The organism is Novosphingobium taihuense, from assembly GCF_007830315.1.
In the GTDB taxonomy this organism is placed as follows: Bacteria; Pseudomonadota; Alphaproteobacteria; order Sphingomonadales; family Sphingomonadaceae; genus Novosphingobium; species Novosphingobium taihuense.
Genome location: NZ_VLKJ01000008.1, coordinates 111,286 through 168,956 on the forward strand (window position 1 = coordinate 111,286; position 57,671 = coordinate 168,956).

The window sequence follows — 57,671 nt, forward strand, 5'->3', positions numbered from 1 at the left end:
TTTCGGAACAATACGTCGCCTACGCCGGGGACATCGCCGAAGCGGGGCGCCATCTCGCCTCGCTGGTTGAAGACCTTGCGGATCTTGAGACGGTAGAGGCCGATGGCTTCGCGCCCGAACCGGACCACATCGACCTTGCCGATTGCGCAAGGCGCGCGGCCGGCATCCTCGGCGTGCGCGCGCACGAGCGTGGCATCACCTTGGCGCTACCCTCGGCTGATGAGCAAGTGCCTGCTATCGGCGAGTTCCGCCGCGTGCTGCAAGTCCTGCTAAACCTGATAGGCAATGCGATCCGCTACACCCGCAGCGACACCACGGTCAGCGTCGATTGCGGCGTCGACGGCGCTCTCGCATGGATCTCGGTCAGCGACGAAGGTGACGGGATTGCGCCCGAACAGGCGGAGAAGGTGTTCGAAAAGTTCGAGCGCCTTGGCCGCAGCGGCGATGGCGGAAGCGGCCTCGGCCTCTACATCTCGCGCAGGCTGGCGCGGGCGATGGGTGGTGAACTTGTCGTCGGCAACGGAGCTGCAGGCGGAGCCCGCTTCGTGTTGTCATTGCCTGCGGACAATGCCGCACAGGCCAGCGCTACGGGTTAGCGCCCGCGTTTTCCGGCGCGCCACAGGGCAAGTACGCCGATCAGCATCAACCCTGCACCGATATAGGCCCACTGCGTCTGCGCGAGCATGAAGCTCGACGAAGGCCACATTATCAGCCCGAGGCCCTGGCCGACCCAGAGGCCGCCCATGAGCAGGGCGGCGATGCCGAAAATCCTGAGAATTGTCGTCATCGCCGCCGCTCCTTGTCTGGCTGATCTATCAGCGATCGCTCAGCGGCACGTAATCGCGCGCCGTCGGGCCGGTGTAGAGCTGGCGCGGCCATACGGTTTCTCTTGAGAAACCGGCATAACTGCAGGCGGCCGCGCCAATCATCTATCAGCGATCGCTCAGCGGCACGTAATCGCGTGCCGTCGGGCCGGTGTAGAGCTGGCGCGGACGCCCGATCTTCTGGCCTGGATCGCTGATCATTTCGTTCCACTGCGCGACCCAGCCCACGGTGCGGGCAAGAGCGAACAGAACGGTGAACATGGTGGTCGGGAAGCCGATCGCCGAGAGGATGATGCCCGAGTAGAAGTCCACGTTCGGGAACAGCTTCTTCTCCGCGAAGTAGGGATCGCTCAGCGCGATCTCTTCAAGGCGCAGCGCGGTTTCGAACAGCGGGTCCTGCACGTTGAGCGCGGCGAACACTTCGCGCACGGTTGACTGCATCACGGTCGCGCGCGGGTCGTAGTTCTTGTAGACGCGATGACCGAAGCCCATCAGGCGGAACGGATCGTTCTTGTCCTTGGCGCGATCGATGTAGTGCTGGATGCGATCGGGTGTGCCGATTTCCTTCAGCATGTTGAGCGCGGCTTCGTTCGCACCGCCATGCGCAGGACCCCACAGGCAGGCAATGCCGGCGGCGATGCAAGCAAACGGGTTCGCGCCCGAAGAGCCTGCCAGACGCACCGTCGAGGTCGAGGCGTTCTGCTCGTGGTCGGCATGAAGGATGAAGATGCGGTCCATCGCCTTTTCGACGGCGGGGATCACTTCATATTCCTCGGCCGGGACGCCGAAGGTCATCTTCAGGAAGTTGCCGGTGTAGGACAGCTTGTTGTCGGGATAGACGAAGGGCTGGCCGACCGAATACTTGTAGGCCATCGCAGCGATCGTCGGCATCTTGGCGATCAGGCGGTGCGAGCTGATCTTGCGGTGCGTCGGATCGGCAATGTCGGTGCTGTCATGGTAGAACGCCGAGAGCGCGCCGACGACGCCGCACATGATCGCCATCGGGTGCGCATCGCGACGGAACCCGCGATAGAACGTGGCGAGCTGCTCGTGCAGCATCGTGTGGCGGGTGATCGTGCGGCTGAAGTCCGCCAGTTCCTGGCTGCTCGGCAGTTCGCCGTTAAGCAGCAGGTAGCTCACTTCCATGAACGAGGAATGTTCGGCCAGCTGGCCGATCGGATAACCGCGGTGCAGCAGCACGCCTTCGTCACCGTCGATGTAGGTGATCGCGCTGTCGCAGCTCGCCGTCGAGGTGAAGCCCGGGTCATAGGTAAACATGCCCGTCTGGCCATAGAGCTTGCGGATGTCGATCACGTCCGGACCGATGGTGCCGCTCTTGATCGGCATGTCCACGCTGTTGCCGCCAGCGGTCAAAGAAGCCTGGTTTTCGCTCACGCCTAAGCCCTCCTGTTCTTGTCTGTTTACAGATGCCTGCCCCGGATCAGGCCGCCTGGTCGCGAATACGCGCCAGCGACTCGTCCTTGCCGAGCAGTGCCAATACGTCGAAAATTCCCGGCGAGGTAGTCTGTCCCGTCAGGCTCGCGCGCAACGGTTGGGCAATTTTGCCCAAGCCTATCCCAAGCTCCTCGGCCATTTGTTTCACCGTGGCCTCCAGATTCTCGGTTGTCCAGCCGTTTTCGGCCTCGAGCAGGGTCGCCACCCGGGCCAGAATTCCACGCGCATCGTCGGTCAGCAGCGCGGCGGCTTTCTCGGCCATCGGCAGGGGACGTTGCGCAAACAGGAACACCGCGCCGGCCGCCAGTTCGTTCAGGTCCGCAGCGCGCACCTTGAGCACCGGCATGGCGCGGGTCAGCAGATCAAGCCCTGCATCAGCCGAGAATCCAGACTCCAGCGTGGCGAGCTTTGGTGCGACAAGCCCCGCAAGCCGCGCATCGTCAGCCTCGCGGATATAATGCCCGTTGAGGTTCAACAGCTTCTTGATGTCGAAGCGCGAGGCGCCCTTGTTGACATCGCCGATGTCAAACCACTCGACCGCCTGATCTCGGCTGATGATCTCTTCATCCCCATGACCCCAGCCGAGCCGGAGCAGGTAGTTGAACACCGCTTCCGGCAGCAGGCCCATCTCGTCGCGGTAGGCATCGACGCCGAGCGCGCCGTGACGCTTTGACAGCTTCGCTCCGTCTGCTCCGTGGATCAGGGGAATGTGCGCATAGATCGGGTCGGGCCAGCCGCCCTCGACCGAATCCATCGCACGCACGATGACCAGTTGGCGGAAGGCATTGTTGATGTGGTCGTCACCACGGATGACGTGTGTCACGCCCATGTCGTGATCGTCGACCACCACCGCGAGCATATAGGTCGGCGTTCCGTCAGAGCGCAGGACGATGAAATCGTCGAGTTCGCTGTTCTGGACGGTGATCGAACCCTGCACACGGTCCGGAATCGTCGTCTCGCCCTCGCGCGGAGACTTCATCCGCACGACATAGGACTGATCCGCAGGCCATTGGTCGGGCGTTGCATCGCGCCATTCGCTGTCGATACGGAACGGGCGACGTTCGGCCTGGGCCTTCTCGCGGCGCGCAGCCAGTTCTTCCTGCGTCAGGTAGCAGCGATATGCGTGGCCGGAATCGAGCAGCTTGTGTGCAACTTCGGCATGGCGTGCCGAGCGGGCGAACTGGAACACCGGCTCCTCGTCACCGCCAAGGCCCAGCCAGTTGAGCCCGTCGAAGATCGCCTCGATCGCCGCATCGGTTGACCGCGCGCGGTCGGTATCCTCGATGCGCAGCAGGTACTTGCCGCCATTATGGCGCGCATAAAGCCAGTTGAACAACGCGGTGCGGGCGCCGCCGATGTGCAGGAAACCGGTGGGCGAGGGGGCAAAGCGGGTAACGACGCCCTTGGCGGCGGTCGATCCTGCAGAAACGGTGTCAGTGGCGCTTGCCATTGGCCGCGCTATCCTTCCTTTGAAATCCATGGCGTCTCCGGCGACAGTTGGGCCAGCGGCGGGCGATCCCGCCGCCGATCCGGTCGATTTACCGGGCCGACGCGCGCGGCATTGGGACATCCGCGCGCGATTGTCCAGCATGCTTGAGAGGGGAGCGGACGGGGCCGATGCATTCCTCGATGCCCGTCCATTTGAGCGCGGGCTCTGGTTGGTGGTCGCCTTCGCAGCAGGCATCGTCCTGTGGGTCAATCTGCCCGTCGCTGAGCTATGGATTACAGCCCTGCTGGTCTGCTCTGCGATGGCAATCCTGGCATTCCTCGCCATCGACGCAGTGCGCCATCCGCACTTGCGGCTCGCCGTCATCGGGCTGGCGATCATGATCGCGGCCGGATTGGCGACGATATGGACGCGCTCTACGCTGGTCGGACAACCGGGTATCGCTGCTCCTCGGGTCGTCATGCTTCAGGGCGAGGTGGTCGAGCGGCGCGAAGAACCCGCCAAGGCCCGCGCGCGGATCGTCCTCCAGACGCAAATGGCGGATTTCCCCGGCCCGGTCCGGGTCCGCGTCAACCTGCCATATGACAAGGACGCGCAAGGTCTGGTCGAGGGCGCGCAGGTCCGCATGCGGGCACGCCTCATGCCTCCCGCCGCGCCGATGCTTCCCGGAGCCTATGATTTTGCCCGCGCTGCTTGGTTCGATGGACTGGCCGCCACCGGCAGCGTGATCGGCGAGGTTCGCGTCCTCGTCCCCTCGCATCGTGGCGCAACGCTGCGAGGGCTGCAGAAGAGTCTTGCCGATCACGTTCGGGCCCGCCTCGGCGGATCGGCCGGGACAATTGCCGCAGCCTTCGCAAGCGGCGATCGCGGCGCCATTGCCGAGGCCGACGAAGACGCAATGCGCGATGCAGGCCTGACGCACCTGCTGTCGATCAGCGGCCTTCACGTCAGCGCTCTCGTCGGCGCCGTCTACTGGATCGTCGCTCGCCTGCTGGCGCTATTCCCATGGATCGCCCTGCGCATCCGCGTGCCGCTTGCAGCCGCCCTGACCGGTGCGCTTGCGGGCCTCGCCTACACCCTGCTGACCGGAGCAGAGGTACCGACGATCCGTTCCTGCATCGGGGCGATGCTGGTCCTTGCCGCACTGGCGCTCGGCCGCGATCCGCTGTCATTGCGGATGGTCGCAGTCGGTGGCCTCGTCGTGATGTTGTTCTGGCCCGAGGCTGTCCTTGGCCCCAGCTTCCAGATGAGCTTTGCCGCCGTGATCGCGATCATTGCCTTCCACTCGAGCGCACCAGTGAAGGCCTTCCTGACCGGTGAACATCACGGCCCGCTTGTGCGCATGGCGCGCAGCCTGACCCTCTTGCTGGTCACAGGCTTGGTGATCGAACTTGCCCTGATGCCGATTGGCCTGTTCCACTTCCACCGTGCGGGCGTCTACGGTTCACTCGCCAACGTCATCGCCATCCCACTGACCACCTTCGTCACCATGCCTCTGATCGGCATTGCCTTGCTGCTCGATCTTGCGGGCGCTGGCGCGCCGGTTTGGTGGCTTGTCGGCCAATCGCTGGACCTGCTTTTGGCGCTCGCGCACTTCGTTGCAGGGCAACCTGGCGCCGTCACCATGCTTCCACCGGTTGCGCCCTGGAGCTTTGTGCTCTTCGTTTCCGGCATGCTCTGGCTTGCGTTGTGGACGGGACGCGTCAGATTGTGGGGCCTGGTTCCGGTGAGTTGCGCCCTCACAGCCATGGTCCTGACGCCGACGCCGGACATTCTCGTGACCGGCGATGGCCACCACGTCGGCATTACTGGCGAAGGCGACAACCTTATCGTCCTGCGCATGGGGCGCGGCGACTACATGCGCGACAACCTGCTCGAGCTTGCGGGTATGGAAGGCGAGTTGCGCCCGCTTGACGCATGGCGCAGAGCAACATGCAACGACGACTTTTGCGTGGCCCGATTGCAGCGAAGCGGACGGCGCTTCACCGTCCTGATCGCGCGCAGCCGCAACTACATCGACGACATGGCCCTTTCCGCAGCCTGTGAACGCGCTGACATCGTCATCGCCGACCGCCGCCTGCCGTTCTCCTGCCGACCAAGGATGCTCAAGGCCGACCGGACTTACCTTGCATCGACTGGCGGCCTGTCGATCAACCTTTCCAGTGGCCACATTCGCACCGTGGCCGAAACGCAAGGACATCAAGGCTGGTACCGTTGGCCCACGCCACGTCTCCGCCAGAACGAGCAGCCAGCAACGTCTGCTTCCCAAGCACCGAGGCCTGTCGTCGATCGATCGACAGGCCTCGGCTCATCACCTTACGGCAGGACCCAGCGTACCGAACCGCTATAGCTGCCGGTTGTCGGCATGCCATCGCCGCCAAGGGCGGGGATGAAGCGGGCGCGCGCGCTGACCTTGGCGCAGGTTGCCGCATCAAGATCTGCCGAACCGCTCGATCCGGTGATCTCGCAGTTCGTGACCCTGCCGTCAGCCCCAATGGACAGGCGGAACCGCGTCAGTCCTTCGCGCTCCTCGCGGATTGCGGCGCTGGGATAGTCGCGGTCCGATACCCACGATCCCGGCGAGCCCTTTGGCGCCGCCGAACGCGTCGCAAAGCTGGCCGAGGGCGAGGGTTTCACTTCGGGCGGCGTGAGTGGTCCGAAGTCGGCAGGTGCAATCGGTGTAATGTCGGTCGGAAGAATGCCGACTCCGGGATCTACCGGGCCTAGCGAGATGTCGGGTTTGGGCGCCACCAGCGGGCGGGTCTCGGGCTTGATAGCAGGCTTGATATCCGGGGGTGGCGCGATTGGCGTCACCTTGACCTCCTCATCCTTCCACTGCTGTGCAACGAACCGGTCCTTCAGGACATGGACCACGCCGCTCGCAAAGCCCGATGCGATGGCCCAGATCGCCACCCCGTGGAGCAGGCCCACCGCGATGAAGGTCTGCGTCTGCCGGCGTCTCGTATTTTCAACTGCATATGCCATTGGCAACACCTCTTCCGTTGCCGACGCCCCATCTGATGGCAGGCCGTCCCGGAAGGGGCGCCCCGTGTGGGGCATTCGGTAACAATGGAAACTACACCCGGAACGAGGTGCGTGCCAGAAGAATCTCAACCAAAACGATTGATATTTGGCATAGCGGATTTTCAGGACGAGAAAAAGCCGCTCACAGGGTGACCTGTGAACGGCTTTTCGATTTCGAAATCAGCAGCCTGCCGCGCTATTGCGGCAAACCCACCTCACTCAGTGATAACGCCGCAGCAGCCCTGCCAGCTTGCCCTGTACGGCCACTTCGTCAGGCCGATAGAACTGCGGGTCATAGGCCGAATTGGCCGGATCGAGCCGGATCATGCCCTTTTCCCGGTGCAGATACTTCAGCGTCGCTTCCTCACCCCGCACCAACGCCACGACAATCTCGCCGTCGCGCGCGATGTCGGTCTTGCGGACCAGCGCATAGTCACCATCGAAGATTCCGGCCTCGACCATCGAGTCCCCCGAAACCTCGAGCGCATAGTGCTCACCTGCGCCAAGCAGTGCGGCGGGGACGGGCAGTGTGGCGGTGGTTTCCAAGGCTTCGATCGGCACACCCGCAGCGATCTTCCCGTGAAGGGGCAGTTCGATCACGTCGTTCGCCGGTGCAGGGGCGACCTTTGCCGCATGGCGCAGCGGCGTGACGACCGCGCTTGCTGCTGCCGGTTCGCGCGCCGGGGCAGGCTTGCTCACCGCACTGTCAGGCTGGCGGATAACTTCGAGCGCGCGAGCGCGATTGGGCAGTCGGCGGATGAAGCCGCGTTCCTCAAGCGCCGAGATCAGGCGATGGACGCCGGACTTGGACTTGAGATCGAGCGCCTCCTTCATTTCCTCGAACGAGGGGGAAATGCCGGATTCCTCCAGACGGACCTGGATGAATGAGAGCAGTTCATGCTGCTTGCGCGTCAACATTGGCGGTTCTCCGCAGGTGAACGAATGCGGAACGGATAAGCAACCAAATACGACTCGTCAAGCAATTCCGCCATTTTCGAGCAGGTAAACCGGAACATCCGTTCCTGCGGCTTTCGGTGGCGCTCCCGCCTCGCGCACGACCAGCGCATTGGCGCGCGAGAGCGGCGAAAGTGCGCCCGAATCCTGCAGCGCGTCGAGGCTGACGCTTGCTCCGTCCCACCGCGCCCGCAAGAACTCCATGCGGCTTCCCCCAGCAGACATTGGTGTTGCCAGCCGCGAGTGGATTGCGCGCGGCAGAGGATCGCGCGCGCCTAGCCCAGCGCGCAGCAGCGGCAACATGAACAGGAACGCGGTGACAAAGGCCGAGGCGGGATTGCCGGGCAGGCCGAGAATCATCTGCGACCCCCGTGTCGCCACCAGCAGGGGCTTTCCGGGCTTGATACCCACGCGCCAGAAATCGATCGATGCGCCCACCGCCTCAAGCGCCGGACGCACAAGATCGTGATCCCCGACCGACGCCCCGCCACTGGTGACGATCACATCAGCCTCGGCAGCGGTGTCGAATGCCCCGGCCAAGGCATCGAGATTGTCGGCTACCGGACCTGCGTGGCAGATGTCGACAGGCAGCCCCGCCGCCATCGCACAGAGCATCGGGCCGTTGCTCGCAGGCAATTGGTGCAGAGCGGGCAGGCACCCCGGCGCGACCAGTTCGTCGCCGCTGTCGATCACGGTCAGGCGCAGGCTGCGGCGAACCGGCAGGTGGGCATGACCCCCGGCGATGGCGAGCGCGATCTGCGCCGGGCCGATGCGCAGCCCCTTCTCGATCAGTACGGCCTGCTCGGCAAAGTCCATGCCTGCCGGGCGGACATGGCGAATGGGCGGGGCGGGCGGCTCACCTGTGAGCCTGAGTATTTCGCCTTCGCGCTCGGTATCTTCCTGCAGCAGCACCATGTCTGCACCTTCCGGCACGACTGCGCCGGTGCTGATCCGCACGGCTTCGCCCGAGCCCACCACACCGCCAAACGGATGCCCCGCAGCACTCTCCCCGATCACGCGCCATGGCCCCGGAAGCTCGGCACTGCGCAAGGCATAGCCATCCATCGCCGAGACTGGCGCGGCAGGCTGTGTACGCCGCGCGATGATCGGGCTGGCGAGATAGTGGCCAAGGCATTCGATGACGGCCCTGTGCTCCACCGCCAGCGATGGCGCGAGTGCAAGCAAGCGCGTCTGCGCTTCGGCGAGGGGGAGGGGCGGAGTCTTCATGTGCTTGTGCTCATTCGTCCGCACGCCAGGTGCCAGACTTGCCCCCGCGTTTCTCGATCAGCCTTACCGCTTCGATGACCATGCCCTTGTCGAGCGCCTTGGCCATGTCGTAGATCGTCAGCAGGGCGAGGCTGACGGCGGTCAGCGCTTCCATTTCCACCCCGGTTCGCCCGGTAAGCGAGGCCGATGCAGTGCATTCGATGCCGCCCTCGATCAGCGCGAAGTCTACGTTCACCGCATCGAGCGCGAGGGGATGGCACAGCGGTATGAGATCGCCGGTCTTCTTGGCCGCCATGATCCCGGCGATGCGGGCAGGGCCGAGCACGTCTCCTTTGGGCGCATTGCCGGTGCGGATCGCTTCGAGCGTGGCACCGCACATCCGGATGAAACCGCGGGCGATGGCGACGCGATGTGTATCGGCCTTGCCACCGACATCGACCATTCGCGCGGTACCGGCCGAATCGATATGCGTCAGGTCGTTCATCTTCATCCTCTGAAATCTGAACAGGGGTTTACGGGGTTTACACTGTCCTGAGAGAAAACCGTAAGGCCCCTTTTCGGGTGCGGCAATGGCTTGGAAAAGCGCTGATTTCAAGGAGCAGGAGGCTAAGACTGCTCATGCGCAGACCGTGGCACAAACAGGCGGTGTAGGACAGCGAAACGGTCCATTTTGGCTGTATGTTGGGAAATCGTTAGTCTTGGAGCGCGATAGTCCGGGTCATGACTGCAAGCGACGCTCCACGCCGTATCGCACTACTTGTCGATGCGGAGAACATGTCTCCTGAATGCATGCGACAGGTCTTGCCCCAGGTGTTCAAGCTGGGTCGACCGGTGATCCAATACGCATTTGGTGATTTCAGCAATCCGGTTGCCAAGCCTTGGGTCGAGTTTCTCCGGCGCAATGTGATTGAGGCCAAGCAGGTCACCGCCGCGAAATCGGGCAAGAATGCCGCGGACGTCGCACTTGTCGTCGAGGCGATGCAGCTTGCCCTTCGAGGCAGGTGCGATGCCTTGTGCATCGTATCGAGCGACCGTGACTTTGTCGCGCTGACGACATTCCTGAAAGCCGAGGGGATTGATGCCTACGGCTTTGGAAAAGCCTCGACTGGCAGCAAGTATCGTCAATCATGCGCCAAGTTTTTCGAAGTGTCGTATCCGCCCAAAGCACAACCGACGAATCCCGAACTTTCGTCGAAGACGGAACTGCCTACGGCCGCATCCACAACCGCAAGGCAAACACTGAACCTGCCGGTCATCATGCAGGAGGTTGCACGGCTTGCCGACAAGAGCGGTTGGACGAGCTTGCAGGCCCTTGGCTGCGCGCTCGGAAAGCGCGGGATTCGCGCCATAGACAATGGCGCCAAAATCTGGGCTCAAGTGTTCAGCGGGCTCGAAGGCTTCGAGACGAGCAAGGACGAAAAGGGGCGACGTAGCGTCCGTATCGTGGCGCGCGACAGGGGCGCGGCCTGACGTCCGTCAGCCGATGAGCAACGCCCGCGTCGCAGCCTCCACGTCCGCCTGGCGCATCAGCGCCTCACCCACAAGGAACGTGCGTGCACCGCAGTGCTCCAAACGGAGCAGGTCCGTGTGCGTATTGATCCCGCTTTCGGCGACCAGCAGCGTGCCTTCGGGAGCCAGCGGGGCGAGGCGTTCCGTGGTGCCGAGATCGGTGACGAAGCGCTTCAGGTCGCGGTTGTTCACCCCGATAAGGCGTGACTTCAGGCGGCTTGCGCGCTCCATTTCCTCTTCGTTGTGGACTTCGACCAGCGCGTCCATGCCCTGTTCGCGGGCGGCGGCTTCGATCTCGGCCATCTGGCTGTCCGAAAGGCAGGCGGCGATGATCAGGATGGCATCGGCCCCGATGGCGCGCGCCTCGAGGCACTGCCACGGATCGACCATGAAGTCCTTGCGGATCACCGGCAGGGTGCAGGCCGCGCGGGCTTCGATCAGAAAGTCCTCATGACCCTGAAAATAGGGCGCGTCGGTCAGCACCGAAAGGCATGCCGCGCCCCCGGCCTGATAGGCGCGAGCGTGGTCTGCGGGTGCGAAATCGGCACGGATCAGGCCCTTTGAGGGGCTAGCCTTCTTGATCTCGGCGATCAGGGCATAGCCGGTCTTCGCCTTGGCTCGCAGCGCCGCCTCGAACCCGCGCGGGGCGCTCTGCCCGGCGGCGCGCGCGGCGAGTTCGCTGATGGTCACAGCGGCCTTGCGGGCAGCGACTTCTATGCGCTTGGTGTCGCAGATCTCGGTGAGCTTGTCGGTCATGGCGGGGCGTGCCTTAGCGAGGTTGGACCTGTTGGGGCAAGTATGTCCTTTGACATGCCCGCATTGGCGCAGGAAGCCTACTTCAGCGCCGCGATCCAGCAGTTCAGCAAAGCATTGGCGAGGCCCTTGTCGAGCGCTTCGGCGGCTTCCTCAATGCCCTCGTGCCAGTCGCCCGCCTCGCCCGCGACGATCAGCGCAGCGGCGGCGTTGAACAGGACGGCATCGCGGTAGGGTCCTTCTGCGCCTTGCAGCAAGGCCCGCAGCGCTGCGGCATTGAAGGCCGCGTCACCGCCACGAATGGCGTCGACCGGGGCTTGTGGCAGACCGACATCGGCAGGAGAGATCCGGCGCATCAGGACTTCCCCCCCGCGCACTTCGGCCAGCTCGTTGCCGCCGGCAAGGCTCAGTTCGTCAAGTCCCTCGTCGCCCGAGATGACCATGCTGTGATCGGTGCCAAGGCGGCGGATCGCTTCAGCGTAGATCGGAACATAGGCGGGGCGCGCGATGCCGACGAGCTGGCGGCGCACGCCAGCCGGATTGGCCAGCGGACCCATCAGATTGAAAATCGTGCGGCGGCCCAAGGCCTTCCGGATCGGCATGATGCGCCCCATCGACGGGTGATGGCGCGCGGCAAAGAGGAAGCAGATGCCGAGATCGTTCAGCGTCTCTTCGGCAGTTTCCACCGCGCGGTCGAGGTTCAGCCCGAGCGCTTCCAGCGTATCGGCCGCGCCTGCCTTCGAACTCGCCGCGCGATTGCCGTGCTTTGCAACAGGGACGCCACAGGCGGCCACGACGAGGCTGACCGCGGTCGAGACGTTGAGTGTGTGGTGCCCGTCTCCGCCGGTGCCGCAGACGTCGATGGCGTTGTTAGGCGCGCTGACCGGGATCATGCGGGCACGCATCGCCCGCGCTGCGCCTGCGATCTCGCTCGCGGTCTCACCTCGCTCGGACAGCGCGACGAGGAACTGCCCGACGGCCTCGTCCGAGACGGTGCCGTCGAGGATTGCCGCGAATGCCGCTTCTGCTTCGGCTTCCTCCAGCGGATGGGTGACGTCAGGCAGGCTCATGCCGGAAGCGGATTGGTCTTGATGCCGCAGAGCTTGAGGAAGTTTGCGACCATCGCGTGCCCGTGCTCGGTGGCGATGCTTTCCGGGTGGAACTGCACGCCGTGGATCGGCAGCGAGGTGTGGCGGAAGCCCATGACGTGGGTGTCGTCCGACTGCGCGTTGACTGCGAGGCAATCGGGAATGTCGGTGACGATCAGAGAGTGATAGCGCGTGGCGATGAACGGCGAGGGCAGACCCTCGAATACGCCGGTGCCATCATGCGTGACCGGCGAGGTCTTCCCATGCATCAACCCACCGCGCACGACCTTGCCGCCGAAATACTGCCCGATCGACTGGTGGCCAAGGCACACGCCGAGCAACGGCACCTTCGCATCCGCCGCCGCGCCGACCAGATCGAGGCTCACCCCCGCTTCGTTAGGCGTGCAGGGACCGGGCGAAAGCAGAAACCCCTGCGCCCCGGTCCTGATCGCCTGTTCGGCGGTGAGCGCATCATTGCGCACGACTTCAACCTCGGCACCCATTTCCATCAGGTAGTGGACGAGGTTCCAGGTGAAGCTGTCGTAGTTGTCGATGACGAGGATCATTGGGCGCGCTTTTCGTAAGCCATGAAGCGGCATTCTGCGAAGGGAGGCTGGATGACATGCGAGCGCCAATCCTGCGGAAAGCCTTCCAACAATTCGATTTGCGCGACGACGTCGTTCCAGTTCGGCATTTCTTCATGGAACCAGAGCGTTTGCCCAGAAGCCATTAGGATTTCACAGCAAATGAGGTCAGTGGTGAGTTCGTCACGCTTGTAGAAAACGACATGCTGTATGACTGCCATTTCGAGCGGCAAACCAGTACTCACTGCCCATATCCCGGCTCACTCGCCACCCGCACCGCCTCGCGCGCCGCCGCAAAGAGCGCGCCTGACTTCAGTTCGCACTCGCGTTGTTCGTATTCGGGGTTGCTGTCTGCCACGATCCCCGCGCCTGCCTGTGCATGGAGGACGCCGTCCTTGACCACGCCGGTGCGCAGGACGATGCAGCTGTCGACCGAGCCGTCGGGGGCGAAGTAGCCGACGCCACCGGCATAGGCTCCGCGCGTTTCGGGTTCGAGTTCGGCGATGATCTCGCAGGCGCGGACCTTAGGCGCGCCGCTGACAGTGCCTGCGGGGAAGCCTGCGAACAGGGCGTCGACGCTGTCGGCACGGTTAGTATCCAGTTGGCCGACCACGTTCGAGACGATGTGCATCACGTGGCTGTAGCGCTCGACGGTGTAGCTCTCGGTGACCTTGACCGTACCCGCCTTGGCCACGCGGCCCACATCGTTGCGGCCGAGGTCGAGCAGCATCAGGTGTTCGGCGCGTTCCTTGGGATCGTCGAGCAGGCTGAGTTCGTTGGCGCGGTCTTCTTCCGGAGTCTTGCCGCGTGGTCGGGTGCCTGCAATCGGGCGGATCGTCACTTCGCCATCGCGGATGCGGACGAGGATCTCCGGGCTCGATCCGGTCAGCGCGAAGCCTGGCATGTCGAGGAAATAGAGAAACGGCGAGGGGTTGATGCGGCGCAGAGCGCGGTAGAGCGCGATGGGCGGCAGCGGGAAGGGCGCGGTGAAGCGCTGGGCGAGCACGACCTGGAAGATGTCGCCCGCCTCGATGTAGTCCTTCGCGCGGCCAACCATGCGCGCATAGTTCAAGGCGGTCATCACCGGCTGCGGCGTGACGTCCACGGTTTCGGCAAGGCGCTCCTCGGCAGGCACCGGATCGGCCAGCTTGCGCAAGGCGCTGTCGATGCGTTCGGCGGCAACCTCGATCAGGCGCTCAGGCTCCCCACCCTCGGCCCAGACCGGGGCGATGGCGAACAGTTCGTCGGAAAGGCGGTCGAACACCAGCACCACTGTCGGCCGAGTGAACAGCATGTCTGGCAGGACGAGGTCGCTCTGCGCTGCGCGCGGCAGCTTTTCGACAAGACCGATGGTCTCGTATCCGAAGTAGCCAACAAGGCATGCGAGTGCGGATGGCAGCTCGGCAGGCACTTCAATGCGACAGGCCTCGACCAGCGCGCGCAGTTCGGCGAGGGCATTGCCGGGAAGCGGGGCGAAGGCAGCGGCATCGTGCCGCCAGATGCGGTTGATCTCGGCCTTGTCCCCGGTTGCGCGGAACACGAGATCGGGATCGAGGCCGAGCAGGCTGTAGCGCCCGCGCACTTCGCCGCCCTGCACGGATTCGAGCAGGAAATCGCCGCGCCCTGATTCCATCAGCTTGAGCGCTGCGCCGACCGGGGTTTCGGTATCGACGATCAGCTTGCGCCAGATCAGCGCAGGGCGTCCGGCGGCAAGCTGCGCGAGCGCTGCCTGATGGTTTTCGGGCAGGTTGGTAGAAGGTACGGCTAGCACGGTGGTCATCGCTTTACTGCGCGTTGGCGCCGGTCAGCTGGTCGCGCACCGCCTTGATGCCGGCCTCGTTACGCTCGACGCCGACATCGTTGCGGATGGCAATGCGCAGCTGGTCGGCAAGTTCTCCGCCTGCATCCTGCGCGAACGAGGCTGTGGCCTGCTTGAAGATCGCGTCGTTGCGTTCGACCTTGCCGAGCACGATTTCCTTCAGCGAAACAACGTACCAGCCGCCATTGTTCGGGCCTTCGAGCGGCTTGTTGCTGCCCTTGGCCATCGCGAACATCAGTGCCAGCGGCGCAGGCACCTTGCCCTGCATCTGGGTCAGCGCCTGACGCGGCAGATCGACAGGCTGCGGCGCAGGCAGGGCAACGCCAGCCAGCTTCATCGCCTCGGCCAGCGGTGTGCCCTTGTTCAACGCAGCGAGGATCTTGTCAGTGGCAGCCTTGGCCTTGGCCGAACCCTGCTGCACCGCCCAGTCGCGGGCGACAGCACCCTTGATCAGGTCGAGCGGGGCAGGCGTTGCGGCCGTCAGCTGGCCGACGTCATAGATGGCGAACTTCTCGCCCGGCTTGATCTCGGCCAGTTGAGCCTCGCCCTCGCGCTCCATCGCGAACGCGGCCTGCACCAGCGGCGCGATATCGGCCGAGGCCTTCTCGCCCTGCTTGCCGAACACGCTGCCATCGGCGGTGAGGGCAGGTGTCGACGCGATGGTGAGGTTCAGCGTCTTGGCAATGTCGGCAAGACCGGTGCCGTTGTCGATTTCCTGCTCGACCTGAGCGGCAAGGTCAGAAAGCGCGGCGCGGCGCTTTTCCAGCGTGATTGCGGCGACGATCTCGGGGCGGGCCTGATCGAGCGTCTTGCCCGGATTGCGCTTGATCGCGTCCACTTTGACCACGTGCCAGCCAAGGCCGGACTTGGCTGGTGCTGCCAGCGTGCCCGAGGCAGCAGCAAAGGCCGCGTCGGCAACCGCGCGCGAAGTCTGGTTGGTCAGTGTGTCGCGGGTCTGGTCGGCCAGCTTGCTGGCGACGAGGCCCTTCGTACGGGCGGCATTGTCGAGCGAGCCCGTGGCGCCGACTTCGCTGGCAAGCGCCTTGGCAGCGGCTTCGGTCGGTACGATGACCTGGGTCACCGAGCGCTGCTCCGAAGGCGCATAGATTGCGGTGTTGAGCTTGTAGCGCTGCGCGATCTCCGCCTCGGTCGGGGCCGGAACCGTCTTCAGGCTGGCCTCGTCGACAATTGCATAGCGGATCGTGCGGCGCTCGGGCTGCATGTAGCGGCGCTTGTTGGCGTTGTAGTACGCAGTCAGCGTCGCGGCGTCGGGCGGCGATGCGGGCGCGAAGGCAAGCGAGGGCACCGAAACGATCGTGCCGATCCGCTTTTCGGTGAGAAGCGCGGCGTAGCGCTGCACCGCTTCGTCAGCCATCTGTGCGCCAAACGCTGCAGGCAGCAGCAACTGGCGCGCGATCAGGCCCTGGCCGATGTCCTTGCGGACCTGCTTGTCGGTAAGTCCGCGCTGGGCGAGCAACTGTTCGTAGGCCGACTGGCTGAACTTGCCGTCAGGCCCCTGGAATGCAGGGATCTTGACGATCTCGCTGTCGATCAGCCGATCGCCTGCCACCACGCCGTGCTTGCGCGCCCACTCGGCCATGGCGAGGCGATCGGTCAGGCCGGTAAGGACGGTTTCCATGCCGCCTGCGGCCAGAAAGTCCTTCATCGTCATGCCGGGTTGCTTCTGCCGCTCCTGCTCGAAGGCATTGGTCAGCGCCTTGCCCAGTTCGGACGTATCGACACGAGCCGAGCCGACCTTGGCTGCGCGGTCGCCACCGGCTACGCCGCCAAAGCCGCTACCGGTCACGTCGGCACTGGCAAAAGCAAGCGCGATCAGGCCAAGAAACACAAGTGCAACGGCAACGCCGATGCGGGACTTCAGGAACGAGCGGAAAAATCCGAGCATTTGCGGGTGTTCGTCTCTTGTCTGGGCGCTGGGCGCCCGCTGGGTCGATTTTGCTGTGCCTTAGGAGCCAAACGCGTTTCCCGCAATGGTCGCGTCGCGCCGCACCGACGGAATGTGTGCGAACGCACCTCGGTGTTTCCCGGGTTATGCGATCAGGTGTTTTGCAGAATCGGCCCGGGTTTGATAGCGGCGGCTCGACTCATGTCTGGCACGGCTGACCGGTCGTGTCGTAAATATCGATTGCATCAGGCAATTCCGGTGCATCAGGGAATACTCAGGGGAACTGGCCGAACATGCCGCATCGTCCTTACATCGTGGGCAACTGGAAGATGAACGGGAGCCGCGCCATGCTGGCCGAGGCGCGCGCGATCGACCGCGCTGCCGGACGCTATCCGGACGTGCAGGTTGCGCTCGCGCCGCCGTTCACCCTGATTGGTGCCCTGCGCGAAGCAGTGAGCGCGATGGGTGTTGGCGGACAGGATTGCCACGTTGCGGCAAAGGGCGCCCACACCGGTGATGTCTCCGCACCGATGCTGGTCGATACCGGCGCGGATTTCGTGATCGTCGGCCATAGCGAACGCCGCAAGGACCATGGCGAAGGCGATGCCGTAGTCAAGGCCAAGGCCGAAGCGGCACTGGCCGCAGGCCTTGGCATCATCGTCTGCGTCGGCGAAACGCTCGACGAACGCGATGCCGGGAAGGCAGAAGCGGTCGTGTCCGGGCAGGTCGATGGCTCGATGCCTGAAGGCGAAGCGGCAAACGAAGCCGTGGCTGCAGGCAAGGTCGCCGTGGCCTATGAACCGGTCTGGGCGATCGGCACCGGTCGCGTGGCCGAAGTGCCCGATGTCATCGCGATGCACGCTGCCATCCGGGCCCGCTTGCTGGCGCTCTATGGCGATGCCGGTGCCAAGGTCCGCATTCTCTATGGTGGCTCGGTCAACGCTGGAAACGCTGCGGAACTGCTTGCGGCACCAGGCGTGAGCGGTGCTCTCGTCGGCGGCGCGAGCCTGACCGCTGAGGCCTTCCTGCCGATCGTGGCGGCAGCCGGTTCGGGCGAAGCCTGACCGCTTCAGGTCGTCACTGCCATCCTGCGGGTTGCGCCAAGGCGCATGCGCGCCTACATGGCCGGAGTTCCTGCGCGGCTTCGCGCTGAAGGTAGAGATTCATGTCGCTGTTCATTTTCCTCACCGTGGTCCAGGCGATCGTTGCGGCGCTTCTTGTCGTGCTGATCCTCATCCAGAAGTCCGAAGGCGGTGGCCTCGGCGTCGGCGGCAGCCCGGCCGGCTTCATGTCCGCGCGCGGCGCCGCAGACTTCATGACTCGGCTGACGACGGCGCTGGCGACTGCGTTCGTCGTGCTCAGCGTCGCTCTCGCAGCGCTCGCCGTGGGTACGACATCGAGCCGCACTATCGACACCTCGCTTGAACGGACCGCTCCGGTACAGAACGCCCCGGCGGTAGATCCGCTGGCTCCGGCGCAAGGTGGCCAGCCCGCTCAGGCACCTGCGGCAGCGCCTGCCGGACAGCAGGCTCCTGCTCCGGCAACCGATCCGCTCAAGGGCGCTGCCGGGCAGTAAATCCTTTCTCGCAATGCGAACGGCCGACCCGCTCCCTTGAGGTCGCGGGGCGGTCTTCGTTTTGCGTTTGATCCATGGCTGTGGATTGCGGCAAAGATTGCAGCCGTAACTGCTTGCCACCGTGCAACTTCTGACGCTAAGGCCCGACTCCCATGGCGCGGTACATTTTCATCACCGGCGGCGTGGTCTCCTCGCTCGGCAAAGGACTCATGGCAGCGAGCCTCGCGGCTCTCCTGCAGGCTCGTGGATTTCGCGTGCGAATCCGCAAGTTCGACCCCTATCTGAACGTCGATCCGGGGACGATGAGCCCCTATCAGCACGGCGAAGTCTATGTGACCGACGACGGAGCCGAGACTGACCTCGATCTTGGCCACTACGAGCGCTTCACCGGCGTCTCTGCGCGCCAGGCCGACAACATCACCTCGGGCCGCATCTATCGCGACATCATCGCCAAGGAACGTCGTGGCGATTACCTCGGCGCGACGGTGCAGGTGATCCCGCACGTCACCGATGCGATCAAGGATTTCGCGCAGGCAGAGACTGACGATCTGGACTTCGTGCTCTGCGAAATTGGCGGCACGGTTGGTGACATCGAGGGCCTACCGTTCATCGAGGCCCTGCGCCAGATGCACAACGAACTGGACCGCGAGCAGACCTGCTTCGTCCATGTCACGCTGGTGCCCTACATTGCCGCAGCGGGCGAGCTGAAGACCAAGCCGACGCAGCACTCCGTGCGCGAACTTACCGGCCTTGGCATCCAGCCCGACATCCTGCTTTGCCGCTGCGAAAAACCGCTGCCTGAAGGCGAGCGCGCCAAGATCGCCCAGTTCTGCAACGTGCGGAAGTCTGCCGTCATCCCCGCGCTCGATGCCCAGAGCATATATGCCGTACCGCTGCAGTATCACGCCGAAGGCCTCGACAGCGAAGTCCTGCGCCACTTTGGCCTGACAGCACCAGAGCCGGACCTCGCGCGCTGGGACGATATCGTCGACCGACATCAGAATCCCGAAGGCGAAGTGACCATCGGCGTTGTCGGCAAATACGTCGGCTTGCAGGATGCCTACAAGTCGCTGAACGAAGCGCTGGTCCACGGCGGCATGGCCAACCGTGTCAAGGTGCGGATAAAGTGGCTCGACGCCGAGTTGTTCGAGAAGGACGACGCCGAGATCGCTGCCCACCTCGAGCCGATGCATGGCATTCTCGTGCCCGGCGGCTTTGGCGAGCGTGGCACCGAAGGCAAGATCGCTTCGGTTCGCTTTGCCCGCGAACGCAAGGTGCCGTTCTTCGGCATCTGCCTCGGCATGCAGATGGCCTGCATCGAAGGCGCCCGCAACACTGCCGGCATCCCCGAAGCCTCGTCGACCGAATTCGGCCCGACCAACGAGCCAGTTGTCGGCATCATCACCGAGTGGATGACCGCAGAGGGCCTCGAAAAGCGTTCCGAAGGCGGCGACCTGGGCGGCACGATGCGGCTTGGCGCTTATGACGCGAAGCTTGCCGGCAACAGCCACGTTGCCAACGTCTATGGTGCGACCGAAATCAGCGAGCGCCATCGGCATCGTTACGAAGTGAACGTCGCCTACAAGGAGCGCCTGGAAAAGGGCGGCCTGGTGTTCTCCGGCATGTCGCCCGATGGCCTCCTTCCTGAAATCGTGGAGCGTCCCGACCATCCGTGGTTCATCGGCGTGCAGTTCCATCCCGAACTCAAGAGCCGACCGTTCGAACCGCATCCGCTGTTCGCCGGCTTTATCGCCGCAGCGGTGAAACAGGCGCGACTCGTTTAAAGGGGCTGGTCAGGCAGGGGTTTCCCTGATTACTTGCGCGGCAGGTATCGAGGGGAGTTCCGATGGACGCGGCCACACTGGCTGAAGCACTGACGGCGCAGAGCCTGTTTGCCGATTGCGAACGGGCCGAGCTTTCGGACATCATCGCGCGCGGGCAGGTCCGTTCGTGGAAGTCCGGGCAAGTGCTGATGAGCCAGGGCGAGGAAGGCAAGTCGCTGTTCATCGTGCTCAAGGGTCTCGCCCGGGTCAGCATGGTTGCCGCCAACGGGCGCGAGATCATCCTCGACTATGCCGAACCCGGCCACGTGCTGGGTGAGATCGCCTTTCTTGATGGTGGCGACCGCACCGCCACGGTCGAGGCGATCGATCCCGTGGAAGCGCTGGTCCTCACGCGCGGCGCGTTTGCCGAAATCATCGACAAGCACAAGGGTCTCTCGCTGCGCCTGCTCAAGGCCATGGCGCGCAGGCTCCGCCAGAACAATGCCGTGATCGAGGCCGACCGCGCCTACACCTCCGGCCCAAGGCTCGCGCGCTTCCTCCTGCGCCTGATGATGGGCGACAATTCCGATACCGGAAACCAGCTCAAGATCGCGCTCAGCCAGGGCGAGCTCGGCAACTTCGCCGGCATGTCGCGCGAACAGATCAACCGCCAGCTCTCGGCCTGGGTTGATAATGGCATCGTCGCCCTGAAAGGCGGGCGCGTGACGATCCTCGACCGTGAAGCTCTGGTCGACGTCGCCGAAGCCTGGTGACGCAAAAAGGGCGGGCCTTGCGACCCGCCCTTCCGTTCTGAGAAACCCGATCAGGCAGCGGCGGTATTGTCGCCCTCAATGACCTTGAGCGGGTTTTGCGCGCCGATCAGCACCTTCTTCGGCTTCATCGCCTCAGGCACTTCGCGGACGAGGTCGATGGTCAGCAGGCCATCGGCAAGGTCGGCAGCCTCGACGCGGACGAAGTCGGCCAGCTCGAAGCGACGCTCGAACCCACGGTTGGCGATGCCGACGTGGAGATACTCGCGCTCCTGCGGTTCGGGCCGCTGGCCCTTTACAACGAGCAGGTTCTGCTGGGCGGTAATGTCGATATCCTCGGCCTTGAATCCGGCGACTGCCAGCGTGATGCGATAGGCATCTTCACCGCTGCGCTCGATGTTGAAGGGGGGATAATTGTCACCAGCATTGGCGCGGGCCTGGCGTTCGAGCAGGTCGAACAGGCGGTCAAAGCCCACGGTGGTGCGGCGATAGGGGGTAAAGTCGAAACGGTTCATGGCAATATCCTCTTGATGAGCAATCTGCACTTGCCTTCTGCTAAGCCCGGAACCCGGCGCCCGCATCGGCGGTTTTACGGTCATGTTTGTGACCATGCCCGACTTGCGGCGCATGACACGAAAACCCATGTGTGTTAGCGAAAACCGCTTTTCAAGACCCCAGCAGAGGTACCCGATGTCGAACACCCCCAAGGTCGAAGTCTACACCAAGTGGGGCTGCCCCTACTGCGCGCGCGCCAAGCAATTGCTCGATGGCAAGGGCGTGGCCTATGAGGAATTCGATGTGACCATGGGCGGCCCGAAGAAGGCAGAAATGCTTGAACGCGCGCCCCGCCACACCACCGTTCCCTCGATCTTCATCGATGGCATCCACGTCGGTGGGTCGGACGATCTTGCCGCGCTCAATGCGCAGGGCAAGCTGGACATGATGCTCGGCAAGTGAGTGATCCGGTGAAGGTCGCGCTGTTTCAGATGACCAGCGGGATCGACCCGCAGGCCAATGCAGACGCGATCGTCAAGGCAGCGCAGAAAGCCACAGCTGAAGGCGCGGCCATGCTGTTCACGCCCGAGATGTGCGGGTTGCTCGACCGTGACCGGGCGAGGGCGACGCCCAAGATCGTGCCCGAACAGGACAACCCCGTGCTCGCCGCCGCACGAAAGGCCGCGCGGGAGCTTGGCCTGTGGATCGATCTAGGCTCGCTCGCAATCCTGCGTGAGGACGGCAAATGGGCCAACCGCGGCTTCGTCATTGATGCCGACGGTGCCATTGCCGCCCGCTACGACAAGATCCACATGTTCGACGTAGACCTCGCCACTGGCGAGACATGGCGGGAATCGGCGGCCTACACACCGGGTGAGCAGGTCGTCACGGTTCAAACGCCGGTCGGACGCCTCGGCCTTGCGATATGTTATGACGTGCGCTTCCCCGCGCTGTTCGAGGAACTCGGCCGCAACCGCTGCGACGCAATCCGCGTTCCCGCCGCCTTCACCGTGCCGACAGGCAAGGCCCACTGGCACTTGCTGCAGCGTGCCCGCGCAGTCGAGGCCAGCGCCTGGGTCATTGCCGCTGCCCAAGGCGGACGGCACGATGACGGTCGCGAGACCTACGGCCATTCGCTGGTTGTCGATCCGTGGGGCGAAGTTGTCTTTGACGGTGGGGAAGGGGGCTCGCTCGGCTTCGCTCTGATCGATCCTGCCCGAACGGGCGAGGTCCGCGCGCAACTGCCATCCCTTGCCAACAAGCGCGAAATCCCTAGATCGACAGCATGATTGTCTTTGATCTGCAGTGCGGGCCGAACGGGCACCGTTTCGAGGGCTGGTTCGGTTCCTCGCAGGACTATGAGAGTCAGCAGGCACGTGGCCTTGTATCGTGCCCGTCGTGCGGCTCGCCCGATGTCGTCAAGGCGGTCATGGCGCCCAATGTCGGACGCAAGGGCAACCAGTTGCCAGTGCCGACGCGCGGCACCAGCGAACCATCACCCGCACCCGCAGCACAGCCCATGGCAAACGCGCCCCTCCCGCCAGAGGCCGTCGCCATGCTCAAGGCTGTTGCCGCCATGCAGGCCGAGTCGATCAAGTCTTCCACCTGGGTCGGGGAAAAGTTCGCCGACAATGCCCGCGCCATGCACTATGGCGAAAAGGACCCCGCCGCGATCCACGGTCGCGCCACGCTCGACGAGGCCCGCGAACTGATTGAGGAGGGCATCCCGGTCGCCCCCTTGCTCGTCCCCGTGGTGCCCCCTGAGGAAACCAACTGAATCTCCGTTGCCAGCCCGCGTGCCCCTGCCTAAAGGAAACGCGGGCGCCCGTAGCTCAGCAGGATAGAGCACCAGATTCCTAATCTGGGGGCCATGGGTTCGAATCCCGTCGGGCGCACCACTTCCATGCCAAGGCCTTTGCGGTATCAGGCTGGCTCATGCTCGCAGGCCAAGTTTCAGTCGTTGCGGGTTGATGAACTGGCCCTTCGCGCCGTGGAGAGCCTGTAGCATGAACTGGTCGAATCCTGCGAAGAACAGCACTTCAGGCGGAAATTACAATTTTGTGATTGTTTTCACATATTTAGGGCTACCGCAGTGCAGAAAGGCGTATTATGAATCTCTTGTTAATCAAGAGGTTGTATGCCGTCACTCGAAGCAATAATCGGATGGTTCAAGGGTCTTCGCGCGGAACGTAAGCGCAAGTTGGACGCGGGCGAACTGTGCCCAAATGGCAATCCGGGTTGTGACGGTGCGCAATGCGACGATTGCCTTACAGACTGGCAGATCTAGCCGGGTGAGAATTCGAGTTGCTGTGGTTCCGCCGCCAATTCGTCGAAAATCACCGCTGCCTTAAGGCTCAGGCATTTCTCCGCGTCTCGCTTCTGTCTTTGTATCTGAGTGTACAATCTTGCTCAACCTTGACAAAACGAACCATATAGGTTATGCGCTCCACCCACAGGTCAGGAGAGGGCAAATGGCCATCCCGCTTCTTTCCTTCGGAAGCAGACGCTGTGGCCGATGCTTCCGGCGCGATCGGTGCGGCAGGTGCGCGTGGGTTCAATGCGGGGCGTAAAGCCCAGACCCACCGGGCAAATCCTGTCGTTACCCAAGGACAGACAGGACACCCCAGGGCTGATAGCACGGCGCCGAACCCTGAGCGACGCTGCGGATGCGGAACCCGCCATGACTTGCGTGACGTAGTCTGCGCAAACGACAGGTTCTTTTCACGCAGCCGCTTGCCAAGAAGCCAAGGCAGCCCGCGAGCCGCTGCCAGAGCTTCGTCCTTTCACACATGTCCGCCCTCAGGCTGAGCCGACAAGGGGTTCGGAACCGCCCCCCGGCCACTCGCAACCGGTCCCGCGCCCTTCCCGCGCGTGCCGCAACGGCACCGCACCGGTCGCGCGATCTGTGACTCGTCCCCGGCGTTACCGGTCCGCATTCGCCAGCGGATGTTCTGCTTTTTCGCGTATCCGCGATGCCCACCCCCGGCCCCTCCCGCTTGCGGGAGGGGTGGGCAGATCCCGATGCAATATCCCATTCCACCGCAAGACGTCCCCCCAATGACACAACTTTGCCTTTACTGCTTGAACTGGCCCGGGATTTATGATTCAGTCACATCATGCAACCGCGCCGACCACTTCTGCCCAAGGACAGCCTGACCCAGTCGCTGGCGCTGGTCGCTTTGCTCGTGATCGGCACCATCGGCATTGCCGGACCCAGCGGATTGCTTGCCTGGGGTGAGAATGCGCGGGTGCTTGAACAGCGGCAGAAAGAAATTGCCACGCTGACGGCCGAGCGCGACCGGATCAAGAACCGGAATGACCTGCTCGATCCGCGCCACGCCGACCCTGACCTTGTCGGCGAATTGCTGCACAGCAATCTCAACGTCACCCATCCCGACGACGTTGTGATCCAGCTCAAGAACTGACAGCTTTCGCTCCGGGCAGGAGACAAGTTGACTTGGCCGGGCTTGGTCGAGCGCAATTCGGGAACTTTGGCACGGCCGGCGCGTAGGGAACGCAGCAAAGTTCCGCACCTTATCATCTTTTGGCGGCATGACGCATGATGAAACCCGCAATCTGGCGGACGGCACAAGGCCTTGGCTGGAAATGGACTACGTGCGAAATGAGTACCCTTGGCTCACAACAATAATAACAACGCGCGGGGCGACGTGACCGAAGAGGCCATTTACGAATCAGTCGAGGCGAATCCGGTCGTTCCGGACTCCGCCGAGGCCGAATCCCATTCCGTCTGGCGCTACGCGATGGCCACCCGTGCCCATGCGGTGATCGATGCGGCGGACTATTTCGCGCTCATGCGCGAGGCGATGATGCGAGCGCGGCAACGCATCCTCCTGATAGGTTGGGACTTCGACACGCGGATCATCATCGGCGGCGGCCGACGCTGGTGGAACCTCCCGCGCAAAAGCGTTTCGCCTGCGCGGCTCGGCGCTTTCGTGGTGTGGCTGTCCAACCGGCGCAAGCGTCTCGACATCCGCGTGCTCAAGTGGAACTTTGGCGCACTCAAGGCAGTTTTCCGCGGCTCGATGATGCTCGACCTGCTGCGCTGGTGGCGTCATCCGCGCATCGTGTTCAAGCTCGACAGTGCCCATCCCCTGGGCTGCAGCCATCACCAGAAGATCGCAGTGATCGACGATCGTTTCGCGGTCTGCGGCGGGATCGACATGGCGGGCGACCGCTGGGACACCCGCGAGCATCTCGACGACGATCCCCGGCGCAAACGGCCCGGGGGCAAGATTTATGGGCCCTGGCACGATTGCACCATGCTGATGGAAGGCGATGCCGCCGCGGTCCTCGGCGCGTTCGGGCGCAAGCGTTGGGAGCAGGCCAAGGGCAAACCCTTTGCCGCGTGCAAGGCGCAGAAGTCCTCGCCCTGGCCCGCGTCGATCGAAGCCGAGTTCCGCAACGTCGAGATCGGCATTTCCCGAACCCGATCGCATTACGCCGAGGCGCGGGAAGTGCGCGAGATCGAGGCGCTGTTCCTCGAACACATCGCGCGAGCCAAGCGCTTCATCTATTTCGAGAACCAGTATTTCGCCTCGCGCAGCATTGCCGAGGCCATCGTCAAGCGGATGCAGGAGCCCGATCCGCCCGAGATCGTGCTGATCAATCCTCAAAGCTCGGATGGCTGGCTGGAACAGACCGCGATGGACGGGGCGCGGGTGAGGCTGGTGAGGGCGATCGAGGAAGTCGACCATGCCGGCCGCTTCTCGGTCTGGCATCCTTTTACCGCCGGCGGAACGCCGATCTACGTCCACTCGAAGCTGACCATCGTCGACGACGAGATCCTGCGCATCGGCTCGGCCAATCTCAACAATCGTTCGATGGGGCTCGATAGCGAGTGCGATGTCTTCATAGATTGCGCGCGCCCGGCCAACGGCCATTGCTCAGAAGCGATAAATCGCCTGCGTGTTTCGTTGCTGGCCGAGCATTGCGGTATCGCACCTGAAAGGGTAGCGGAGCTTCTGGACCAGCACAGCTCAATGGCCGGTGCGATCGCTGCAGCTCCGCAGGACGGCAAGAGGCTTGGGCGGTTCGTGCCGCACGAACTCAGCGACGCGGAGAAGGCGCTGGCAGACAACGAGGTGCTGGATCCCGAGCGGCCGGAGGAAATGCTCTCCTTCTACCGCCGGGGTCTGTTCAGGAGCCGCTTCCTGCGGCGACCTGCGAAGTGATGTTACGAAGGGGAAGCTATGAGCAGTGTGGTTGGGCCCGACGAGGACGATGATCTGGCCCGTGGCAAGCTTCCGGTGCCCGACGACGTGCAGGACGCCATCCGCACGCTGATCCGATGGTCCGGAGACGATCCCTCGCGCGAGGGCCTGCTCGACACGCCCAAGCGCGTGGCGCGGGCGTGGAAGGAATATTGCCTCGGCTATGGCGAGGACCCGGCCAGCCATCTTGCGCGCCAGTTCGAGGAAGTGGGCGGCTACGACGAGATCGTGCTGCTCAAGGACATTCCGTTCCAGAGCCACTGCGAGCATCACATGGCGCCGATCATCGGCAAGGCCGCGATCGCCTATCTGCCGCGGCACAAGGTGGTGGGCATTTCCAAGCTGGCGCGAGTGCTTCATGCTTATGCCCGCCGCCTGCAGATCCAGGAGCGCCTTACCGCCGAAGTCGCTCAGTGCATCTGGGACAATCTCAAGCCGCACGGCGTGGCGGTGGTGATTGAGGCGAGCCATGCCTGCATGACGGCGCGCGGCGTGCGCACGCCTGGGGTCGGCATGGTCACGAGCCGGTTGATGGGCACGTTCCTCGAAGACAACCGCAGTCGCAAGGAAGTGCTCAGCCTGATGGGCTACTGAACGCGCGTTCCAGCAAAGAAACATTACAGGTCAGCCGGTTGGTCGCACACAATTGCGGCTCTATCTTGTTGGCGTCACCGGAAAAAAGCCGGGACGCTTGCAGGAGACAGGAACATGAAGACGCTCGCTTATGCGGGTTTCGCCGCCGCGCTGGCCTTCAGCGCGCCCGCCGTGGCCATGGAACATACAACCGTCATCGAGCATCCGGCCGGACCGATCACCGCCGATTACGCAGGAGCAACGCGGGTCGAGATGAAGCAAGTCGGCACGGTCGCAGGAGCAGGACGGGCTTCCTCACTGCGCTGCCAGTGGTCCGTCTCGCTTTCGGTCGAGCGACAGGCACAGGTGGGCGCAAACCTGCAAGCAAAGCGCTCGATGCTGCGCAATGACGTGATCACCGGGGCGTCGCCGGGCTGGTGCTCGGAGCGCGGCAATGGCATCGACCGGGTGATCGAAGCGCGGCGTGACGACTTGCGCAGTGCAATGATGGCAATGGTGGCGCAGGATCGCGCAGTGATCCTCGTTGAAGCAGAAGGAGCCCACGCCAGGCAGCGCGCGGGCTGAGGAGAAATGACATAATGACCCGCACCCACGCGTCCATCTGGCTGACAACATTCGGCGTTTTCGCAATGGCGCAGGCGCCGGCAGCACAGGCTCAATCGGTGGATGTGGGGGTAGAGGCCACGACTGACGAAGTCCGGCGCGGGCTTAGCTGGAGCGACGGGGAAGTGTCCGCTTCGGCTGATGCCAGCGTCGGCTTTGCCGGGTTCGACGCGTCGGTCCGCGTGGCCGCGCTGCGCAAGTCCGACCGTCACGCCAATGCCGATGTCGTTGGCGACCTGGCGATCGGCAAGGACTGGAACGCCGGCGCGATCACCCTGCGGACCGAGGCGATCGGGCACTTCTTTGGCGGCGCGGATATCGGCGCCGACTATGGCGAGTTGGGCCTTGGTGCGCGCTATTCCATCGGCCCGCTGCAGGTTCGCGCCGATGCCTTCTACGCGCCTAAGCAGGATGCCATTGGCGGCGACAACCTCTACTTGCGCGGCTCGGCCAATGCCGGGATTCCCGGCATTCCGATCAGCGTGTCAGCCTCGCTTGGCTATACCACCGGAGACACGCAGGATTCCCGTTCGGCGCGGCTGCGCCCGGCGGGGGACTATGCCGACTGGAGGCTGGGGGTGGAGTACAACCAGTTCCCGTTCACGATCGGGCTGGACTATGCCGGGACCGACATCGACACTTCGGGGATCACGGTGTCGCCCTACGCCGATCTCAAGCATGCAGGGGACCGCGTGCTGGGCAGGGTTAGGCTTTCGTTCTGAGCGCACCATGAAAAAGGCCCCCGTTTCCGGGGGCCTTTCATTTGGTCCGAGACTGGCGATCAGATGTTCTCGATCATGTGCTCGGCAGAGCTGACCTTGAAGTCGCCCGGGGCTTCGACGAACAGCTGCTCGACGACGCCATCGTTGACGACCATCGAGAAGCGCTGGCCGCGCTTGCCGAGGCCAAAGCCCGAACCGTCCATGGTCAGGCCAAGTGCTTCGGCGAGATCACCATTGCCGTCGGCCAGCATGGTGACGTCCGACGAACCCGAGGCAGCGCCCCAGGCCTTCATCACGAAGGGGTCGTTGACAGCGGTGCAGGCGATTTCGTCGATGCCCTTTGCCTTGAGGTCGGCGGCCTTCTCGACATAGCCCGGAAGGTGCTTGGCAGAGCAGGTGGGGGTGAAGGCACCGGGAACGGAGAAGAGGGCAACGCGCTTGCCCTTGAAGTAATCCGACGACTGTACGGCTTCGGGACCTTCGGCGGTCGCCTTGACGATCTTGACGTCAGGCAGCTTGTCTCCAACAGCGATTGTCATCCCCATATTCCTTTCGTTGCGCCGGGCGAGGGAGCCCGGACGAGTATGGCGCTCCGGATATAAGAGGCGGTTCGCGCTCTGCAACCGGGCTAACGCGCAGTGTCACGTATTAGCGATATAAAGAACTCTTTATATTAAGTTTGCAGGCTGTGGCCGGTCACGCTATGGGCTGGCCAGAGGCGTCGGCGGCCAGAAGGCCGCTCTGCGCATGATTTTTCAGGAGACTGCTTCGTGGCCAGCGTGCTTGACGCCAAGAACGACTATGTGATCGCCGACATCGGCCTTGCCGACTTTGGCCGCGCCGAAATCCGCATCGCCGAGACCGAAATGCCCGGCCTGATGGCTCTGCGCGAAGAATTCGGCGCCGCTCAGCCGCTCAAGGGCGCGCGCATCACCGGCTCGCTGCACATGACGATCCAGACCGCGGTGCTGATCGAGACGCTCGTTGCCCTTGGTGCCGAAGTCCGCTGGGCCACCTGCAACATCTTCTCGACGCAGGACCATGCCGCTGCCGCCATCGCTGCGGCCGGCATCCCGGTCTTCGCGATCAAGGGTGAGAGCCTCGCCGAATACTGGGACTACGTTGGCTCGATCTTTGACTGGGGTGACGACATCACCGCCAACATGATCCTCGACGATGGCGGCGACGCCACGATGTTCGCACTGTGGGGCGCGCGCGTCGAAGCTGGCGAGAAGCTGTTTGAGCCTTCGAACGCCGAAGAAATCGAGTTCGTCCGCGCGCTCACCGCCTTTCTCAAGAAGAAGCCGGGCTACCTCACGCAGTCGGTCCGCAACATCAAGGGTGTCTCGGAAGAGACGACCACGGGCGTTCACCGCCTTTACCAGATCGCCAAGGACGGCAAGCTGCCTTTCCCGGCGATCAACGTGAACGACAGCGTCACCAAGTCGAAGTTCGACAATCTCTATGGCTGCAAGGAATCGCTGGTCGACGCGATCCGTCGCGCCACCGACGTCATGCTTGCCGGCAAGGTTGCCTGCGTGGCTGGCTTCGGCGACGTCGGCAAGGGGTCGGCCGCATCGCTGCGTCAGGGCGGCGCACGCGTCATGGTCACCGAAGTCGATCCGATCTGCGCTCTGCAGGCGGCGATGGAGGGCTATGAAGTCGTCACCATGGAAGAAGCGGTCAAGCGCTGCGACATCTTCGTGACCGCCACCGGCAACGAAGACGTGATCACGGCCGAGCACATGAAGGCGATGAAGCCGATGAGCATCGTCTGCAACATCGGCCACTTCGACAGCGAGATACAGATCTCGGCGCTCGACAACTACAAGTGGACCGAAGTGAAGCCGGGCACCGACCTCGTCGAATTCCCTGACGGCAAGCAGATCATCGTGCTGGCCAAGGGGCGCCTGGTGAACCTGGGCTGCGCCACCGGCCACCCGAGCTTCGTGATGAGCGCCAGCTTTACCAACCAGACGCTCGCGCAGATCGAACTGTTCACCAAGAACGAGAACTACAAGAACGACGTCTATGTGCTGCCCAAGCACCTCGACGAAAAGGTGGCTGCGCTCCATCTCGAAAAGCTGGGCGTGCAGCTGACCAAGCTGAGCAAGAAGCAGGCCGATTACATCGGTGTGCCGGAAGCCGGGCCGTTCAAGCCGGATCACTATCGCTACTGATCTCGCATCGGATGCTCGAACAACAGAAGGGCGGCGTGGGAAACCATGCCGCCCTTTGTCTATCGGGGGCCAAAGCAAATCCCCGCATTGTAATTCGTCGGGCCACGCCGTAGCGAAAGCAAGATGCCGCTGCTCAACCAGACAGTGCTGGTGCTGATCGGACTGCTGCTCGCCACATGGACGGCGGGCGCGGGATGGTTCGTGCTGGAGGCGCGCCGCCGCGCGCGCAAGGGCGAAGCGGTGCAGCGCCAGGCGCGCAGGCTGGCGCGGATGGTCGACGAATCTCCAGCGCTGCCGCTGCTGGTCAGGGCCGACGGCAGGATTGAGGGGCCGGCACGGCTGGCAGGCTGGCTCGGCTTCGATGCGATGCCGGGCTATCTTTCCGAGCTCGATGGCGACGGATGTGGACTAGACGAGATCCAGCTTTCGCACCTCAGCGACGCAGTCCGCCGCGCGCAGAAGACCGGTGCTGCGTTTCGTCTGGCGCTCACCCCCAAGGGCGGTCAGCGCAGCCTTGCCGCGCACGGGCATCTGGCCGATCCGCAGGTTTCTCCCGGAGGGGCGGCGCTGGTGTGGTTCTTCGACTTTTCGGAAAGTCAGGAAGAACTGGTGCGCCTGCGTGCCGATACTGCTGCGGCGCAGGCTGATTTTGCTGGGCTTTCGGGGCTGATCGAGGCGGCACCGCTGCCGATGTGGTTCCGCGGGCCGGACTTGCGCCTGCGGCTCGTCAACAGCGCCTACGTCAAGGCGGTGGGGGCAGCCAATGCCGAGACGGTGATCGCACAGGGCATCGAGCTGATCGAGCCGATAAACGGCCTGACTGCTGCACAGGTGGCGCGGCAGGCACAGTCGCGCCGGGTGCCGGTAGAGCGGTCGCTTCTCGCCACCATCCGCGGTCAGCGTCGCGCCTTGCGGGTGACCGATCTCCCGCTGGGCGAGGATGGCATTGCCGGTTACGCGGTCGACATCGAGGAAATGGAAGAGCTGATCCGCCAGTTCCGCCGCTTCCGCGAAGCGCAGCGCGAGATGCTCGACACGCTTTCGGCGGGCATTGCGCAGTTCGACGACAAGCGGAACCTCGTCTTCGCCAACCAGCCGTTCCTGCGCATCTTCGGCGTTCCCAAGGCCTGGGTGGTTGATACCCCGCCGTTCGACCGCGTGCTTGACCGGATGCGCGATGCCGGGCGCTTGCCCGAAGTGCGCGACTTTCCGGAATGGCGGCGCGAGCGACAGGCCTGGTTCCTGGCGCGCGAGCCGATCGAGGAATCATGGCACCTTTCGGGCGGCACGCATCTGCGCGTCGTCGGGCAGCCGATGCCCGATGGCGGGCTGCTGATGATCTTCGAGGATCGCACCGAGCAGCTTCAGCTTTCCGCCACGCGTGACACGCTGCTGCGCACGCGCACGGCCACGTTCGACAACCTGTTCGAATCGCTCGCCGTCTTCGCGCCCGATGGCAAGCTGCAGCTGTGGAACCGCAGGTTCGCGGCGGATTGGGGACTCGACGAGGCGTTCCTGACCACGCACCCGCGCGTCGATGTCCTGCTCAACAAGGTCGCGGCACAGCTCAAGCGGCCTGCGCAGGTCGGCACGATTGCTCAGGTGATCCAGGCCGCCACGCTCGAGCGCAAGCAGCGCAGCGGCAGACTTGCACTGGCCGATGGACGTCATCTTGCGCTCGCCGGGGTGCCGCTGCCGGATGGCAACGGCATGCTCACGGTGCTCGACATCACCGACAGCCAGAAGGCCGAAGCCGCCTTGCGCGAACGCAATGCTGCCTTGGTCGAGGCGGATGCGGTCAAGACCCGCTTCATCGCCAACATGAGCTACGAGTTCCGCACGCCGCTGACCTCGATCGGCGGGTTTGCCGAACTGCTGCAATCGGGCATCGCGGGCGAACTGACCGCGCAGCAGGACGAATATGTCGCCGCGATTCTTTCCTCGGTCGAACGGCTTGGCCAGCAGATCGAGAACGTGCTCGACCTGTCGCAAAGCGAAGCGGGCACCTTGCCGCTGGCGCACGAGCCGGTCGAGATGTTCCCGCTGCTGACCGAAGTGGTCAACGAGCGCGCCGACAAGATCGCTGCGGCCGGACTGACGCTCGACCTGCGGGGTGATCGTTCCGCCGGGATCGTGACTGGCGATGCGCGGCGCTTACGCCGGGCTTTCGGCCAGCTGATCGACAACGCCATTGCCGCCACCCCCGAAGGCGGTCGCATTCTTGTGGAAACAGTGCGCAAGAAGGGCGGGGAACTGCAGGTCGTCGTGTCCGACAACGGGCGCGGCATGGAGCCTGCAGTGCTTGCCCGGGCGCTTGAAGGCCTGAGGATCGGGGCCGATGGCAAGGCCATCGAGCGGCGGCAGGGCCTCGGCCTTCCGCTGGTACGCCAGTTGGTCGAGGCGCATGGCGGGACGCTGGAACTGATGTCCGAGCCAGGACTGGGCACGAGCGCCATCGTGATGCTGCCATGATCGTCGACTTGCCCGACTTTGCCGCTTCTGAAGCGCTTGCCCGGCGCATCGCGGCAGACTTGTGCGCTGGTGACGTGGTCGCGCTGTCTGGCGGCTTGGGCGCTGGCAAGACGACGCTCGCGCGCGGGATCATCGCGGCATTGGGGCACGAAGGCGAGGTGCCAAGCCCGAGCTTTGCGATCATCGAGCTCTACGATCCTCCCGCCGTGCGCCTGCCGCTGGTCCATGCCGATTTCTACCGACTGGAGGACCCGTCCGAGGCGGACGAGATCGGGCTGGACGACTATCGCGAGGGTGCGGTGCTGCTTGCGGAATGGCCGGACCACGCTGGCGGTTTCGCGCATGAGCCCGGCTGCCTCTCGATCCTGCTGGAATCCACGGAAAATGGCAGGCGGGCCATTGTAACGCCCGGTCGCGATTGGCTAGAGCGGGGGGCATGGACCTGACCATTCCTCCGGGCGTCGAAACCTTCCTGAACACAGCAGGCTGGGTCGGCGCGACGATCGAGCCCTTGCCGGGGGACGCATCGTTCCGCCGCTACTTCCGCATCCGCCGTTCGAGCGGCAACGCCATGCTGATGCATGCCCCGCCGCCGACAGAGGACCCTGAGCCGTTCCTGCGCGCGGCCAAGTGGCTCGACGCCAATGGCATGCGCGCGCCGCACATCTATGCTGAGGACATGGAGCAAGGCTTCGTCCTGCTTGAGGACTTCGGCGAAGTGCGCATGCGCGAATACCTCGATGCCTGGCCGCAGGACGAGGAGGAGGTTTACCGCCACGCCATCGATGCCCTGCTGCAACTACGCAAGCTGCCGCCGGGGCCATTCACCGGCTATACGCTGGCCGAGTACCAGCGTGAGGCAAAGCTGTTCATCGACTGGTACATTCCGAACCGCTCGCTCTATGTCGACGGGCGGGCCTGGACCTCGGCCTGGGAAGAGGTGATGACCCAGCTTCTGCCGCGCCAGCGCCCGGGCGTGACAGTATTGCGCGACTATCACGCCGAGAACGTGATGCTGCTGAATGGTCTCGACAAGCAGGGTCTGCTGGATTTTCAGGACGCGCTGGCCGGCCACCCAGCCTACGATCTCGTCTCGCTGCTGCAGGACGCACGGCGCGACGTCTCGCCCGAGCTCGAGGCGCGGATGCTGGAGTATTACCTTGAGCAATCGGGCGAGGGCGAGGAGTTCCTTGCCGACTACGCCCGCCTCGGCGCGCAGCGCAACGCCAAGATCGTCGGCATTTTCGTGCGGCTTTGGAAGCGTGATGGCAAGCCGCGCTACCTCGATTACATCCCCCGCGTCTGGGCGCTGCTGGAACGCGATCTGGCCCATCCGGCGCTGGCACCGGTGGCGGAATGGTTTGATGCGAACATCCCGGCAGAGCTACGCGCTGCCGGTGGAGGCACGTTCGAGGCATGAGCAAACCGCTTGCAAGTGATGTGGCCATGGTGCTCTCGGCTGGGCTCGGCAAGCGCATGCGCCCGCTGACGGCCTCGCGCCCGAAGCCGCTGGTGCAGGTGGCCGGAAAACCGCTGATCGATCACGCGCTCGACAAGCTGGATGAGGCAGGCGTGGCGCGGGCAGTGGTCAACGTCCACTATCTGGCCGATGCGATGGAGGCCTACCTCGCGCGGCGTACCTCGCCGGAGATCAGCATCTCGGACGAGCGCGAGCAGCTGCTGGAAACGGGCGGCGGCATGGTGAAGGCAGCGCCGCTGCTTGGCACCGATCCGTTCTTCTGCCTGAACTCCGATAACATCTGGCTCGATGGGCCGCGCAATGTCTTTGCGCATCTTTCGGATCATTGGGATGCGGAAAAGATGGACGCGCTGCTGCTGCTGGTGCCGCATGCGCGCGCGTTCAACTATCGCGGCAAGGGCGATTTCCACATGGACGCGATGGGCAGGATCTCGCGCCGACGGACCGGCCGCGTCGCGCCGTTCATATATAGCGGCATCCAGATCGTCTCGCACCGCCTGCTGCGCGATGCGCCGGAAGGGCCGTTTGGCACGATGACGCTGTGGCAGCGCGCGATGGACGAGGGGCGGCTCTATGGCCTCTCGCACCACGGCCTGTGGTACGAAGTGGGCGAGCCGCAGATGATCGCCCCGACCGAGGCCGCGCTCAAGCGCGACTGACATGGCAGACAAATCCTCACGCCCGCGCGTATGGTCGATCGCGGCGCACCGGGGGTTTGCCGATGCGCTCGTTGCGGGCCTTATCCCGCGTTATCGCGAGGAACGCTTCGGCCTTGCCCGGCTGACGCTGCTCCTGCCGAGCCAGCGCGCGATACGCACTGTGACCGAGGCGTTCGTGCGGGCGAGTGGTCAGGGCCTGCTCCTGCCGCGCATGGCGGTGGTCGGCGATCTTGATCTGAATGAGACGCTGGGGCCATTGCTCGATCCGATCGGGGCGGGAGTGGATATTCCCGAAGCTGTTGACCCCACCTTCCGCTTGCTGCGCCTTGCCGCCCATCTGCGCGAGGAATTGGACGATGAGGCGCCGGGCGAAGCGGCATTGCTGCGACAGGCGAGAGGAATCGCGCAGGGGATCGACCGGCTGCTGGTCGAGGGCGTTTCGATTGCCGACATGCTCGACGAGGGCGTGGTAGGGATCGCGGCCGAGCTTTCCGAGCACTGGCAGGCCAGCACGCGGCTGTTCGCCCGCGTCTTCGCGCGATGGGAAGCGGAGCTTGCTGTGCTGGGCAAGCTCGACGCGCCAGAGCGCCGCAATCGCCTGCTCGCCCATGCGGCGCACAGCTGGCGCGAGCGTCCGCCTGCGCATCCGGTGATTGCCGCTGGCGTGACTTCGGCGTCGCCCGCCGTGGCGAAGCTGCTGCGCGTGGTGGCCGACATGCCCGATGGCGGGGTTATCCTTCCCGATCTCGACCTCGCGCTGAGCCAGGACGTGTGGGACGCGCTTGGCGGTGCGGGCGGACCCGATGGTGCGGTCTTCGAGCGCGGCGATGTGGTGACGCATCCGCAATACCACCTCAAGCTGCTGCTCAATCGCATGGGCGTTGCGCGCGGGGAAGTGGAGCCGTGGCATCGCTCCGGCCTTTCGCCTGCGCCCCCCGAGCGTAGCCGCGCGATCTCCAACCTGTTCCTGCCGCCCGAGGCAAGCGCGGCGTGGGTCTCGCTCGAGGCCAAGGACAGGCGCCTGTCCGGCGTCCGCGTGATGGAAAGCGCGAATCCCGAGGAGGAGGCGCAGGCGATTGCCGTGCTGGTGCGCGAGGCTCTGGCCGAACCCGAGCGCCGCGTTGCGGTGATAACGCCGGATCGAAGCCTTGCCGCGCGGGTCGTCGCCCATCTCGGGCGCTGGAACATCGTGGCCGACGATACCGCCGGTCGGCCCCTGCCGCAGACGGCGGCGGGGCGCGTGCTGCTGCAAATGGCCGAAGTGGTGGCCGAGCGCATGGCGCCGGTGCCGCTGCTGGCGTTGCTCGGCCATCCGCTGGTGCGGGCAGGCGATGGGCGCGCCGCTTGGCTGGAACGGGTGCGCCAGCTCGATCTTGCGCTGCGTGGACCCCGCCCCGGTCCCGGCCTTGCGGCGGTGCGCGGCAAGGCGGAGGAGTTCGACCGGCGCTATCCGGGGCTGGCCGATTGGTGGTCTGGTGTCGAGGACCTGCTGTTCCCGCTGATCGCGCTCGAAGGCAAGGTGCCGCTTGATGCTGCGCTGCTGGCGCTGACCGAGGCGGGCGAGGCGCTGTGCGGGCAGGGCTTGTGGGCGCAGGCAGACGGGCGCTGCCTTTCGCAATTCGTCGAGCGTTGGCGCGAGGCGGCGACGGATGCGCCCGCGCTCGTTGCCTGCGACGAACTGCCCGCATTGCTGCGCGATGCGATGGAGGAAGTTTCTGTCCGTCCGCCCTATGGCGGCCATCCCCGCCTCGCCATCTATGGCCTGCTCGAAGCGCGGATGAGCCGGGCCGATCTGGTGATCTGTGGCGGGCTGACCGAGGGCACCTGGCCGGGCAATCCCGCGCCCGATCCGCTGCTGGCCCCGCCGATCCTTCGCGCGCTGGGGATTCCGGGAGCGGACTTCCGCATCGGCCTGTCCGCGCACGACCTTGCCGCTGCGCTTGGCGCTCCCGAAGTGGTCCTCAGCCACGCGCAGCGCGATGCGACCGGGCCTGCCATCCCCTCGCGATTCCTGCTGCGCATCCACGCGATGCTGGGCGACCAGTTGCGACACGAGAGGCGCGCGGTGGAGTTGGCGCGTGCGCTGGCCAATGCCGAACCGGCTCCGCCGCATCCGCGCCCCCATCCGATGCCAAGCGCCGAGCAGCGCCGTGTGCCGATTGCGGTCACCGCGCTCGATCGGCTGCGCGGCGATCCCTACCAGTTCTATGCCTCGGCCATCCTCAACCTGCGCAGTCTCGATCCGGTCGACGCTGACCCGACGCCTGCGTGGAAGGGCACGGCGGTGCACGAGATACTGCAGCTGTGGCATCAGGCGGGCGGCATTCCGGGCGAGCTAGTGCCACTGGCGGACGAGAAGTTTGCCGAAATGAGTGCGCACCCCTTCATGCGCGCGATGTGGAAGCCGCGGCTGATCGATGCGCTGCTGTGGATCGAGGAGGAGACCGACCGGCTTGCAGGCGAGGGGCGCGAGGTGCTGGCCATCGAGCGCAAGGGCGAGATCGTGGTAGACGGCATCAGGATCCACGGTCGCGCTGACAGGATCGACAAGCTGGTCGACGGGACGCTGGCCATCGTCGATTACAAGACGGGCATGCCGCCTTCGGGCAAGATGGTGGCCGAAGGCTATGCGCTCCAGCTCGGCCTGATCGGCATGATTGCGCGCGGTGGCGGGATGGATGGTGTTGCGGGCGAGCCTGCGCGCTTCGAATACTGGTCCTTGGGGCGCAACAAGGAGCGCGGGTTTGGCTATGTGAAATCGCCGGTCAAGGAGACCGCGCGCCAGACTGGCATGTCGCTTGAGGACTTCCTCCCGGAAACCAAGCGCTACTTGCGCGAGGCAATCGCGCGCTGGCTGTTGGGCAGCGAACCTTTCACCGCACGGCTCAATCCCGATTTGCCGGGCTATACGGACTATGACCAGCTGATGCGCCTCGACGAGTGGCAGGGCCGCGAAGGGGAAGAGCCATGAGCAAGGTCTACCCGCTCAAGGACAATCAGGCCCACGCGGTTCACCCGCAGCGCACGGTCTGGCTCTCGGCCTCGGCGGGAACGGGCAAGACGCAGGTGCTTTCTGCCCGCGTGCTGCGCCTGTTGCTGCAGGACGGAGTGGAGCCTGAACAGATCCTGTGCCTGACCTTCACCAAGGCGGGCGCGGCGGAAATGGCCACGCGCGTCAACGAAGTGTTGGCCGGATGGGTACGCCTGCCCGAGATCGAACTGGCCGCGCAGTTGAAGGCCATCGGCGCGCCATTCGGGCCTGAAACAATTGCCCGCGCGCGCAGTCGGTTTGCCGCCGTCCTCGATTGCCTTGGTGGGGGCCTCAGGATCGAGACGATCCACGCCTTCTGCCAGTGGCTGCTGGCCTCCTTCCCGGTCGAGGCGGGGCTGAGACCCGGCACGCGCGCAATGGAGGACCGCGATCGCGCGCTGCTGGTGCGGCAGGTTCTGGCGGACATGCTGGTCGAGGCGCAGGAGTGCGGCGACGAGGCGCTGATCGACAACCTCGCCACCCTCTCACGGCGGATGAGCGATGATCAGGTGCAGAGCTTCCTGCTGCGCTGTGCGGGCGCGCTGGAGTTGTGGCAGGGTCCGGGTGCATGGCAGCCCCCCTTGCGCCCGCGCATCAATCGCGTGATCGGGCTGGGCGAGGACGACGGGCCCGAAAGCCTCGCTGCGATGTGTGCAGATGACGCGTTCGATTGCCAGTCGGTTCGGCAGTGCATGGAAATGAACGCGGCCTGGGGCACCAAGAGCGGCATCGAGGCTGCCAATGCCCTGGGGGATTGGCTTGCGGCTGATCCTGTGAAGCGACTGCAGGGCTTCGACGCGTTGAAGAGCCAGTTCCTCACCGCCAAGGACGAGCCCAAGTCCACCACCAACATCGAGAAGAAGCAGCCCGATTATCCGGGCTATGCGGCGCGGGTCATCGCCTGCATCGAAGCGGTCAAGGCGCGCAGGGCGCAGCTTGATCTGGCTGAACTGCTCGATACCGCGCTCACGGTTGGTCGTCGCTTTGCGCTGGCATGGGACGAGGCCAAGGCGCGCGAAGGCTTCATCGATTTCGATGACCAGATCCGCACCGCTGCCGAACTCCTGACCAAGCGCACCAGCGCCGAATGGATCCGCTTCAAGCTCGACCGCCGTTTCGACCACATCCTTGTCGACGAGGCGCAGGATACCAACGCCTCGCAGTGGGAGATCGTGCTCGAAGGTCTGGTCTCCGACTTCTTCACCGGTGAAGGCCAGCGCGGTCCTGCAGTGCGCACGCTGTTCGTGGTGGGCGACTATAAGCAGGCGATCTTCGGCTTTCAGGGCACGAGCCCGGAAAACTTTGCCCAGGCGAGCCTGAGGGTGAAGGGCCAACTGGCACAAGTGGCCGAGGTTCTGGGTGATCCGGACCGCAAGTTGCTTGAGCTTGGTCTCGGCCAGTCGTTCCGCACTGCGCGACCGATCCTCGATTTCGTCGATGCGGCCATCGATCATATCGGATGGGACCGGCTCGGCCTCGATCGCAAGCCCGAGCGCCATGTCGGGCTTGATATTCCCGGCACGGTGGGCCTGTGGAAGGTCGTTGGTGACGATGCGCCGGACGAGGGCGATGAGGGCGAGGGCGACGAAGGCGGCGAAAGCTGGCTCTCGCGCCCCGACCGCAAGCTGGCTGACCAGATCGCGCTGCAGGTTAGGGGCTGGCTCGACAGCGGCTTCCCGCTTGGCAAGGGCAAGCCGCGCAATGCTGATGCGGGCGACGTGATGATCCTTGTCCGCAAGCGCAAGGAACTGGCCGGACTGATCGTCGCGCGGCTGCATGCGCGCGGCGTTCCGGTGGCGGGCGTGGACCGGCTGCGGCTCGGTGCGCCGCTGGCGGTGAAGGATCTTGTCGCAGCCTTGCGCTTTGCCGCGCAGCCGCTGGATGACCTGAACCTGGCGTCACTGCTGGTCTCGCCGCTGATCGGATGGTCGCAGGAAGATCTGCTTCAGCACGGCTATCGCAAGCAGGGCGTGCGGCTGTGGGATTGGTTGCGGCAGATCGAGGGGCCTGCCACGTTCGCCACGATGGAGCGGCTGCGCAGCCTTCTCGCCCGCGCAGATTACGATCCGCCGCAGGTGCTGCTGCACTGGCTATTGGTCGGCCCGTGGGACGGGCGGCGCAAGCTGGTTGCGCGCTTGGGGCGCGAGGCGAACGATCCGATCGACGAACTGCTCAATGCCGCGATGGCGTTCTCCAGTGCCAACGTACCCAGCCTGATCGCCTTCCTTCAGTGGTTCGATGCGGGCGAGGGCGAGTTGAAGCGCGAGGCGGGCAAGGCCGAAGGGTTGGTGCGGGTGATGACCGTGCATGGCTCGAAGGGCCTGCAGGCGCCCATCGTGATCCTTGCTGACTCTGCCGACGACCCGGACCTTTCGCCGCCGCGAGGGCTTGAGTTGCTTGAGGATGTGCTCGGGGCAGTGCGCAAGGTGCCGCTTCCCTCACTGCGCAAGGAAGAGAAGGCCCCCGCCGTGCTTGAGGCCGAGGCCGAGGCGAAGCGGGCCGAGCGCGAGGAGCACTGGCGACTGCTCTACGTCGCCATGACGCGCGCCGAGGAAGTGCTGTTCATTGCTGGGGCCAAGGGCAAGAAGCGCAAGAAGACGCCAGGCGAACTGCCCGAAGACAGCTGGTATGCGCAGCTGGAACCGCTGTTCGGCGAGGACTGGCGCGAGGACGCGCTGTGGGGCGGGATCAAGCAGATCGGTGGTCCCCCTGCGCTGAAGGCCGTGGCGGCGTTGCAAACGGCGGCGGAGCGCGTGGCTCTACCCGAAGTACTGTTGACCCCGGTTGGCCCGGAACCGCGCCCTCCGCGACCACTGGCTCCGTCGTCGCTGGGCGAGGATGATGCGCCCGATCCGCCGGCACCAGCAGGACCGCACGCAATCCTTGCCGCGAGGCGCGGGACGCTGATGCACCGCTTGATCGAGCGTCTGCCGGAACTGCCCGTCGACCAGCGCGAGATGGCAGGGCAGTCATGGCTTGCGCGCACGGCGACAGAGTTTGACGAGGTAGAGCGTCAGGCCATGGTCCGCTCGGCACTTGCCGCGCTGTCGCATCCCGAATGGGCAGAGGTGTTCGGGCCGGATTCGCTGGCGGAAGTGCCACTGGCTGCGGTCGTTGGCGGGCGCGTGGTGAGCGGGACAGTCGACAGGCTGGTGATCGGGGCGGCGGGCATCCGCATCGTCGATTTCAAGACCGCGCGGCGCCCACCCGCCTCTCTGGCCGAGATTCCGGCCGCCTACATCCGCCAAATGTCGGCTTATGTTGCCGCGCTGGAGGCTATCCATCCCGGCGTGCCGGTCGAGGCCGCGCTGCTCTATACCCACACGCCCGAACTGTTCGTCCTGCCGGCCGATCTGGTCGAGGCGCAAAAGCTGCGCCTTGGCGGGGTTCAGGAATCCTTTACGGGGTGATCGGTTGCACTGCGCCACGCAGTGCCTAGATTGCCTGCAACCAACAGGAGTTCATTGTCATGTCGACCAAGGCCGTTACCGACGCCAACTTTGCCACTGAAGTGCTGGGCAGCAGCAAGCCCGTGCTCGTCGATTTCTGGGCGGACTGGTGCGGCCCGTGCAAGATGATCGCCCCTGCGCTCGAGGAAATCTCGGAAGAGCTGGCCGACAAGGTCGAGATCGCCAAGGTCGACATCATGGAGAACACCGACATTGCCAGCCAGTTCGGCGTGCAGTCGATCCCCCTGCTGATCCTGTTCAAGGACGGCAAGCCGGTCGCCCAGAAGCTTGGTGCCGCGCCCAAGAGCCAGCTCAAGGGCTGGCTGGAAAGCGTTCTCTGACAATATGCAATTGCCCCCGCGAAAGCGGGGGTTCTTGTCTCAGGAGGGGATACGCCCGAGACGTTCGGCCAGTTCGTCGAACAACCTTGGGCTCGCCGCGCCAATCAGGCCCGGCTCAAGGTGGCGGTCCACGCGATAGGCAGAGCCATCCGGCCGTGCCGCCTTGCCACCCGCTTCGTTGAGGAACAGCACGCCTGCCGCGTGGTCCCAGGCCAGCGTCTTTTCGAACAGCGAAACGTCGTTCTGGCCGAGAGCGATGCGCGGATACTGTTCGGCCGCGCATCGCGGAATGTCGACCAGAGCGTAATGCGGAGCGATATGTTCGAGCAGGGCCGCGCGCTTCGCCTTGTCCACGAATACCAGGGAAATCGCGGCAATCGGCACGTTCCCTCCGCTGCCCTGCGCGGTCAGTCGCTCGCCATTGACCCTCGCGCCCTGTCCGCGGTGCGCGGTGCACAGGCGTCCCGAGAGCGGATCGTATATCCAGCCCGAAACCGTCTCGCCCCCTTGCGCCAGTGCGATCAGGATGCCGAACGGCGGCTTGCCCACCGCATAGTTGTTGGTGCCGTCAAGGGGATCGATGATCCAGCACAGCTTGTCCGACAGTCGCTCGAAGATGGCGGGATCGGCGTGGGCTGCCTCCTCGCCGACGATGGCGGCTTCAGGCAGGATCTTCGCCAGCCCATCAGCCAGCATGATCTCGCTTTCGGTATCGGCAATGGTGACGACATCGTCCGCCGCCTTGTTGGTCACTTCCTCGGTGCCGAGCCGCTGGTAATGCTTCAGCAGCGTCTTCTCCGCCGTTTGACGCATCAGAGCGGCGACGGCATCGTCGAGTGCCCGGCTCAAGAGCGATAATCCGCATTGATCGAGATGTAGCCATGGGTCAGGTCGCAGGTCCACACCGTGGCCGCGCCATCGCCGAGACCCAGATCGACCTCGATGGAAATCTCGCGGCCCTTGAGGTGCGCGGCGACCGGGGCTTCGTCATAGTCGGCGAGCGGCTGCCCGTCGCGCGCCGCCCAAGTGCCACCGAAGCCGATGGAGAGCCGATCACGGTCTGCCGGTTCGCCAGCCTTGCCGACAGCCATCACGACGCGGCCCCAATTGGCGTCCTCACCTGCTATGGCGGTCTTGACCAAGGGCGAGTTGGCGATGGCAAGGCCGACCTTGCGCGCGCTTTCGTCCGATACGGCGCCCGTAACGCTGACGGCGATGAACTTCTGCGCGCCTTCGCCATCCTTGACGACGAGGTGCGACAATTGACGGCAGACGTCTTCAAGCGCCGCGGCGAAAGCATCGGCTCCGGCGCTGTCAAAGCCGGTCAGTTCGGTGTTGCCTGCCTTGCCCGTGGCGAAGGCCAGCACGGTGTCGCTGGTCGAGGTATCGCTGTCGACGGTGATGCACGAGAAGGTCCGGCGATTGGCGGCTGACAGGCATTCCTGCAGGAATGCTGGGCTGACGGCTGCATCGGTGAAGATATAACCGAGCATCGTCGCCATGTCGGGCGCAATCATGCCGCTGCCCTTGATGATCGCACTGAAGGTCACGCGCACGTCGCCGATCATCGCCGAGGCAGTTGCGCCCTTGGCGAAGGTGTCGGTCGTGCCGATGGTGCGGGCTGCGTCTTCCCAGGTGCAGACATCTGCCTGCATTGCGGCTTCGATCCCCGCGCGCGCCTTGTCCTTGGGCAGCGGCACGCCGATCACGCCGGTGGAGGAGACGAACACTTCATCCTGCGCGCAGCCGAGGTGATCTGCCACCTGCGCCATGATCTGCTCCACCGCCTCACGCCCGCGATAGCCGGTGAAGGCGTTGGAATTGCCTGCGTTGACCACGAGGGCACGAGCGCTGCCTTGGGCAATGTTCTGCCGTCCGAGTTCGACTTCCGACGAGCAGCAGACGTTGCGCGTGAACACGCCTGCGACGGAAGTGCCTTCGTCCAATTCCACGTAAGTGAGGTCGCAGCGGCCCCAGTCCTTGTACCCGGCGCGGGCGACGCGCGGCGTTACGCCTGCGATCGCGGGCAGGGCGGGGAAGGGCGTGGCGAGCGGCGAAATGGCGTCTGACATGGGGATGCGCCTAGCGCGGCGAGGGATGCCGTTCAAGTTTGGCGGGCCGCACTTTCAAATAGTTTTTGAGTGTGCTTCAACAGAGGCATGATCAAAGAATTCAGCCTGCTATTTGCTCTTGTAGCCCTTTCGTCTGCCGCCGCCGCCAGAGAACCAACGGCCGCAGTACCTATTGGGAGCCCCGGTTGGTGGGCTACGTCTGGTGACTATCCTTCTGACGCTTTAAAAAGTAAGCTTGAAGGCACGGTGGCTTTCCGCGTCAAGGTTGATCCTGACGGAAAGCCGAATGCATGCGAAATTATAGGATCTAGCGGCGCTCCTGTGCTGGACGAAGCTACCTGTTTTCTCGTCATGGCGCGGGCCAAGTTCTATCCGGCCCGCGATGCCAAGGGCCAAGCTACCGAGGGCGTTTATTCCAACGCGATCCGTTGGATACTTCCGCCGAACGTGAGCAAGACCCTCTCGCCAAAATCTGAGACACTGACGTTCATTCTGGACAAGGACGGGTCGATCAAGGATTGCAGGTTTGTGGTCACGGGTGCGAATGCAGAAGAGACTATGAAGGGCAAGAACCTTTGCAATTCTCATGCTGCGTTCAATGAACCGTATCGCAATGCCGACGGTAAGGCTGTGACGAAGCGGGTGACGATGAAGTCATCTCTCGAACTCGAAGATGTCGAGGAGTAAATCGCCTTTCACGGTGGACGAAGCGCGACGGAATGCCTATCTGTTGCGGCAATGCGCATGTTGCTTGCCCTTCTTGCCCTGATTACGGGCCTTTCCCTGCCGGAGGTGGCGCTTGCCGTCTCGCGCACGGAAGTTGCCGAAGCAGGAATGTCGGCAGGTTCTTCTACAGCGGTCGAGCAGCGCCAGCAGCGTTGTGCCGGCCGTGGTGGCGCTGTTCCGCAGAAGCGCACCAATGCCCGCCGCAAGACGGTGTGGCTGCCCGCCCCGGCACTAATCCGGCCCTGCGGCATTGAGCTGAGCGACCGCGCGCGCGAATAGCGCCGCGCGTCTGCATACCCTTTCCGGCAAGTCCATTGCCTGCAGAGGCGCAACCCGTGTGCGCCCGATCCCATACACTACAGATTCGACAGGAAATCCCGCATGTTCGGCTCAATCGCCAAGGCACTCTTCGGCTCGTCCAACGACCGTTACGTCAAGTCGCTCGACAAGATCGTGCGCCAGATCGCGGCGTTCGAACCGCATCTCCAAGGTTTGTCTGACGAGGAACTTGCCGCTCAGACGCCCAAGTTCCGGCAGATGCTGGACGAAGGCAAGACGCTCGACGATCTTCTGCCCGAAGCCTTTGCCACCGTTCGCGAGGCATCGGTCCGCACGCTGGGCCTGCGCCACTTCGATGTGCAGATGATCGGCGGCATCGTGCTCCATCGCGGCGAGATTGCCGAAATGCGCACCGGTGAAGGCAAGACGCTGGTGGCGACGCTGGCGGTCTATCTCAATGCGCTCGAGGGCAAGGGCGTTCACGTCGTCACCGTGAACGACTACCTCGCCCGCCGCGATGCCGAGACGATGGGCGTGCTCTACAAGTTCCTCGGGCTGACCGTGGGCGTGATCGTGCCGAACCTCAACGAGGAGCAGCGGCGCGAGGCTTACGAAAGCGACATCACGTACGCGACCAACAACGAGCTTGGCTTCGACTACCTGCGCGACAACATGAAGCACACGCGCGATCAGATGGTCCACCGTCCGTTCAACTTCGCGATCGTCGACGAGGTGGACTCGATCCTGATCGACGAGGCGCGCACGCCGCTGATCATCTCCGGGCCGACCGACGACAAGAGCGATCTCTATCTCTCGGTCGACGCGGTGGTGAAAACCATCGATCCCTCGCTCTACGAGGCGGATGAGAAGACCAAGAACATCACGCTGACCGAAGAGGGTGTCGAATGGGTCGAGCGCGCGCTGGAAACGGCGGGGCTGCTTGAAGGGTCGAACCTCTACGATGTCGAGAACACGATGGTCGTCCATCATCTCGACCAAGCGCTCAAGGCCAACGTCATGTTCAAGCGTGACATCGATTACATCGTCAAGGAAGACAAGATCGTCATCATCGACGAGTTCACCGGACGCATGATGGACGGCCGCCGCTGGTCGAACGGCCTGCATCAGGCGGTCGAGGCCAAGGAAGGCGTGCGGATCGAGCCCGAGAACCAGACGATGGCCTCGATCACCTTCCAGAACTACTTCCGCATGTACCCGAAGATTTCGGGGATGACCGGTACGGCGGCGACCGAGGCTCCCGAGTTCTTCGACATCTACAAGATGAACGTCGTCACCATCCCGACCAACGTGCCGGTGCTTCGCCGCGACGAAGAGGACGAGTTCTACAAGAACACGATGGACAAGTTCGGCGCCATCGCCAAGCTGATCCGCGAGAAGTACGAGAACGGACAGCCGGTGCTGGTGGGCACTGTGTCGATCGAGAAGTCGGAATTGCTGTCCGAATTCCTGACCAAGGAAGGCGTGAAGCATAACGTGCTGAACGCCCGCTTCCACGAGATGGAAGCGCACATCGTGGCGCAGGCCGGGCGGCTTGGCGCGGTGACCATCGCCACCAACATGGCCGGGCGCGGCACCGACATCCAGCTGGGCGGCAACATCGAATTCCGCATCGAAGACGAACTCCGCGACCTTCCCGAGGGAGCCGAGCGCGACGCAGGCATTGCACGCATCCGCGCGGAAGTCGCCGAGGAAAAGGCCAAGGTTCTCGCCGCTGGCGGCCTGTGCGTGATCGGCACCGAGCGTCACGAAAGCCGCCGCATCGATAACCAGCTCCGCGGCCGCTCTGGCCGTCAGGGCGACCCGGGCATGAGCAAGTTCTACCTCTGCCTCGAGGATGATCTGCTGCGCATTTTCGGCCCGGACACGCTGTTCGCCAAGATGATGAACAACAACCTTGCCGATGGCGAGGCGATCGGCTCGAAGTGGCTGTCGAAGGCCATCGAGACGGCGCAGAAGAAGGTCGAGGCGCGCAACTACGACATCCGCAAACAGGTCGTCGAGTACGATGACGTGATGAACGACCAGCGCAAGGTCATCTACGAGCAGCGCGCCGACATCATGGATGCGGACGCTGTAGGCGATGTGGTCACCGACATGCGTCACGACACGGTGAACGCCATCGTCGGCGATGCCTGCCCGCCCAATTCGTATCCTGAGCAATGGGATGCAGAAGCGCTCAAGGCGCGCGTCCGCGACGTTCTGGGCATCGAAATCCCGCTCGACGAGTGGATGCAGGAAGAGGCGATCGAGCCTGACACGATCGAAGAGCGCGTCCAGACGCTGGCCGACGAGCACATGGACCGCAAGATCACCGAGGTCGACGCCATGGCCTGGCGCAGCCTCGAGAAGTCGATCCTGCTCGAACGGCTCGACCACCACTGGAAGGAGCACCTCGCGACGCTCGACGCCTTGCGCCAGGTCGTGTTCCTGCGCGCCTATGCGCAGAAGACGCCGATCAACGAATACAAGCAGGAAGCCTTCGGTCTGTTCGAGAAGATGCTCGACGCGATCCGCGAGGACGTCACGCGCATCCTGATGACCAGCGAAATTCGTCTGCGTCCGGTCGAGGACTTCGAGTTGCCCGAGTTGCCCGATTTCCTGACCAGCCACATCGATCCGTTCACCGGTGAAAACGACGCTCTGCCAATGGCTCCGGCGCCCGCGATGTTCGGCGCACTACCTCCGCAGGCGGGCGGCACGCTTACCGCGGCGGTCGCCGGAACCGATCCGTTTGCTGGTCAGGGTATCAGTCGCAATGCGCCTTGTCCGTGCGGATCAGGCCAGAAATACAAGCATTGCCATGGCATTGCTGCATAACGGTCTTGGCAGGCAATAACGGCGGCGATCCTTCGGGGTCGCCGTTTTTGCTCCGGAACCAAACATTTACGTGTTTGCACGTTGTGCAAAATATGGTTGAGCGACATTGCAGCAGATGCATTTGCTGCTAACATAAACGCAGCATAAAAATAAAAGTCTTCGGGCCGCGTCGATGATTTTCCGACGGGGGCATTTGCAAATGGGGTTCAGGATTTCGCGGAAGCGTGGCTTGCTGTCTGGGGCAGCGGGTCTGGCAACGCTTGCATTTGCAACGCTCCCGCAGGTTTCATCGGCGCAGACGATACCCGGGCAGGTGGCGAGTCCACCATCGCGTGACGAACTTCGTGGCATCACCGGGCAGGCGCCCGCAACACCTTCGCGCTTGTCGATTAAGGGGGGAGTCGAGCGCTCGCCTTGTCCACTCGAAGATCCGCAATACGCCGACATCAAGGTCACCATCGGCGAGGTCACCTTCAATAACCTGAAAGAAATCTCGCCGGACGAACTGGGTGAGACCTGGAAGCCGCTGGTCGGCACGGCGCAACCGATTTCAGTACTCTGCGAAATCCGCGATGCGGCAGGCACGATGCTGCGCAGCAAGGGCTACCTTGCAGCGGTTCAGGTGCCGACCCAGAAGATCGAGAACGGTCAGGTCCGCATGGAGGTCATCTATGCGCGAATTGCCGCCGTGCGCGCCCGCGGCGAAACGCGCGGCGCCGAACGCAAGCTCGAGCAGTATCTTTCGGCTTTGACCGGCGACGAGGTGTTCAACCAGCGCCGGGCCGAGCGCTATCTGCTGCTCGCGCGCGACCTGCCGGGCTACAATGTCCAGCTGACGCTCAAACCCGCTGGTACCGGAGCGGGGGATCTGGTCGCGGAAGTCAGCGTGCTGCGTGAACCTTATGCGGTAGATCTCACGGTGCAGAATCTTTCATCCGAGGCAACCGGCCGGTTCGGCGGACAGATTCGCGCGCAGTTCTTCGGCCTGACCGGGATGGGCGATGCGACGACGCTTTCGTATTACGCCACATCCGATTTCAGCGAGCAGCACATCCTGCAAGGCTCTCATGAATTCCGGCCGGGATCGAATGGCCTGATTGTAGGCGGTCAGCTGACATATGCCTGGACCAAGCCGGACGTTGCCGGATTGCCGGCCAATATCACGCTCGACGCGCGCACGCTCTACGCCAGCCTCTACGCCCGTTATCCGCTGCAGCGTTCGCTCTCGCGCAACATCTGGCTCAGCGGGGGCTTCGATCTGGTCAATCAGGACGTCGATCTGATCGGCCCATTGACGCGGGACAAGATCCGCGTTGGCTGGACCAGGCTCGATCTCGACGCGGTCGACACCGATCACGCCGTGCCGAAATGGCGCGTGGCGTCCTCGCTCGAACTGCGACAGGGCCTGTCGTTCCTTGACGCAACCAAGCCTTGCACCGGTCCTGCCTGTGCCGCGCAAACCCCGGCAAGCCGTGCGGATGGCTCGCCCAGTGCAACGGTCGTGCGCTGGCAGGGCGAATACGAGCGCGCCGTTGGCCGCATCTCATTCCTTCTCGCGCCACGCGCGCAATATGCGTTCAAGCCACTTTACAGCTTCGAGGAATTCTCCGCCGGCAACTTTACCATCGGACGCGGCTTTGATCCGGGCGAGCTGATCGGTGACAACGCGGTCGGGGCAACGGCCGAGGTCCGTGGACCACGCCTGCCCTTGGGCAAAAGCCGGAACATCCGCATCCAGCCCTTCGTATTTGCCGATGCTGCATGGGTCTGGAACAAGGGCGTTCCGGGTTCCGAACGGCTTACCTCGGCCGGCGGCGGCATCCGTTCCGACATCGGTTCGCGCTTCCGCCTCGAGGCGACGCTGGCCGTGCCGCTCGAAAAGGTCGGCCTGCAGGCCAAGCGTTCCGATCCCCGCTTTCTCGTGACCCTGACCACACGGCTCCTGCCGTGGAGGAGCTTCTGATGCGCGCCATGCTTCCCGTCACCCGCCAGCAACTGCTTTCGGCCTCCGGCCTCGCACTGGCAACCGCGATCGTAGCTTCAGGCCCGGCGCTGCGCGCCCAGTCGTTCCAGGCGACGCCGACCGCGACTTTCGGCTCGGTCACCATCAACACCACGCCGACGACGACCGCGATCACTGTCTCTAGCCCGAGCGCAGTGATCAACTGGACGCCGACCGATACCGCTGCCACCGGCGGTCCGATCATCTTCCAGACGTCCGGCACAACCGCGACGTTCACCAACAATCCGGCTGCGAACTCCGATTTTGCCGTCCTTAACCGAATCATTCCATCGGGTTCGACCAGACCGATCCAGTTTGACGGCACCGTGGTGTCGCGATTGCAGTCGGCTGCTGGCGGTCAGGTCCCGGGTGGAACGGTGTTCTTCTACAGCCCTGGCGGAATCCTGATCGGCGCCTCGTCGGTGTTCGATGTCGGGAACCTCGTCCTGACGACGTCGGACCTGAACTTCGACAGTGCCGGCAATTTCGACAGCAGCGGCTCGTATGTATTCCAGCCAGCAACGGTTGCCGGTTCGCAGATCATCGTGAATGCGGGGGCCCAGCTCGGCGCGACGGCAGACGGTTCGTATATCGCAATGGTCGCGCCTTCGGTGACGAACAACGGGACGATCAACGTCAACGGCTCGGCAGCGCTGGTGGCGGCGGATGCGGCCACGATCACATTCTCGCCCAGCGGTCTGTTCGACATCCAGGTGGATTCCGGAACGAGCGCTACGGGAACTGTTGCTGCCAACAATGGCACGATCACGGGTCCAGCGGCCTCGGGCGGCACGTTCCTGCATCGGATCTACATGGTCGCCGTTCCCAAGAATGACGCGATCACCATGGCGATCAACGCTGGCAGCACGCTAGGCTTTGATATCGCCGGGGCTGCAGACGTCAGCGGCAATACGATCATTCTCTCGGCCGGACACAACGTGAATGGCGGCGATCCCGCCATCGCGCCGTCGGCAGGTGGGGGAACGGGCCTCGTCTCGATCACGGGTGGCGATGCAGATATCACCTCCAACTTCGTAGCCAGTGCCACCGGAGGGGTCGTCTTCGGATCGGGAACCAGTGCAGGCCTCGATTTTGCATCGAATGTCTCGATCGATGGAACAGGCGGCGACAATTCCATTTTCTCGAACGCAGGTGGCAGCGTTTCCATCGCAGGTGACCTCAGAATCTCAGGCGACGTTTTTGGCACCATCACCTCACCGGCTGCGACGGCCCATCGCGCGGAAATCTACGCCACCGATGGCGGCACGATGACCATCGGCGGGAACGTGCTGATCACGGCAAACGCGTTTGGTGGCACGGCTGTGGCTCCGGGCATCTCGGGCGGACAGGCCACCGGTTCGTTCGCGAAGATACAGGCCAACAATGGTGGCCAGATTACGATCGCGGGGAACGCCACGCTTCAGGCCGACGCGCTCGGTGGTCAGGCGCAGACGACCGGTGCAGGCGGCGGCGGTGCGACTGCTGGCACCGCCTGGGTGTTGAGCACGGGCACCGGCGGCGCGCGCGTGCAGATCAACGGTTCCGTTGACCTGTCTGCCGCTGCTACGGGTGCCGACGGCCTGGGTTGCGTGACTTGCACTTTTGACGGCGGACAAGGGCAGGGCGGTTTGACCGCGATCCGTGCGGCGGGCGATGCGTCGATCGCTGTTGGCGGACCCAGCACTCTGGATTCGACCGGTCGCGGTGGCAACGGCATCGCCGGAGTCAACGGACAGGGTATTGGCGGGCAGGTTAGCATACTCGCCGGAAACGGAACGACGGTGTCTCTGGGTGCGGTCAATGCAGTCGCGCGGGGGATCGGAGGGGATAGCGCTTCTACTGCATCGAGCGCGATCGGCGGGGACATTTCGGTCCTCGCATTCGGTTCGGGTACTGGCTCGGCGATGTCGATCGGTGGCAACTTGAGCCTCATCGCAACCGGACTTGGCGGATCAGGCATTTCGCCGAACGGGGCCGGTGCATCTGCTGCGGGTGGAACCATTTCCGTTCTCGCCGATGGCACGACGCTGAACGTCAGCGGGAGCATTGTCGGCGACAACGGTGCCAGCGGTGGAACGGGCGTAAGTTCGGTTGGCGGGGCGACGGGCGGCAACGCCAGTCTGCAGGCACGCAACAGCGGTTCGGTTCTGGCATTCTCGAACATCGTCCTGACCGCCAATGCCGATGGCGGGGCGGCGAACGGCAGCGCTACGGCCGGTGCGGGCACTGGCGGCACGGTGCGATTGACCGCTGACAGCGGCACGGTCAGCACGTCGTCCGGTCAGATTGGCCTTAGCGCCCAAGGCAGCGGCGGGCTGCAGTCGGGAAGTGGGGTTGGAGGCACCGGCACTGGTGGTACGGTAACCCTGTCCACCAACGGCACCGGCGTGATTTCAACCCCAACAGCTGTCAACCTGAGCGCCAGCGGCATCGGTGGCGGTATTTCCAGCAGCGTTGGCTCCGGAAGCGGTGGTGCGGGCATTGGCGGTACGGCGCGGCTGTTGATGGATGGTGGCCAGATCACCAATGGCGGATCGCTTTCAGTCACAGCCCAAGGCCTTGGCGGATCGGGCGGGCCAGCAGCAGGCAATGGCGGCGGCGGCCTCATCGATGTCAACATTTCGGACGGCACGCTCAACCAGACTGGCATAGCCTACTTCACCACGGCCGCGTCGGGCGGTGTCAGCACCGGCGGTGGAACCAGCGGACAGGCGCTCGGCGGCGATATAAACTTCCAGAGCTCAAACAGCACCATCAATCTCAGCACGACCGGCGATGCGACCTTTGAGGTCAGTGCCTACGGTGGGGGTGGAAGCCCGGCGTTTGCGCGGGGAGGCAACATCAACTTTGCCGTGACGGCCTCTGACGTTGCGACATTTGGCACCTTGCGTCTGCTTGCCGAAGGGCAGGGTAGCAGCGGGCGCTTCGGCACTGCCGGGGGCCAGGGGGCTGGCGGGACAATTGTCGTCACGTCGGTAGCAAGTGCACTGGGCAACGCGCTCATCAGTGCTGACACCATCGACATGACTGCAACCGGTCGTGGCGGCAGTGGTACTGGCGCGACCGTTTCCGGTATAGCCGCTGGCGATGGTGGCAACGCACAAGGCGGCAGCATCTTCCTGAGCACATCAGTCGATGGCGGGACAATTTCTTCGACAAGCCTGATCGCGCAAGCCGCTGCAGTGGCGGGCATCGGCGGCCAAGGGTTCGAGAATGCCAGTGGCCTTGCCAGAGGCGGCAATGGCGGTGCGGCGATCGGCGGATCGGTCAACTTCACCTCGACAGCTGCCACTTCTGGCACAGGCACCGGGGGATATGTACTCACCAACGCCTCGGTCGACGTCGGGGCGCAGGGAGGCACCGGCGGCAATGGAGACGATAACTTCACAGTCGGCCAGTCGGGCGATGGCGGCGCTGCAACCGGTGGCGCCATCCAGATGCAGTTCGACCGTGGTGGCAGCAGCCTCGAGATCACGGGTAACCTGAACCTCTCAGCTTACGGGCAGGGAGGCAGTTACGGAACTTGCGGCCCCACCTGTGTAGCAGCCGGTGGCGCGGGACTGGGCGGCAGTATCAATTTTGGATCTGGCGGGGCGACCAGCGGTAATGTCGTGTCAATCGGCGGCACGCTTTCAGCGTCTGCCTTTGGCTCAGGCGGCGGTGCGTTCGGCGTGAATGGTGCTGATGGCACGGGCGGCGTGATCATTGTCGGCCTTGGTTCCGGGCTTTCTTTCAGTGCAGCACAGGTAGATCTGTCGGCAGAAGGCATCGGCGGTGACCAATTCTCGAATCTTGTCGGTGGCGCCGGGCAGGGCGGCAACGCCTCGTTCATCGCCTCGGGCAACAGCACGGCCACCGTTTCCGGTACGATCAACCTGTACAGCTATGGCAACGGCGGTAATGGGCGTGACATTGGTTCGAGCGGCGGCGCGGGCACCGGCGGTGTAAGTAGGCTCTACAGCGACGGTGGAGCTATCACTGTCACCGGCGGCACGAACATCGACGCCAGTGGTTTTGGCGGTACCGGCAGCTTTGACAGCACCAGCGGCAGTGGCGGCATCGGTACAGGGGGGGATGCGCTGCTCACGGTGGGAACGCCCACTGCGATTGGCAATAATGGCAACATCAACGTTGGCGGCTTCACCTTCGTTACCTCCGAAGGCACCGGGGGCGATGGTTTTCAAGGTGGCATCGGCACCGGTGGGTTCGTCGGCATTTCGGCACGACAGGGGACTCTGACGCTTGATAGCGTCTTTGCCACGGCCGATGGCTTTGGCGGTTACGGAATGCTGGGCGGAAACGGTGGAGGATCCATCGGCGGTAGCATCGAGGTCGTCGCGAACAGTGCGGTCGAAGGCTCCAGCCTCTTTACGATCAACACCCTTTCCGCCGATGCCTCGGCCTCCGGAGGCTTTGGCGCCGATGCCGGGGTGCCAGGTGACTTCGGCGGCAGCGGCGGAGCAGCCGAGGGCGGCTCGATCCTCGTCGCGGGCTCTGCCGGCAATGGCACCTTGCAAGTCGGCTCGGCGAGTGCGTTTGCTTCCGCAACGGGCGGGGGTGGCGGTTCCGGTGGCTTCGGCGGGGTCGGCGGCAGTGGGATCGGTGGTGCGGTCCAGATAGGGACCATCAGCGGAATCGATACCGGCACAGTGAATTCCGGCTCGGCGACTTATGGGACGGTCAACGCCGTTTCGGTCGGTTCCGGCGGGCACGGCGGCAATGGCGATACCTTGACCGGCACCGGGGGGGCAGGTGGCAATGCTGCTGCAGGCGGCGTAACCCTGCTTGTTCGCGGCAGCCCGACCACTATTACCGGCGACGGAAACTTCGTTGCGCAGGCGGTGGCCGGTAACGGCGGGTTAGGCGCAACGCTTGGCGCAGGCGGCAATGCCACGGTTGGCAACACTGTCAGCCCCGACCAGATCGCCGGTGCAGCCATGGTTGTGACCAATCGCGTCCAGCAGCCGACGCAGCGCGGCACGCTGAACGCTGGCAACCTCAGCTTCATCGGCTCGGCCACGGGCGGCACGGGATCAGTGGTCGGTACTTCGACGCTCATCGGCGACGCTGTCGACATCCAGATGATCAACGGTGACTTCACCGGAACTAGCATTTCGCTGCAGGCATCGGCTGAATCGGTCACACCGGACTCGCTCCCCGAATTCATATCGATGGTCGGTTCGACGGCCAACCTGACCGGAGGCCTCCTGTTCACCACGCCGGGTACGTTCTCGCTCAGCCTCGACCAGTCGGCATTCACCGCTGACCACGTCGTGATCAGCGCGGGCAACTGGGTGCTTCCAGCAAATGCGCCTGCAACCGTTGGAACGCTGACGGGAACGTCCTCGATCAATCTTACTTCTGGCCAGGATCTGGTCGGCTACGCCAACCTGAGCACGCAAGGGCCGCTTACGCTGCTGGCCGGAGGGCAGATCAACCTCGGTTCACTTGTCGCGCTGGGCGCGATCGATGTGACGGCAGGGGGCACGATCGCCCTCGCAGACGTCACATCTGGCGATTCCATCGATCTGCTGTCTCCGGCGAGCATCGTTACCGGTGCAATGACGGCGGGAACTTCGATCGTCGTGCAGTCGGGAGGTAGCGTCACGACTGGCAATCTCTCGGCTGGAACGGGCACGCCGACCGCTGGGAGTGGCGAGCTTTACTCGATCGGGATCACATCTGGCGGCAATGTCCAGACTGGCTCGATCTTTTCTGCATCAAACGTCGGAATCAGCGCGCTTGGCAGTCTGGTGACGGGATCTTTGCAGAGCTACGACTCCCTTCTTTTGGCCGGTAATGCCGCTACCATCGACAACCTCTCGGTCATCAATCGCACGCTCATTGCCAACGCATCGATGGCTGCGCTTGGCCAGTCGGCAAACGGCTTCGACAAGGAACTCGTCTTCGCAGCAGAGCCTGTTGCGACCGGGGGGGCTGTACGGATTATCAATGCTTCGAGTTCGGGCAGCCTGACTGCAGCCGCTGGGGGTGCGATAACTGCCGGTAGCCTGTCGGTATCCAGCACGCTGAACCTGTCCGGAGGCGGTAGCGTAAGTGTCGGTCAAATCTCGGCAGGTTCGGGCACGCCGTCCGCGACCGGAGCAGGGCTGATATCGGTCGTTTCCGATGGCAATGTCAGCACTGGGAACCTGACGTCCAGCGGCGACATTCGCGTCGCATCCGGAGGGGGGCTCAGTACTGGCACCATCGTCGGTTATGATGTCCTGCTCGGTTCCGTGGGCGATACCAGCATCGCCGGGATGAACGTCGTAAACCGGACGCTTATTGCCAATTCCTCGATGTCGGCGCTTGGCCAGACCGCCAACGGGTTCGACAAGGAACTCGTATTCGGCGCGACGCCGGTGGCGACCGGCGGTTCGGTCACGATATCCAGCAATTCAAACGTGGGTTCGCTGCGGATCGCCGCAGGGACTACCGTGTCTACTGCTAACGTGTTTGCCGGTGTGCGGATTGGCGTAACCGGTAACGGTGCCATGAACTTCGGCAGCCTGCAGGCGCAGACGGACCGGCTCGAACTGATTACCCGCAGCCAATCGATCACAGCAGCTTCGCTTCTTTCGGGTAGCGACATTCTCGTAAGTGCCACGTCAGCGCTCAATCTCGGGACAGTGCGCGGGAGGGATGTCGTCCTGCTCTCAGGCGGCACCGTTTCAGCTCAGACGGTTCTGGCGGGGCCAGTGTTCAGTGCAACGGGCCAGATAACGAACGCCGTCGGACGACTGCTGATTGCAGACAACTCGATGCTACCGATTACCGCGCTGCCTGGCAGCATCAACTATCCGGCGATCTTTGCCGCTACACCGATCATCACCGGTAGTGATGTCACGATCAGCAACGTAGCAATTGCCAACAGGATCAACATTGCAACCGACGGAGACTTTTCCGGCGCTGGCATGTGGGCGATAAACGACATCAAGATCGAGGCGATCGGAAGCGTTACCGTAGGGCGGCGCTGGCTCGCGACACAGGTGCGGATCGTCTCGAGCGACATCTCGATCATTGATAACGGAAACGCGACCCTTCCGACCGGCCAGACAATCCTGTCGGGCATCCAGACGTCCGAAACAGGTTTCGTCGACCTTATCTCGAATTCGTCCCGAACCGCTCTGATCGGTGACGGTTTGGCCGGGAGCGGGTATTCGCTTAGCAATGCCGAGATTGGTCTGGTCTCGACCGGCGAACTCGTGATCGCTGCGGTCGACCAGGCGGCCAATACGACCGACATGCTAATCGGAAACCTCTCGCTGACGGCGGGCGGCGCAATCGGGTCGAGCACTGCTGCAGGGACAGCGGGCAAGGTTGTATTCGCTTCAGGCGACCTGCAGACCGAAACGCCTGGTGGGGCCATCCGCTTGGTGGGGACCATCAGCGGAACCGGCTTTGCCCAGTCCAACATTCTCGAGTTCACGACCGGGCGATTCGAGCTTGATGCCGCGACGGGATCGATCAATCTCACGTCTGCAAGCCAGCAGACTGCCGGTGCAGCACTGGGGGGCGTGGTCGAGATCAACGCTGACCATATCCACATTGCGTCAGCCAGCATTCTCGACAAGCTGGCGGCCAATCCGCTCTACGACGGGCGGATCGCGGAGCTGAACGCTCCGGCGGCTGTGCAGCGTCCCGAGGGCGTGCTGCGCGCACTCGGGCTGGATCTTTATCCCACGGGTACGCTCTATATCCAGAACACCGGCACCGCACTCAATCCGGCGGGCTTCTTCGCTGACATCGCGTTCAGTGATGTAACGCCTCCTGCGAATGCGGCCGCTGGATCGCT

At 64.0% G+C, this 57,671-nt stretch carries 45 protein-coding genes and 1 tRNA gene (2 of these 46 only partly in view); 29 read left to right on the plus strand and 17 right to left on the minus strand.

Annotation, left to right across the window (positions count from 1 at the left end):
• On the plus strand, positions 1-596 hold the end of the coding sequence (locus IQ25_RS15705; RefSeq protein ID WP_144907222.1) for a sensor histidine kinase. 787 nt of this gene lie to the left of the window's left edge; 596 of the gene's 1,383 nt are visible here — the last part of the coding sequence; its start codon lies beyond the left edge, outside the window; it ends in the stop codon at positions 594-596.
• Here the strand turns inward: IQ25_RS15705 and IQ25_RS15710 are convergent.
• The 3 genes from IQ25_RS15710 to gltX all read right to left on the minus strand — a co-directional run bounded on the left by IQ25_RS15710 (position 593) and on the right by gltX (position 3,729).
• On the minus strand, positions 593-787 hold the full coding sequence (locus tag IQ25_RS15710) for a hypothetical protein (RefSeq protein ID WP_144907223.1): 195 nt from the start codon (positions 785-787) through the stop codon (positions 593-595). The genes IQ25_RS15705 and IQ25_RS15710 overlap by 4 nt on opposite strands.
• A 145-nt stretch (positions 788-932) precedes the next feature.
• Complete coding sequence (locus IQ25_RS15715) at positions 933-2,219, minus strand: citrate synthase (RefSeq protein ID WP_144907224.1); 1,287 nt, start codon at positions 2,217-2,219, stop codon at positions 933-935.
• A 46-nt stretch (positions 2,220-2,265) separates the two neighbouring features.
• Positions 2,266-3,729 carry a glutamate--tRNA ligase gene (gene gltX / locus IQ25_RS15720; RefSeq protein ID WP_144907225.1) on the minus strand — a complete coding sequence of 488 codons (1,464 nt, stop codon included), beginning with the start codon at positions 3,727-3,729 and terminating at the stop codon, positions 2,266-2,268.
• Between the two features lie 28 nt (positions 3,730-3,757).
• On the opposite strand from gltX, the gene IQ25_RS15725 reads away from it, so the two are divergent.
• Positions 3,758-6,076 (plus strand): ComEC/Rec2 family competence protein, encoded by a 2,319-nt coding sequence (locus tag IQ25_RS15725; protein WP_144907226.1) that lies wholly within the window; start codon positions 3,758-3,760, stop codon positions 6,074-6,076.
• On the opposite strand, the gene IQ25_RS15730 is transcribed toward IQ25_RS15725, so the two are convergent.
• The 4 genes from IQ25_RS15730 to moaC all read right to left on the minus strand — a co-directional run bounded on the left by IQ25_RS15730 (position 6,043) and on the right by moaC (position 9,415).
• On the minus strand, positions 6,043-6,711 hold the full coding sequence (locus tag IQ25_RS15730) for an energy transducer TonB (RefSeq protein ID WP_158637764.1): 669 nt from the start codon (positions 6,709-6,711) through the stop codon (positions 6,043-6,045). The two genes, IQ25_RS15725 and IQ25_RS15730, sit on opposite strands and share 34 nt — an antisense overlap.
• Positions 6,712-6,969: 258 nt before the next feature.
• Positions 6,970-7,668 (minus strand): transcriptional repressor LexA, encoded by a 699-nt coding sequence (lexA, locus tag IQ25_RS15735; RefSeq protein WP_144907228.1) that lies wholly within the window; start codon positions 7,666-7,668, stop codon positions 6,970-6,972.
• 57 nt (positions 7,669-7,725) lie between these two features.
• Entirely contained in the window at positions 7,726-8,931 is a 1,206-nt protein-coding gene (locus IQ25_RS15740; protein ID WP_144907229.1) for a molybdopterin molybdotransferase MoeA, read from the minus strand.
• A gap of 10 nt (positions 8,932-8,941) precedes the next feature.
• Positions 8,942-9,415 (minus strand): cyclic pyranopterin monophosphate synthase MoaC, encoded by a 474-nt coding sequence (moaC, locus tag IQ25_RS15745; RefSeq protein ID WP_144907230.1) that lies wholly within the window; start codon positions 9,413-9,415, stop codon positions 8,942-8,944.
• A 236-nt stretch (positions 9,416-9,651) separates the two neighbouring features.
• On the opposite strand from moaC, the gene IQ25_RS15750 reads away from it, so the two are divergent.
• On the plus strand, positions 9,652-10,401 hold the full coding sequence (locus IQ25_RS15750) for an NYN domain-containing protein (protein WP_144907231.1): 750 nt from the start codon (positions 9,652-9,654) through the stop codon (positions 10,399-10,401).
• Positions 10,402-10,407: 6 nt separating this feature from the next.
• On the opposite strand, the gene trpC is transcribed toward IQ25_RS15750, so the two are convergent.
• The 6 genes from trpC to IQ25_RS15780 all read right to left on the minus strand — a co-directional run bounded on the left by trpC (position 10,408) and on the right by IQ25_RS15780 (position 16,590).
• A complete protein-coding gene (trpC, locus tag IQ25_RS15755; protein ID WP_144907232.1) occupies positions 10,408-11,196 on the minus strand; it encodes an indole-3-glycerol phosphate synthase TrpC in 789 nt (262 codons plus the stop codon).
• A gap of 77 nt (positions 11,197-11,273) precedes the next feature.
• Positions 11,274-12,263 carry an anthranilate phosphoribosyltransferase gene (trpD, locus tag IQ25_RS15760; protein WP_144907233.1) on the minus strand — a complete coding sequence of 330 codons (990 nt, stop codon included), beginning with the start codon at positions 12,261-12,263 and terminating at the stop codon, positions 11,274-11,276.
• Complete coding sequence (locus IQ25_RS15765) at positions 12,260-12,847, minus strand: anthranilate synthase component II (protein ID WP_144907234.1); 588 nt, start codon at positions 12,845-12,847, stop codon at positions 12,260-12,262. Before IQ25_RS15765 ends, trpD begins: the two co-directional genes overlap by 4 nt.
• On the minus strand, positions 12,844-13,110 hold the full coding sequence (locus tag IQ25_RS15770) for a hypothetical protein (protein WP_144907235.1): 267 nt from the start codon (positions 13,108-13,110) through the stop codon (positions 12,844-12,846). The genes IQ25_RS15765 and IQ25_RS15770 overlap by 4 nt, the downstream gene beginning before the upstream one ends.
• Complete coding sequence (locus IQ25_RS15775; protein ID WP_144907236.1) at positions 13,107-14,645, minus strand: anthranilate synthase component I family protein; 1,539 nt, start codon at positions 14,643-14,645, stop codon at positions 13,107-13,109. Before IQ25_RS15775 ends, IQ25_RS15770 begins: the two co-directional genes overlap by 4 nt.
• A 4-nt stretch (positions 14,646-14,649) precedes the next feature.
• Entirely contained in the window at positions 14,650-16,590 is a 1,941-nt protein-coding gene (locus IQ25_RS15780; protein WP_144907237.1) for a peptidylprolyl isomerase, read from the minus strand.
• A gap of 293 nt (positions 16,591-16,883) precedes the next feature.
• Here IQ25_RS15780 and tpiA point away from each other — a divergent pair, with 293 nt between their 5' ends.
• The 4 genes from tpiA to IQ25_RS15800 all read left to right on the plus strand — a co-directional run bounded on the left by tpiA (position 16,884) and on the right by IQ25_RS15800 (position 20,702).
• On the plus strand, positions 16,884-17,654 hold the full coding sequence (gene tpiA, locus IQ25_RS15785; protein ID WP_144907238.1) for a triose-phosphate isomerase: 771 nt from the start codon (positions 16,884-16,886) through the stop codon (positions 17,652-17,654).
• A gap of 101 nt (positions 17,655-17,755) precedes the next feature.
• The gene (gene secG, locus IQ25_RS15790; RefSeq protein ID WP_407070603.1) at positions 17,756-18,166 is read left to right on the plus strand and encodes a preprotein translocase subunit SecG; all 411 of its coding nucleotides are present in this window, start codon (positions 17,756-17,758) and stop codon (positions 18,164-18,166) included.
• A gap of 152 nt (positions 18,167-18,318) precedes the next feature.
• A complete protein-coding gene (locus IQ25_RS15795; RefSeq protein WP_144907239.1) occupies positions 18,319-19,950 on the plus strand; it encodes a CTP synthase in 1,632 nt (543 codons plus the stop codon).
• A 62-nt stretch (positions 19,951-20,012) separates the two neighbouring features.
• On the plus strand, positions 20,013-20,702 hold the full coding sequence (locus IQ25_RS15800) for a Crp/Fnr family transcriptional regulator (RefSeq protein ID WP_144907240.1): 690 nt from the start codon (positions 20,013-20,015) through the stop codon (positions 20,700-20,702).
• A gap of 50 nt (positions 20,703-20,752) precedes the next feature.
• On the opposite strand, the gene IQ25_RS15805 is transcribed toward IQ25_RS15800, so the two are convergent.
• The gene (locus tag IQ25_RS15805) at positions 20,753-21,214 is read right to left on the minus strand and encodes an Hsp20 family protein (RefSeq protein WP_144907241.1); all 462 of its coding nucleotides are present in this window, start codon (positions 21,212-21,214) and stop codon (positions 20,753-20,755) included.
• 175 nt (positions 21,215-21,389) lie between these two features.
• Here IQ25_RS15805 and grxC point away from each other — a divergent pair, with 175 nt between their 5' ends.
• The 9 genes from grxC to IQ25_RS15850 all read left to right on the plus strand — a co-directional run bounded on the left by grxC (position 21,390) and on the right by IQ25_RS15850 (position 28,344).
• The gene (gene grxC, locus IQ25_RS15810; RefSeq protein ID WP_144907242.1) at positions 21,390-21,656 is read left to right on the plus strand and encodes a glutaredoxin 3; all 267 of its coding nucleotides are present in this window, start codon (positions 21,390-21,392) and stop codon (positions 21,654-21,656) included.
• A complete protein-coding gene (locus tag IQ25_RS15815; RefSeq protein WP_258537050.1) occupies positions 21,653-22,483 on the plus strand; it encodes a carbon-nitrogen hydrolase family protein in 831 nt (276 codons plus the stop codon). Before grxC ends, IQ25_RS15815 begins: the two co-directional genes overlap by 4 nt.
• Positions 22,480-22,971: a DUF1178 family protein gene (locus IQ25_RS15820; protein WP_144907243.1), complete on the plus strand. Its 492-nt coding sequence runs from the start codon at positions 22,480-22,482 to the stop codon at positions 22,969-22,971. The genes IQ25_RS15815 and IQ25_RS15820 overlap by 4 nt, the downstream gene beginning before the upstream one ends.
• A 44-nt stretch (positions 22,972-23,015) precedes the next feature.
• A tRNA-Arg gene (locus IQ25_RS15825) sits at positions 23,016-23,092 on the plus strand.
• A gap of 1,218 nt (positions 23,093-24,310) precedes the next feature.
• On the plus strand, positions 24,311-24,619 hold the full coding sequence (locus tag IQ25_RS15830; protein ID WP_144907244.1) for an FtsB family cell division protein: 309 nt from the start codon (positions 24,311-24,313) through the stop codon (positions 24,617-24,619).
• Positions 24,620-24,826: 207 nt separating this feature from the next.
• A complete protein-coding gene (locus IQ25_RS15835) occupies positions 24,827-26,386 on the plus strand; it encodes a phospholipase D-like domain-containing protein (protein ID WP_338112237.1) in 1,560 nt (519 codons plus the stop codon).
• Positions 26,387-26,404: 18 nt separating this feature from the next.
• Positions 26,405-27,019: a GTP cyclohydrolase I FolE gene (gene folE / locus IQ25_RS15840; RefSeq protein ID WP_144907245.1), complete on the plus strand. Its 615-nt coding sequence runs from the start codon at positions 26,405-26,407 to the stop codon at positions 27,017-27,019.
• Between the two features lie 114 nt (positions 27,020-27,133).
• A complete protein-coding gene (locus tag IQ25_RS15845; protein ID WP_144907246.1) occupies positions 27,134-27,583 on the plus strand; it encodes a hypothetical protein in 450 nt (149 codons plus the stop codon).
• 14 nt (positions 27,584-27,597) lie between these two features.
• Complete coding sequence (locus IQ25_RS15850) at positions 27,598-28,344, plus strand: TorF family putative porin (protein WP_144907247.1); 747 nt, start codon at positions 27,598-27,600, stop codon at positions 28,342-28,344.
• 59 nt (positions 28,345-28,403) lie between these two features.
• Here the strand turns inward: IQ25_RS15850 and IQ25_RS15855 are convergent, their stop codons facing one another.
• Entirely contained in the window at positions 28,404-28,883 is a 480-nt protein-coding gene (locus IQ25_RS15855; protein WP_144907248.1) for a peroxiredoxin, read from the minus strand.
• A gap of 231 nt (positions 28,884-29,114) precedes the next feature.
• On the opposite strand from IQ25_RS15855, the gene ahcY reads away from it, so the two are divergent.
• The 8 genes from ahcY to trxA all read left to right on the plus strand — a co-directional run bounded on the left by ahcY (position 29,115) and on the right by trxA (position 41,956).
• A complete protein-coding gene (gene ahcY / locus IQ25_RS15860; protein WP_144907249.1) occupies positions 29,115-30,524 on the plus strand; it encodes an adenosylhomocysteinase in 1,410 nt (469 codons plus the stop codon).
• Positions 30,525-30,647: 123 nt separating this feature from the next.
• The gene (locus IQ25_RS15865; protein ID WP_144907250.1) at positions 30,648-32,996 is read left to right on the plus strand and encodes a sensor histidine kinase; all 2,349 of its coding nucleotides are present in this window, start codon (positions 30,648-30,650) and stop codon (positions 32,994-32,996) included.
• Positions 32,993-33,442 (plus strand): tRNA (adenosine(37)-N6)-threonylcarbamoyltransferase complex ATPase subunit type 1 TsaE, encoded by a 450-nt coding sequence (tsaE, locus tag IQ25_RS15870; RefSeq protein ID WP_144907251.1) that lies wholly within the window; start codon positions 32,993-32,995, stop codon positions 33,440-33,442. The genes IQ25_RS15865 and tsaE overlap by 4 nt, the downstream gene beginning before the upstream one ends.
• A complete protein-coding gene (locus IQ25_RS15875) occupies positions 33,433-34,416 on the plus strand; it encodes an aminoglycoside phosphotransferase family protein (RefSeq protein ID WP_144907252.1) in 984 nt (327 codons plus the stop codon). Before tsaE ends, IQ25_RS15875 begins: the two co-directional genes overlap by 10 nt.
• Entirely contained in the window at positions 34,413-35,135 is a 723-nt protein-coding gene (locus IQ25_RS15880) for a nucleotidyltransferase family protein (protein ID WP_144907253.1), read from the plus strand. The genes IQ25_RS15875 and IQ25_RS15880 overlap by 4 nt, the downstream gene beginning before the upstream one ends.
• Before the next feature lies 1 nt (position 35,136).
• Positions 35,137-38,106 carry a PD-(D/E)XK nuclease family protein gene (locus tag IQ25_RS15885; RefSeq protein ID WP_144907254.1) on the plus strand — a complete coding sequence of 990 codons (2,970 nt, stop codon included), beginning with the start codon at positions 35,137-35,139 and terminating at the stop codon, positions 38,104-38,106.
• Positions 38,103-41,576: a double-strand break repair helicase AddA gene (addA, locus tag IQ25_RS15890; protein ID WP_144907255.1), complete on the plus strand. Its 3,474-nt coding sequence runs from the start codon at positions 38,103-38,105 to the stop codon at positions 41,574-41,576. The genes IQ25_RS15885 and addA overlap by 4 nt, the downstream gene beginning before the upstream one ends.
• Positions 41,577-41,635: 59 nt before the next feature.
• Positions 41,636-41,956, plus strand: coding sequence for a thioredoxin (gene trxA / locus IQ25_RS15895; protein ID WP_144907256.1), 321 nt, complete (start codon positions 41,636-41,638; stop codon positions 41,954-41,956).
• A 39-nt stretch (positions 41,957-41,995) separates the two neighbouring features.
• On the opposite strand, the gene IQ25_RS15900 is transcribed toward trxA, so the two are convergent.
• A complete protein-coding gene (locus IQ25_RS15900) occupies positions 41,996-42,769 on the minus strand; it encodes an inositol monophosphatase family protein (RefSeq protein ID WP_181447264.1) in 774 nt (257 codons plus the stop codon).
• Between the two features lie 32 nt (positions 42,770-42,801).
• Positions 42,802-44,028, minus strand: a complete 1,227-nt coding sequence (argJ, locus tag IQ25_RS15905; RefSeq protein WP_144907258.1) for a bifunctional glutamate N-acetyltransferase/amino-acid acetyltransferase ArgJ — start codon at positions 44,026-44,028, stop codon at positions 42,802-42,804.
• Between the two features lie 87 nt (positions 44,029-44,115).
• On the opposite strand from argJ, the gene IQ25_RS15910 reads away from it, so the two are divergent.
• The 5 genes from IQ25_RS15910 to IQ25_RS15930 all read left to right on the plus strand — a co-directional run.
• Positions 44,116-44,715, plus strand: a complete 600-nt coding sequence (locus IQ25_RS15910) for an energy transducer TonB (protein WP_144907259.1) — start codon at positions 44,116-44,118, stop codon at positions 44,713-44,715.
• A 57-nt stretch (positions 44,716-44,772) separates the two neighbouring features.
• Positions 44,773-45,033 carry a hypothetical protein gene (locus IQ25_RS15915; protein ID WP_144907260.1) on the plus strand — a complete coding sequence of 87 codons (261 nt, stop codon included), beginning with the start codon at positions 44,773-44,775 and terminating at the stop codon, positions 45,031-45,033.
• Between the two features lie 102 nt (positions 45,034-45,135).
• Entirely contained in the window at positions 45,136-47,871 is a 2,736-nt protein-coding gene (gene secA / locus IQ25_RS15920) for a preprotein translocase subunit SecA (protein WP_144907261.1), read from the plus strand.
• Between the two features lie 382 nt (positions 47,872-48,253).
• Positions 48,254-49,834, plus strand: coding sequence for a ShlB/FhaC/HecB family hemolysin secretion/activation protein (locus IQ25_RS15925; protein ID WP_246415863.1), 1,581 nt, complete (start codon positions 48,254-48,256; stop codon positions 49,832-49,834).
• Positions 49,834-57,671, plus strand: partial view of a hypothetical protein gene (locus IQ25_RS15930; protein WP_144907263.1) — the 5' portion only. 493 nt of this gene lie beyond the right edge of the window; only the first 7,838 of its 8,331 coding nucleotides appear in the window; its start codon is at positions 49,834-49,836; its stop codon lies beyond the right edge, outside the window. The genes IQ25_RS15925 and IQ25_RS15930 overlap by 1 nt, the downstream gene beginning before the upstream one ends.

Bases quoted from the DNA above. Each gene is read 5' to 3' on its own strand.
- IQ25_RS15710 (WP_144907223.1), bottom strand. From the start codon at position 787: ATGACGACAATTCTCAGGATTTTCGGCATCGCCGCCCTGCTCATGGGC.
- gltX (WP_144907225.1), bottom strand. From the start codon at position 3,729: ATGGCAAGCGCCACTGACACCGTTTCTGCAGGATCGACCGCCGCCAAG.
- IQ25_RS15725 (WP_144907226.1), top strand. From the start codon at position 3,758: ATGGCGTCTCCGGCGACAGTTGGGCCAGCGGCGGGCGATCCCGCCGCC.
- IQ25_RS15730 (WP_158637764.1), bottom strand. From the start codon at position 6,711: ATGGCATATGCAGTTGAAAATACGAGACGCCGGCAGACGCAGACCTTC.
- lexA (WP_144907228.1), bottom strand. From the start codon at position 7,668: ATGTTGACGCGCAAGCAGCATGAACTGCTCTCATTCATCCAGGTCCGT.
- IQ25_RS15740 (WP_144907229.1), bottom strand. From the start codon at position 8,931: ATGAAGACTCCGCCCCTCCCCCTCGCCGAAGCGCAGACGCGCTTGCTT.
- moaC (WP_144907230.1), bottom strand. From the start codon at position 9,415: ATGAACGACCTGACGCATATCGATTCGGCCGGTACCGCGCGAATGGTC.
- IQ25_RS15750 (WP_144907231.1), top strand. From the start codon at position 9,652: ATGACTGCAAGCGACGCTCCACGCCGTATCGCACTACTTGTCGATGCG.
- trpC (WP_144907232.1), bottom strand. From the start codon at position 11,196: ATGACCGACAAGCTCACCGAGATCTGCGACACCAAGCGCATAGAAGTC.
- trpD (WP_144907233.1), bottom strand. From the start codon at position 12,263: ATGAGCCTGCCTGACGTCACCCATCCGCTGGAGGAAGCCGAAGCAGAA.
- IQ25_RS15765 (WP_144907234.1), bottom strand. From the start codon at position 12,847: ATGATCCTCGTCATCGACAACTACGACAGCTTCACCTGGAACCTCGTC.
- IQ25_RS15775 (WP_144907236.1), bottom strand. From the start codon at position 14,645: ATGACCACCGTGCTAGCCGTACCTTCTACCAACCTGCCCGAAAACCAT.
- IQ25_RS15780 (WP_144907237.1), bottom strand. From the start codon at position 16,590: ATGCTCGGATTTTTCCGCTCGTTCCTGAAGTCCCGCATCGGCGTTGCC.
- tpiA (WP_144907238.1), top strand. From the start codon at position 16,884: ATGCCGCATCGTCCTTACATCGTGGGCAACTGGAAGATGAACGGGAGC.
- secG (WP_407070603.1), top strand. From the start codon at position 17,756: ATGTCGCTGTTCATTTTCCTCACCGTGGTCCAGGCGATCGTTGCGGCG.
- IQ25_RS15795 (WP_144907239.1), top strand. From the start codon at position 18,319: ATGGCGCGGTACATTTTCATCACCGGCGGCGTGGTCTCCTCGCTCGGC.
- IQ25_RS15800 (WP_144907240.1), top strand. From the start codon at position 20,013: ATGGACGCGGCCACACTGGCTGAAGCACTGACGGCGCAGAGCCTGTTT.
- IQ25_RS15805 (WP_144907241.1), bottom strand. From the start codon at position 21,214: ATGAACCGTTTCGACTTTACCCCCTATCGCCGCACCACCGTGGGCTTT.
- grxC (WP_144907242.1), top strand. From the start codon at position 21,390: ATGTCGAACACCCCCAAGGTCGAAGTCTACACCAAGTGGGGCTGCCCC.
- IQ25_RS15820 (WP_144907243.1), top strand. From the start codon at position 22,480: ATGATTGTCTTTGATCTGCAGTGCGGGCCGAACGGGCACCGTTTCGAG.
- IQ25_RS15830 (WP_144907244.1), top strand. From the start codon at position 24,311: ATGCAACCGCGCCGACCACTTCTGCCCAAGGACAGCCTGACCCAGTCG.
- folE (WP_144907245.1), top strand. From the start codon at position 26,405: ATGAGCAGTGTGGTTGGGCCCGACGAGGACGATGATCTGGCCCGTGGC.
- IQ25_RS15845 (WP_144907246.1), top strand. From the start codon at position 27,134: ATGAAGACGCTCGCTTATGCGGGTTTCGCCGCCGCGCTGGCCTTCAGC.
- IQ25_RS15850 (WP_144907247.1), top strand. From the start codon at position 27,598: ATGACCCGCACCCACGCGTCCATCTGGCTGACAACATTCGGCGTTTTC.
- IQ25_RS15855 (WP_144907248.1), bottom strand. From the start codon at position 28,883: ATGACAATCGCTGTTGGAGACAAGCTGCCTGACGTCAAGATCGTCAAG.
- IQ25_RS15865 (WP_144907250.1), top strand. From the start codon at position 30,648: ATGCCGCTGCTCAACCAGACAGTGCTGGTGCTGATCGGACTGCTGCTC.
- tsaE (WP_144907251.1), top strand. From the start codon at position 32,993: ATGATCGTCGACTTGCCCGACTTTGCCGCTTCTGAAGCGCTTGCCCGG.
- IQ25_RS15875 (WP_144907252.1), top strand. From the start codon at position 33,433: ATGGACCTGACCATTCCTCCGGGCGTCGAAACCTTCCTGAACACAGCA.
- IQ25_RS15880 (WP_144907253.1), top strand. From the start codon at position 34,413: ATGAGCAAACCGCTTGCAAGTGATGTGGCCATGGTGCTCTCGGCTGGG.
- IQ25_RS15885 (WP_144907254.1), top strand. From the start codon at position 35,137: ATGGCAGACAAATCCTCACGCCCGCGCGTATGGTCGATCGCGGCGCAC.
- addA (WP_144907255.1), top strand. From the start codon at position 38,103: ATGAGCAAGGTCTACCCGCTCAAGGACAATCAGGCCCACGCGGTTCAC.
- trxA (WP_144907256.1), top strand. From the start codon at position 41,636: ATGTCGACCAAGGCCGTTACCGACGCCAACTTTGCCACTGAAGTGCTG.
- IQ25_RS15900 (WP_181447264.1), bottom strand. From the start codon at position 42,769: ATGCGTCAAACGGCGGAGAAGACGCTGCTGAAGCATTACCAGCGGCTC.
- argJ (WP_144907258.1), bottom strand. From the start codon at position 44,028: ATGTCAGACGCCATTTCGCCGCTCGCCACGCCCTTCCCCGCCCTGCCC.
- IQ25_RS15910 (WP_144907259.1), top strand. From the start codon at position 44,116: ATGATCAAAGAATTCAGCCTGCTATTTGCTCTTGTAGCCCTTTCGTCT.
- IQ25_RS15915 (WP_144907260.1), top strand. From the start codon at position 44,773: ATGTTGCTTGCCCTTCTTGCCCTGATTACGGGCCTTTCCCTGCCGGAG.
- secA (WP_144907261.1), top strand. From the start codon at position 45,136: ATGTTCGGCTCAATCGCCAAGGCACTCTTCGGCTCGTCCAACGACCGT.